The organism is Chloracidobacterium sp. (assembly GCA_025057975.1).
Lineage (GTDB): Bacteria > Acidobacteriota > Blastocatellia > Chloracidobacteriales > Chloracidobacteriaceae > Chloracidobacterium.
Map to the genome: position 1 here is coordinate 1 of JANWUV010000001.1, position 57,671 is coordinate 57,671.

48 protein-coding genes (1 of these 48 running past the window's edge) are annotated in these 57,671 nt (G+C 61.0%); 20 read left to right on the top strand and 28 right to left on the bottom strand.

The features are described 5' to 3' along the window. The 7 genes from NZ585_00005 to NZ585_00035 form a co-directional block, all read right to left on the bottom strand. Positions 1–1,068 (bottom strand): DUF1156 domain-containing protein (locus NZ585_00005; protein MCS7078419.1); only part of this gene is annotated, 1,068 nt, incomplete at its 3' end. A 7-nt stretch (positions 1,069–1,075) separates the two neighbouring features. Next, positions 1,076–4,690 carry a helicase-related protein gene (locus tag NZ585_00010; GenBank protein ID MCS7078420.1) on the bottom strand — a complete coding sequence of 1,205 codons (3,615 nt, stop codon included), beginning with the start codon at positions 4,688–4,690 and terminating at the stop codon, positions 1,076–1,078. A 114-nt stretch (positions 4,691–4,804) separates the two neighbouring features. Then, positions 4,805–5,299, bottom strand: a complete 495-nt coding sequence (locus NZ585_00015; GenBank protein ID MCS7078421.1) for a GNAT family N-acetyltransferase — start codon at positions 5,297–5,299, stop codon at positions 4,805–4,807. An 85-nt stretch (positions 5,300–5,384) separates the two neighbouring features. Beyond that, entirely contained in the window at positions 5,385–6,305 is a 921-nt protein-coding gene (locus tag NZ585_00020; protein MCS7078422.1) for a bifunctional 5,10-methylenetetrahydrofolate dehydrogenase/5,10-methenyltetrahydrofolate cyclohydrolase, read from the bottom strand. Between the two features lie 194 nt (positions 6,306–6,499). Further along, positions 6,500–8,152, bottom strand: a complete 1,653-nt coding sequence (locus tag NZ585_00025; GenBank protein ID MCS7078423.1) for a hypothetical protein — start codon at positions 8,150–8,152, stop codon at positions 6,500–6,502. Positions 8,153–8,227: 75 nt separating this feature from the next. Continuing rightward, a complete protein-coding gene (locus NZ585_00030; GenBank protein ID MCS7078424.1) occupies positions 8,228–8,851 on the bottom strand; it encodes a hypothetical protein in 624 nt (207 codons plus the stop codon). Between the two features lie 34 nt (positions 8,852–8,885). Then, positions 8,886–9,836, bottom strand: coding sequence for a histone deacetylase (locus NZ585_00035; GenBank protein MCS7078425.1), 951 nt, complete (start codon positions 9,834–9,836; stop codon positions 8,886–8,888). A gap of 128 nt (positions 9,837–9,964) precedes the next feature. On the opposite strand from NZ585_00035, the gene NZ585_00040 reads away from it, so the two are divergent. The 6 genes from NZ585_00040 to NZ585_00065 all read left to right on the top strand — a co-directional run bounded on the left by NZ585_00040 (position 9,965) and on the right by NZ585_00065 (position 17,776). Then, positions 9,965–11,500, top strand: a complete 1,536-nt coding sequence (locus tag NZ585_00040; protein ID MCS7078426.1) for a PLP-dependent aminotransferase family protein — start codon at positions 9,965–9,967, stop codon at positions 11,498–11,500. 109 nt (positions 11,501–11,609) lie between these two features. Then, positions 11,610–12,581, top strand: coding sequence for a branched-chain amino acid transaminase (locus NZ585_00045; GenBank protein ID MCS7078427.1), 972 nt, complete (start codon positions 11,610–11,612; stop codon positions 12,579–12,581). A 762-nt stretch (positions 12,582–13,343) separates the two neighbouring features. Beyond that, positions 13,344–14,678: a sigma-54 dependent transcriptional regulator gene (locus NZ585_00050; protein MCS7078428.1), complete on the top strand. Its 1,335-nt coding sequence runs from the start codon at positions 13,344–13,346 to the stop codon at positions 14,676–14,678. 21 nt (positions 14,679–14,699) lie between these two features. Then, positions 14,700–15,674 carry a sigma-54 dependent transcriptional regulator gene (locus NZ585_00055; protein MCS7078429.1) on the top strand — a complete coding sequence of 325 codons (975 nt, stop codon included), beginning with the start codon at positions 14,700–14,702 and terminating at the stop codon, positions 15,672–15,674. Positions 15,675–15,805: 131 nt separating this feature from the next. Then, complete coding sequence (gene efp / locus NZ585_00060) at positions 15,806–16,363, top strand: elongation factor P (protein MCS7078430.1); 558 nt, start codon at positions 15,806–15,808, stop codon at positions 16,361–16,363. Between the two features lie 60 nt (positions 16,364–16,423). Beyond that, positions 16,424–17,776, top strand: coding sequence for a 3-deoxy-D-manno-octulosonic acid transferase (locus NZ585_00065; protein ID MCS7078431.1), 1,353 nt, complete (start codon positions 16,424–16,426; stop codon positions 17,774–17,776). Here NZ585_00065 and NZ585_00070 read toward each other — a convergent pair. Together NZ585_00070 and NZ585_00075 are read right to left on the bottom strand one after the other, a co-directional pair. Next, positions 17,760–18,218 carry a Fe(2+)-trafficking protein gene (locus NZ585_00070; GenBank protein MCS7078432.1) on the bottom strand — a complete coding sequence of 153 codons (459 nt, stop codon included), beginning with the start codon at positions 18,216–18,218 and terminating at the stop codon, positions 17,760–17,762. The genes NZ585_00065 and NZ585_00070 overlap by 17 nt on opposite strands. A 42-nt stretch (positions 18,219–18,260) precedes the next feature. Continuing rightward, the gene (locus NZ585_00075) at positions 18,261–19,682 is read right to left on the bottom strand and encodes a tetratricopeptide repeat protein (protein ID MCS7078433.1); all 1,422 of its coding nucleotides are present in this window, start codon (positions 19,680–19,682) and stop codon (positions 18,261–18,263) included. 309 nt (positions 19,683–19,991) lie between these two features. Between NZ585_00075 and atpD the strand changes: the two genes are divergently transcribed. The 5 genes from atpD (at position 19,992) to NZ585_00100 (ending at position 28,458) form a co-directional block, all read left to right on the top strand. Beyond that, on the top strand, positions 19,992–21,443 hold the full coding sequence (gene atpD / locus NZ585_00080) for a F0F1 ATP synthase subunit beta (GenBank protein ID MCS7078434.1): 1,452 nt from the start codon (positions 19,992–19,994) through the stop codon (positions 21,441–21,443). 69 nt (positions 21,444–21,512) lie between these two features. Continuing rightward, positions 21,513–22,550 carry an NAD-dependent epimerase/dehydratase family protein gene (locus tag NZ585_00085; protein ID MCS7078435.1) on the top strand — a complete coding sequence of 346 codons (1,038 nt, stop codon included), beginning with the start codon at positions 21,513–21,515 and terminating at the stop codon, positions 22,548–22,550. Positions 22,551–22,695: 145 nt separating this feature from the next. Then, positions 22,696–24,348 carry an ATP-binding protein gene (locus NZ585_00090; GenBank protein MCS7078436.1) on the top strand — a complete coding sequence of 551 codons (1,653 nt, stop codon included), beginning with the start codon at positions 22,696–22,698 and terminating at the stop codon, positions 24,346–24,348. A 59-nt stretch (positions 24,349–24,407) separates the two neighbouring features. Then, positions 24,408–26,117: a hypothetical protein gene (locus tag NZ585_00095; GenBank protein ID MCS7078437.1), complete on the top strand. Its 1,710-nt coding sequence runs from the start codon at positions 24,408–24,410 to the stop codon at positions 26,115–26,117. Between the two features lie 247 nt (positions 26,118–26,364). Continuing rightward, positions 26,365–28,458, top strand: coding sequence for a transglycosylase SLT domain-containing protein (locus NZ585_00100; protein MCS7078438.1), 2,094 nt, complete (start codon positions 26,365–26,367; stop codon positions 28,456–28,458). A 101-nt stretch (positions 28,459–28,559) separates the two neighbouring features. Here NZ585_00100 and uppP read toward each other — a convergent pair whose 3' ends face one another. Beyond that, positions 28,560–29,411 carry an undecaprenyl-diphosphatase UppP gene (gene uppP, locus NZ585_00105; protein ID MCS7078439.1) on the bottom strand — a complete coding sequence of 284 codons (852 nt, stop codon included), beginning with the start codon at positions 29,409–29,411 and terminating at the stop codon, positions 28,560–28,562. Here uppP and NZ585_00110 point away from each other — a divergent pair. Further along, positions 29,404–29,955, top strand: a complete 552-nt coding sequence (locus NZ585_00110) for a carboxypeptidase-like regulatory domain-containing protein (protein MCS7078440.1) — start codon at positions 29,404–29,406, stop codon at positions 29,953–29,955. The genes uppP and NZ585_00110 overlap by 8 nt on opposite strands. A 52-nt stretch (positions 29,956–30,007) precedes the next feature. Here NZ585_00110 and NZ585_00115 read toward each other — a convergent pair whose 3' ends face one another. From NZ585_00115 to NZ585_00160, 10 genes are all read right to left on the bottom strand, one after another. Then, on the bottom strand, positions 30,008–33,346 hold the full coding sequence (locus NZ585_00115) for a glycosyl hydrolase (protein MCS7078441.1): 3,339 nt from the start codon (positions 33,344–33,346) through the stop codon (positions 30,008–30,010). Between the two features lie 262 nt (positions 33,347–33,608). Then, positions 33,609–33,917 (bottom strand): DUF86 domain-containing protein, encoded by a 309-nt coding sequence (locus NZ585_00120; GenBank protein ID MCS7078442.1) that lies wholly within the window; start codon positions 33,915–33,917, stop codon positions 33,609–33,611. Next, on the bottom strand, positions 33,907–34,218 hold the full coding sequence (locus NZ585_00125; protein ID MCS7078443.1) for a nucleotidyltransferase domain-containing protein: 312 nt from the start codon (positions 34,216–34,218) through the stop codon (positions 33,907–33,909). Before NZ585_00125 ends, NZ585_00120 begins: the two co-directional genes overlap by 11 nt. Before the next feature lie 114 nt (positions 34,219–34,332). Continuing rightward, positions 34,333–35,262, bottom strand: coding sequence for an Hsp33 family molecular chaperone HslO (hslO, locus tag NZ585_00130; GenBank protein MCS7078444.1), 930 nt, complete (start codon positions 35,260–35,262; stop codon positions 34,333–34,335). 59 nt (positions 35,263–35,321) lie between these two features. Further along, positions 35,322–36,893, bottom strand: a complete 1,572-nt coding sequence (gene rpoN, locus NZ585_00135; protein ID MCS7078445.1) for an RNA polymerase factor sigma-54 — start codon at positions 36,891–36,893, stop codon at positions 35,322–35,324. A gap of 18 nt (positions 36,894–36,911) precedes the next feature. Further along, a complete protein-coding gene (lptB, locus tag NZ585_00140; protein ID MCS7078446.1) occupies positions 36,912–37,697 on the bottom strand; it encodes an LPS export ABC transporter ATP-binding protein in 786 nt (261 codons plus the stop codon). 129 nt (positions 37,698–37,826) lie between these two features. Next, a complete protein-coding gene (locus tag NZ585_00145) occupies positions 37,827–38,273 on the bottom strand; it encodes a DMT family transporter (GenBank protein ID MCS7078447.1) in 447 nt (148 codons plus the stop codon). Between the two features lie 40 nt (positions 38,274–38,313). After that, positions 38,314–39,249, bottom strand: coding sequence for a DUF808 domain-containing protein (locus NZ585_00150; GenBank protein ID MCS7078448.1), 936 nt, complete (start codon positions 39,247–39,249; stop codon positions 38,314–38,316). A gap of 155 nt (positions 39,250–39,404) precedes the next feature. Next, the gene (panC, locus tag NZ585_00155) at positions 39,405–40,268 is read right to left on the bottom strand and encodes a pantoate--beta-alanine ligase (GenBank protein ID MCS7078449.1); all 864 of its coding nucleotides are present in this window, start codon (positions 40,266–40,268) and stop codon (positions 39,405–39,407) included. 57 nt (positions 40,269–40,325) lie between these two features. Then, positions 40,326–41,042 (bottom strand): SDR family oxidoreductase, encoded by a 717-nt coding sequence (locus NZ585_00160; GenBank protein ID MCS7078450.1) that lies wholly within the window; start codon positions 41,040–41,042, stop codon positions 40,326–40,328. An 80-nt stretch (positions 41,043–41,122) separates the two neighbouring features. Here NZ585_00160 and NZ585_00165 point away from each other — a divergent pair, with 80 nt between their 5' ends. Beyond that, positions 41,123–43,546 (top strand): PBP1A family penicillin-binding protein, encoded by a 2,424-nt coding sequence (locus NZ585_00165; GenBank protein MCS7078451.1) that lies wholly within the window; start codon positions 41,123–41,125, stop codon positions 43,544–43,546. A gap of 230 nt (positions 43,547–43,776) precedes the next feature. On the opposite strand, the gene NZ585_00170 is transcribed toward NZ585_00165, so the two are convergent. From NZ585_00170 to hisS, 5 genes are read right to left on the bottom strand one after another with little or no spacing between them, the layout of a single operon-like run. Next, the gene (locus tag NZ585_00170; protein ID MCS7078452.1) at positions 43,777–44,388 is read right to left on the bottom strand and encodes a DUF4149 domain-containing protein; all 612 of its coding nucleotides are present in this window, start codon (positions 44,386–44,388) and stop codon (positions 43,777–43,779) included. Continuing rightward, positions 44,385–45,671, bottom strand: a complete 1,287-nt coding sequence (locus NZ585_00175; protein ID MCS7078453.1) for an AI-2E family transporter — start codon at positions 45,669–45,671, stop codon at positions 44,385–44,387. Before NZ585_00175 ends, NZ585_00170 begins: the two co-directional genes overlap by 4 nt. Beyond that, on the bottom strand, positions 45,668–46,276 hold the full coding sequence (locus NZ585_00180) for a CDP-alcohol phosphatidyltransferase family protein (protein ID MCS7078454.1): 609 nt from the start codon (positions 46,274–46,276) through the stop codon (positions 45,668–45,670). Before NZ585_00180 ends, NZ585_00175 begins: the two co-directional genes overlap by 4 nt. Beyond that, complete coding sequence (locus tag NZ585_00185; GenBank protein MCS7078455.1) at positions 46,273–48,309, bottom strand: cation:proton antiporter; 2,037 nt, start codon at positions 48,307–48,309, stop codon at positions 46,273–46,275. Before NZ585_00185 ends, NZ585_00180 begins: the two co-directional genes overlap by 4 nt. Positions 48,310–48,354: 45 nt before the next feature. Further along, complete coding sequence (hisS, locus tag NZ585_00190; GenBank protein MCS7078456.1) at positions 48,355–49,662, bottom strand: histidine--tRNA ligase; 1,308 nt, start codon at positions 49,660–49,662, stop codon at positions 48,355–48,357. Between the two features lie 71 nt (positions 49,663–49,733). Between hisS and pyrR the strand changes: the two genes are divergently transcribed. Then, on the top strand, positions 49,734–50,366 hold the full coding sequence (gene pyrR / locus NZ585_00195) for a bifunctional pyr operon transcriptional regulator/uracil phosphoribosyltransferase PyrR (protein ID MCS7078457.1): 633 nt from the start codon (positions 49,734–49,736) through the stop codon (positions 50,364–50,366). Continuing rightward, on the top strand, positions 50,363–51,316 hold the full coding sequence (locus NZ585_00200) for an aspartate carbamoyltransferase catalytic subunit (protein ID MCS7078458.1): 954 nt from the start codon (positions 50,363–50,365) through the stop codon (positions 51,314–51,316). The genes pyrR and NZ585_00200 overlap by 4 nt, the downstream gene beginning before the upstream one ends. A gap of 172 nt (positions 51,317–51,488) precedes the next feature. On the opposite strand, the gene NZ585_00205 is transcribed toward NZ585_00200, so the two are convergent. After that, positions 51,489–51,749 carry a hypothetical protein gene (locus NZ585_00205; protein MCS7078459.1) on the bottom strand — a complete coding sequence of 87 codons (261 nt, stop codon included), beginning with the start codon at positions 51,747–51,749 and terminating at the stop codon, positions 51,489–51,491. A 78-nt stretch (positions 51,750–51,827) separates the two neighbouring features. Here NZ585_00205 and mqnB point away from each other — a divergent pair, with 78 nt between their 5' ends. Further along, positions 51,828–52,559 carry a futalosine hydrolase gene (mqnB, locus tag NZ585_00210; GenBank protein ID MCS7078460.1) on the top strand — a complete coding sequence of 244 codons (732 nt, stop codon included), beginning with the start codon at positions 51,828–51,830 and terminating at the stop codon, positions 52,557–52,559. Here mqnB and NZ585_00215 read toward each other — a convergent pair. After that, complete coding sequence (locus NZ585_00215; protein ID MCS7078461.1) at positions 52,513–53,472, bottom strand: glycerophosphodiester phosphodiesterase; 960 nt, start codon at positions 53,470–53,472, stop codon at positions 52,513–52,515. The two genes, mqnB and NZ585_00215, sit on opposite strands and share 47 nt — an antisense overlap. A gap of 249 nt (positions 53,473–53,721) precedes the next feature. On the opposite strand from NZ585_00215, the gene phoU reads away from it, so the two are divergent. The 3 genes from phoU (at position 53,722) to NZ585_00230 (ending at position 56,323) form a co-directional block, all read left to right on the top strand. Further along, positions 53,722–54,414: a phosphate signaling complex protein PhoU gene (gene phoU / locus NZ585_00220; GenBank protein MCS7078462.1), complete on the top strand. Its 693-nt coding sequence runs from the start codon at positions 53,722–53,724 to the stop codon at positions 54,412–54,414. Between the two features lie 57 nt (positions 54,415–54,471). Continuing rightward, entirely contained in the window at positions 54,472–55,191 is a 720-nt protein-coding gene (locus NZ585_00225) for a response regulator transcription factor (GenBank protein MCS7078463.1), read from the top strand. A 64-nt stretch (positions 55,192–55,255) separates the two neighbouring features. Then, on the top strand, positions 55,256–56,323 hold the full coding sequence (locus tag NZ585_00230; protein MCS7078464.1) for an ATP-binding protein: 1,068 nt from the start codon (positions 55,256–55,258) through the stop codon (positions 56,321–56,323). A gap of 218 nt (positions 56,324–56,541) precedes the next feature. Here NZ585_00230 and NZ585_00235 read toward each other — a convergent pair whose 3' ends face one another. After that, positions 56,542–56,688 (bottom strand): hypothetical protein, encoded by a 147-nt coding sequence (locus NZ585_00235; protein ID MCS7078465.1) that lies wholly within the window; start codon positions 56,686–56,688, stop codon positions 56,542–56,544. A gap of 10 nt (positions 56,689–56,698) precedes the next feature. Between NZ585_00235 and NZ585_00240 the strand changes: the two genes are divergently transcribed. Further along, positions 56,699–57,671, top strand: partial view of a diguanylate cyclase gene (locus NZ585_00240; protein ID MCS7078466.1) — the 5' portion only. 1,253 nt of this gene lie beyond the right edge of the window; the window shows 973 of its 2,226 coding nt (coding positions 1–973); the start codon lies at positions 56,699–56,701; its stop codon lies off the right edge, out of view.

Genomic DNA, 57,671 nt, shown 5'->3' on the forward strand with positions numbered 1-57,671 from the left:
AGCCTTGATGTAGTCACCCGGAATGGGTGTCCCTGACATGACACACTCAAAGTTTGCTCCGCGGGCGAGCTTCGTCCCGCGCTTCGCCCGCTCCGCATCCTTCGGCTTGCCCACCTTCACCGTGAAGCGGTAGCCGCCGCCCTCAATCACCGGTTCCACATACGCCTCCTTGCCCGCCTTGGTCGAGAGCATAAACGTCGAAACCAACGGCACGTCCACCTGCCCAAACGCCGGATTCGGACTCTTCACCGTCCGCGCCCACAGCCACGCAATGACCGTCAACTCCTGCCCAACGTAGGCTGCCAAGTCCGGGCGCGTCTGCGCCATTTCAGCCGTCACCTTGACCTTCGGGTACAACCACCCAATGCGCTTCTCCGCCTCCGCGCGCATCCACTGCCCGTAGTAGCGCACATCCGCCGCCAGTCCCTGCGCCCCGCGCCATTCGCGGGCAAGGAGCGCCCGCGCCGTACGCGCTTCGGGATTGACCGGCGGCTGACCGGTGAACTTCGGCGGAATCTCAATCATCGCCTTGTTGATGAGGACGGCGACCGGGTTGAGGTCGCTCGCGTACGCTTCCAGTCCCAGCCGCTGGGCTTCGAGCGGCAATGCGCCGCCGCCGGCAAACGGGTCGTGGAAGGCGGGAAGCGCGGGCAGCGCGCCCGCAGCGAGCCGGGCTTTGATCTCCGAGTCGGAGAGCCGGCTGGAAGCCGCCACGCCCAGCACGTGACGCGCCCACGACCGGCGTAGCTCCGCGCGCGCCTGCTCCAGCACCGCTTCATTGGTGGTGTTTTCCCACTGTACCAGCGCCTCCATCAGACGAAACAGGCGGTCGCGTTCCCGCTGCTGTTCGGCTTCGGTCGGGAACAACTCCGGCAGCGCCGCAGGGTCGTCCACCATCTGGGCGAAGAGGACGGCGCGGGCGACCGCCAGCGGTCGGCGCGCCCACCACAAATGCAGGGTACTCGGATGCCCGTGCCGAATGGACTTTTCACGCACCGCCGCCCGATTGACGGCGTCCAGCGGCAACGCAACTTCAATCAACTTTTTGCGTGTCAGGTGGTGGTTCATCGCATCGTCAGTGGTCTGTCAGGGGTTTGCCTTCGCCAGTGCTGTGTCGTTCGGACGCCGAGCGGTCGCCCAACCCATACATCGCCTCCCGATTCGCGGCGGGCGACTCGGCCCGCGCTAGCCAATCGGCCGTTTGGTAGTTCACGCTCGTGACGCCGAAATCCGGCTCGCGTTGAAACGGACGCCGGACGTAATGCACGGCATGGCGGCCGTCGTCAAAGAATTCCACAATGGCCAAGATATAGTCGTCCGGCTTGTTGAGCGCCGTCAGGATTTCGTTGCGCGTAACCGTGATGGTCGGCGCATTCGCCGTCCGGCCCTTCACCTCGATGAAGCGCAGTCGCCCCGTCCCCGGAACACGACTCTCAATGTCGTAGCCCAGCTTTTCCGTCTCACGGTCAACTGGCTCAAACCCAAGTTCGCGTTCAACCGCCATCACAATGGCGCGGGCGCGGGCGGCCGTCGCCTGCGTATCCTCCGCCGTCGCGTTCGGCGCAGGCGCGGCGCTTCCAACAACCTCCCGCAGCCATCCCAGCGGGACGACCACCGCCGCCCCCAGCACCACCGGCGGCGACGCCGAGATTTGCGCCTCTCGGTCAAGTTCGGCGAGACGGTGTTCCAAGCGGGCTTGCAGTTCGTCGGCCCGGCGACGCGCCTCGTGTGAATTGAGGCGTGCGCCGGCTTTGCCGGACTGCTCCTGAAGCTTCAGCTCTTCGGCGCGGCGATCCCAGTAGGCGATTTCCTTTGTCAGCCGATCTTTGACCGCTGCGCGCGTCTTGGCGATCCAAGCCAGACGCCGTTCCCGCACTTCGCGGAGATGTTCGGGAACAACCTGCGCAATGGCGTAGGCCTGCGCTCGTTGTTCCAACTCGTGCGTCATCCACGCCGCTTCGGGACGGCCAAGCAACGCCGCCGCGTCGGGTTCGCCCGGGGCGAGCGGGCGGTAGTCCAGATAGGGCGCATGGGACAAACACCGCGCATCGCCGTTGGATGACATTTCGACGAACAACATCCGGCGCGAAACCGTGCGCCGCTCGCCCGAAGACAGCCGGCCGGCATCCTGAATTGCGTGTTCGAGGAAGAAAAGCACGCGCGGCGTCGTTCCGGGGTCGCGTTCGTCCACGAGGACGGCGCCGCGCTTGAACAGGTCGCGGTGGCTTGCCAACGTCAAATCCAGCACGGCGTCCAGCAACGGGTGTCCGGGGTGGACGAAGATGGCGGGTGGTCGGCCGGGTGGGGCAATGAGCGACTTCTCGAACACGACGCGCTCGTAGCGCGTCAGCACGGCGTCGCCGCCGCGTCGGTTGCGATGACGGATCGGCGCCGGGACATGCGTAATCTCGTAGCGGCGCGGCTCGCGCTCATGAATGCGCCCGCCCAGCCGCCGAAACGCTTCCAGAAAGAACGACTCGATGTAGTGCGGCTGGAGGCGATGCGCTTCGGCGCGTTCCATCTGCTCGCGGACGCGCGCAACGCGGGTGACATCCATCACGTCATGGGCGAGCGCCCGTTCCTCCAGCAACGTCTGCAAGCGCGCCGTATCCACGGCGTTTTCAACCGCCTGCGTCAGACGCGCCCGCACGTCGGGGCGGTCGCCGTAGCGGACGGCCTCCAGCATCAGTTCGCGCAGGGGGCGGCCGTCGAACTGCAACCGGCCGAGAACGTCAAAGACCCGTCCGCCCAGCGCCATGCGGGCTTCGTCGAGCTTTTCCAGCAGGCGACGGTACACGTCGCCTTCGCGCGTTCCTTCGGCGACCAGATTCCACAGGTGGCACACTTCCGTCTGCCCGATGCGGTGAATCCGTCCGAAGCGTTGTTCGAGCCGGTTTGGATTCCACGGCAGGTCGTAGTTGATCATCAAGTGGGCGCGTTGCAGGTTGACGCCTTCACCGGCGGCGTCGGTAGCGAGCAGAACCTGTGTTTCCGGGTCGTACAGGAAACGTTCCTGCGCCTTGCGGCGTTCTTCGCGGCTCATCCCGCCGTGGATGACGACGACGGCCTGTGGTCGGCCGAGATGGGCGACAATGTTGTGTTCGAGGTAGCGGAGCGTGTCGCGGTGTTCGGTGAAGACGACCAGCTTTTGGCGCGGCATCGGTTCGGCGGTTGTTTCCGATTCGGCACAGTGGAAGATTTCATCAAGCAGGTGGGACAGTTGCCGCCACTTCGTATCCTGACGGCGGCGGCGGATGTCGGCGGCCAGCGTTTCGAGTCGCGCCAGCGTCTGGATTTCAAGCTGAAGTTCGGCGACGGTGCGGGCGGCGGTCGCCTGATCGAGTACGGTGGCTTCGGCGGCTTCGATTTCGCGTTCGGGTGCGTCTTCAAGGTCTTCGAGGTCATCGGCGTCGAGCAATGGCGCCGTGTCCAGCACGGCGGCGGCGTCCGCCGCTTGCTGAAGCTGCTCCAGTTCACGCAGGCGTTTCTCCAAGCGTTCGCGGCGGCGGCGTAGCGACTGATAGATGGCTTCCGGCGACGACGCCAGCCGACGTTGCAGCATGGTGAGCGCAAAACCAACCGTCCCGGCGCGCTGGTTGTTGGGCAGCGCCTCGGCGCGATTGAACTCTTCGCGGACATAGTCGGTGACGGCCTGATACAACTGGGCTTCCGGCGGCGAGAGCGGGTACGGGACGGTGTGGGCGATACGCTCCGGGAACAGCGGCGTTCCGTCGAATTTGAGCAGGTTTTCCTTGACCATTCGCCGCATGAGGTCGCCGACATCCGTCCGGTGGACGCCTTCGCGGAAGCGTCCCTCAAAGCGGTCGGGGTCGAGCAGAGCGAGAAAGAGCTGGAAGTCCTCTTCTTTGCCGTTGTGGGGCGTCGCCGTCAGCAGCAGCAGGTGGCGGGTCAGACCGGAAACGAGTTGTCCCAGCTTGTAGCGTTTGGTGTACCGGACTTCGTCGCCGAGAAACGCGGCGGAGAGCTTGTGCGCTTCGTCGCACACCACCAAGTCATAGCGGTTGTCGGGCGCGGCGAGTCGGCGCTGGGCGGTTTCATCGCGGGCGAGTTTATCGAGGCGGGCGATGGCGAGGTCGTGTTCGAGGAACCAGTTGCCGGTGCGCGCCGCTTCCAGCTTATCCTTGGTGAGGATTTCAAACGGCAGGTGGAAGCGCCGTGCCAGTTCGTCCTGCCACTGTTCGACGAGGTTGCCGGGGCAGATGATCAGACAGCGGCGCAGGTCGCCGCGCGCCATCAGTTCCCGGATGAGGAGTCCGGTCATAATCGTCTTGCCGGCGCCGGGATCATCGGCGAGGAGAAAGCGCAACGGTTGGCGCGGGAGCATCGCTTCATAGACTGCCGTAATCTGGTGCGGCAGCGGTTCAATCAGCGAGGTGTGAACGGCGAGGAGCGGGTCAAACAGATGCGCCAGCCGGATGCGATGAGCTTCAGCCGTGAGCCGAAACAGCGCGCCGTCCCCATCAAAGCGCCACGGGCGGGCGTCGGCAACGACGGTCAGCCGCGTTTCGTCGCTGCGAAAGAGGAGTTCGTCGGCGACGCCGCCGGACGGATCGCGGTACACCAAGGTCAGCGCGTCCGTCCCGTGCCAAGTGACGCTGACAACGGTGACGGCCGCATCCGGGAGAATGCCCCGGACGACAACGCTGGGTTGCAGGTCTTCAAGCTTCATCTTTAGAGCGTTCACGAGCGGCGCAGCGCCGCTCTGACGGCGAACAGCATTCTCAAGCGGGCGGGCGTCAATCCGTTCCCACTATGTCTTCGCTGGGCCTTTGCCGGGAAAGCGCTAGAGCTTGACTTCCATCATCAGGCCATCTTCTGGCGGGTCGGTGTAAAAACCGCGCCGGTAGGCGACGGCAACAAAACCCAGCGACGCATAGAGCGCCTGCGCCGCTGTATTTGACGGGCGCACCTCAAGAAAGGCCGTCGCTGCGCCGTAGAGCCGTCCCGTGTACAGCGCCTCCTTCAACAACCGCCGCCCCAACCCGCGCCGCCGCACTTCGGGATAGACAGCGAGGTTGGCGATATGCAGTTCGCGGCCGTCGTGACGGGCGGAAGGCTGGACGCGGCCAGCCAGAAAACCATAGATCGGTCGTGTCACGAACGGCGCTTGGCCGCGTACCACCAACATGACCGCCAGCGGATTATGGCGCAGCTCCGCGCGGTAGCTCTCATAGCCCCAACGACTCAGGCGAGCCAGTCGCTCCAGCTCGACTACCGCCGCTAGGTCGCTTTCCAGCATTGGCGCTACGTAAAAACTTTCGTCAAACAGCCCATTCATACCAGCTGCGCTGAAGCTGAAGCCAAACCGCAGCGCATTCTTGCCAGGTCGCCGGGGGAACACGCCGGCGATTATGGAGCATTCGCTATCGGCGGCAAGCGCGCTCAGCAGCGAGCGTCGTATTGCGCATTAGCATGGCGATGGTCAGCGGCCCGACGCCGCCGGGAACTGGCGTGAGATAGCCGGCGCGTTCGGCCGCCTGAAGCGGATGCACGTCCCCAATCAGCGTGTAGCCCTTCTTCTCTAGTTCAGCCAACCGGGTTGGATCGCCGCCGAAGTAGGTCTCGACTTCAGCCGGCGTCGTGATGCGATTGATACCGACATCCACCACCACCGCGCCGGGACGAATGAAATCCGCCGTGACGAGCGCTGTTCGTCCGATGGCGGCGATGAGGATGTCCGCTGTTTGGGCTACGGCGGCTAAATCGGGCGTACGGGAGTGGCACACCGTCACGGTTGCGTCGCGGTGCAGCAGCAACAGCGCTAGGGGCAAACCGACAATGGCGCTCCGCCCCAAAACGACCGCCCGCCGCCCGCGCAGCGGCAGGTCGTAGTGATCCAAAAGCGCCAGTACGCCCGCTGGGGTACAGGGCACAAAGCCCTCCTGTTTGAGGGCGAGGCGTCCGACGTTGACCGGATGAAAGCCGTCCACATCCTTGTCCGGGTCAATCGCTCGAATGACGGCCGGGGCGTCGATCTGCGGCGGCAGCGGCAGTTGAACGAGGATGCCGTGAATATCGGTTCGTGCGTTGAGCGTAGCGACCAAGGCGAGCAGTTCGGTGGTTGTCGTTTCAGCCGGGAGTGGGATGACTTCGGAATGCAGCCCCAACCGCGTACAGGTTTTGGCCTTGGCGGTGACGTATGTTCGTGACGCCGGATTATCGCCGACAAGGACGGCGGCCAGTCCCGGCCGGACGCCCTGCGTCGTCAGACGGCGGCAGCGTTCGGCTGTTTCCGCGTTGAGTTTTGAGGCGACCAGCGCCCCATCGAGGATTTGCGCGCCCACGGCCGCGCCTCCCTAAAAGAAAAAATCGCTTGCGCTGCGACGGTAAACGACCGCCGATGGGGTGACAAGATGGCGACCACTGTATCGTTTTCGGCGCAAAACGCTTGCAATGCTTCAAAGATGGCCGCTGTCCTCAAAAAAGTCGGCGCGTCGCCGTTTACGGTGCAGGACGCTGCTGCACGCCAATCTGCTTACTATCGAGCTGCTTTCGATTTGGAAGGCGCACCCGTTGTCGGCCTGATCTCCTGCACGCCCGCCACCAACCAGTACCGGCCGCGCTTGACGAAGCGGTAGGCGATCCGGGTGGTGTCGTTCAACGCGGCACCGGTTTGGCGGTGGCGGCCGGTCAGCGTTCGGTTGGTCGTCACCGTCGCGGTTTTGCCTCCGGCGTCAAGTTGTACCTGCGGGGCGTCGTGCGTCATCGAGAGCGGCGCGTAGGTTTCCCAAAGCTTGGCCATATCGCTTGCGGCGCGCTCCGCCGTTCCTTCGCGGCGGTTGTAGTATGGGCGGAGCGTTGCGTCGAAATAGCTTCGGTAGTGTTCGCGCTGCTGCGCGCTGAAGGACTGGGCTAAGCCGTCCAGCGCCGTCAGGATGGCTTCCCGGCTGCTTTGCGTTTCCGTCTGGGGCTGATTGGGGCGTGATGCGGGACGCGGAGCAGCGGGCTGTGGTGTGTTCCCGGCGGGCGGCGACGCCACGTACGCTTTCCAGACGCCGAAACCGCCGACGCCGGCGGCGACGACGCCGGCCGCAAACCACGGCAGCCACTGCCAGGGACGCCGGTCGGTCGTCGGCTCCGTTGGCTGCGGCGGCGCGGTTGAAGCCGGCGCCGGCGGCGTCTGGTTTGTCGGCTCCAACGGGGCGGCGGCAGGACGCTCCGGCGTCACCGGCGGCGCGACCGGCGATCTGCTCGCGGCGTCTGAGAGCAACGCATCACGGGCGCTCGCTGGAGGCGTGATGGTCGGGGCAGGCGGCGCGTCCGGCGGGCGATTGACTTCCAGTTTGCCTTTACGCTGTAGGATGCCCTCGGCGTCGGCCACAGCCGGCGCGTGAACCCAGATGTCGCCGCCGCGCGGCTGGTCGCAATCAAAAATCTCGGAAAACCAGTGAATGAAATCCCCGGCGACGCCAAAGCGCGACCAACTAGGGATGATGTGGTACGCCTGCGGTGGGACGCCGACGCCGCAGGCGTAAAACAGCCCCTTCTCGTTGCGGAAAAAGCGGCGCAGGTTGTAGTCGAAGTGGACGCGAATGAGTTTCGGCAAATACTGCTGGTGCAGTTCGCGCACCCGTACCGGCGTTGTGATGGCGATGCCGTCCGAGCTGACGACCGCCGCCCTGTCCACCGCAGCGTCCTCCTGAGCTGCGGCTGTTGGCGCGGTTGTTTCCTGCGCACTGGCCGGCGGTTGTGCGGCGGCGCTCTGGGGGACAGTGCTCGGCGCAACGACGCCCACGGTGACCAGCAGCGTCACTGTCTCATGGCAGGCCGGGCAATGCCGCCGCTGCGTAACGATGGTTGTCCGCAAAACGCGGCACGCATGGGGCGCGGCCTCGCCGGCGAAGGTTGCGCCGCAGCCGGAACAGCGCGGTTGGTTGGCTGCGCCGTTTGGCAGGTACGTGATCCGCTCGCAGACGTGGCACAGGCGGCGGGTTGCATCGGGCGCTTGGCAGTAGGGGCAAACGTCTGGGTGTTCCGCCTGCCGTGCGTCCCAGTGGAGATCGCAAACCGGGCAATAGCCTGTGACGCCTTCCAGTCGCAAACCGTGGCCGGCCGGGCAGGTTTGCTCGACCGCCGCCGGATTGAATGGAAAGCGCACGGCGTGCTGAGCGCACCAGACGGTCGGCGGCATGGCGACAATTTCCTCCCGCTTTGCTGGGACGGTTCAGATTTCCGGGTGACAAAACGCCAGCGGCGGCGGTGATGTTCACCGTAGCAGCGCGTCGTCGTCGGCCTCCAGTTTGGTTATCCAGAGCGGAATAGGCAACCAGACGGCGGGCGCGCCATGAACGGCTTCGTCAAGCGCCGCGACCTGTCGCTCGACTGCGCGCTGCGTACCAGTTTCGGGCAGGTCTTCCCATCGCTCGTAACAGCCGTGCTGAATGCAGGCCGCCGGCTTGGCCTTCCAGTGAACGAGGCAGCCGACGCCCGGCTCGAACAGCGGGCAGGCGTAGGTTTGCGCGAATGTGTCGCCGGTTTCCGTCAGGCCGTACCGGACGACGGCGGCATGCGCTCGTGCGAGGACTTCGCGCACTTTGTCGGGTCCGTGTTTAGGGCTGCGGCGCAGGGTTTCCAGCATCGCTTCGGCTTCGAGTCGGACGATGTGGACATTGACGAATTGGGCGTCGGCGCAGCAGGGCGTCGGGCAGACGGCGCAATCGGCGGCCAGATGCCCGTAGGTTTTGCCGATGTAGCGTGCGAAGCGTTGTTTGAGGCGGCGCAGCCACGCAAACGCCGCTGCTTTGGCGTTGGTTTCGCGTGCCATCCGCCGTGATTGTGTGGAGCGTTGTCGTCGAAGCCGTGAGCGCGCCGCCGGTCGCTTCATCCGCATGTCATCCGCTCAAAGTTCAGTTTGCGTAAGTGGTTTAGCCAGTGAGCGCCGCAACATGTGCACGCACCGTCTGCGGCAACGTGGTTAGGTTATAGCCGCCTTCAAGCACCGAAACGACCCGTCCGGCGCAGTAGGTGTCGGCTACATTCGTGACCAAGCGGGTCAGATGCACAAAGTCGTCGTCGGTCAGATTGAGGTCACCCAGGGGGTCGCTTTCGTGAGCGTCAAAGCCAGCCGAAATCAAGACAAAATCCGGGTGAAACCGGCGCAGGATTGTCGTTAGCGCCGTCTCGAACGCCCGGCGATACTCGGCGGCAGTCGTCCCTGCCGCCAGCGGAACATTCAGCGTGTACCCTTCGCCCTCGCCTGTTCCGCACTCCCATCGGCTTCCTGTGCCGGGGTAGTGCGGAAACTGGTGAACCGAGAAGAAAAACACCGAAGGGTCGGCGTAGAAGATCTCTTGCGTACCGTTGCCGTGGTGAACGTCCCAATCCACGATGAGGACGCGCCGGAAGCCAAGTTGCTGCGCATGGCGCGCAGCGACCGCGACATTGTTGAACAGACAAAAACCCATAGCGCGGTTCGCCGTCGCATGATGGCCCGGCGGACGAACAGCCACGAACGCTCGCCGCGCTGCGCCGCCGCTGACGGCTTCAACGGCGGCCAACGCCGCACCCGCCGCATACTGCGCCGCCTCGTACGAGCCGGCCGAGACAACTGTATCAGGGTCGAGCGCCGCCCGTCGCCCAGCCTGCTGCGTCTTCCGCACCGCCGCCGCTACCTGCGCAGCATGCTCAGGCGTATGCACTTGAAACAATTCCGCGTCGGACGCCATGCGCGGCGTCCCCCAGCGACATGTCTCACGCAGTTGCGGGTCGCTTCTAAGCGCCTGCACGATGCTTGCCGTCCGCGCCACCGTCTCTGGGTGGGGCCCGGTGTCGTGGCGCGCGTTGCTTTCAGGAGCGAAGAGCCAAACGTCCGACATAAGTTAGGCAAAATGGCTGGTATAAAAAAACGGATTGGCTGTTTTCTTCAGGTTGTTTTGCCGTAAGATGCTGTGCCAAGCGCTAAAAATCAACCCATCCTTTCGCGTCCCCCGCCGACGGCAACGGCATGCACATTACCCTCGACCACCACTCCAAAACGCCGGTGTACCTGCAGATCAAGGAAGCCGTGCTGGCGGCTATCCGCGACGGGAAACTTGCGCCGGGTGCGCGGTTGCCAGCGACGCGCGAGTTGGCGCAGCAGCTTGGCATCAACCGGAGCACGGTGGCAATGGCCTACGAGGAACTGCTGGCGGATGGCGCGGTGGAATCGTTTGTTGGGCGCGGAACGTTTGTCGCCCGGCGGACGCTCGCCGAGGTTGTTCCGCCGGAAGAGCGCACGCGCCGCGCACCGTCCCGCAAAATGGTCTGGGAAGGCGTCTTCTCAGAACGCGCCCAAAGTCCGGTCGTCGAGTCGCTGCTAGACTTGTATCAGGTTAGTACGCTGCGCGATGTCATTTCCTTTTCTGGTTCGTTCCCAGACGCGGCCTCGTTTCCGACCCGCGAATTTCGCAACTCGCTGCACTTCGCCGAACGGACGCTAGGGGACGAAGTCTATCGCTACGGCCCGGTCGCCGGCTACGAGCGGCTGCGCGAGTATCTGGCGCAGCGGATGCGCGAGAGCGGAGTGGATGTCACCGCCGACAACATCATTGTAACGAGCGGCTCCCAGCAGGCGCTTGATTTGATTGCCCGCGCGCTGATTTCGCCCGGCGACACCGTAGCGATTGAAAATCCAACCTATCCGGGTGCGATGACCGCCTTTGCATTGGCCGGCGCGCGTCTGCTGCCGATTCCGGTGGACGAGGACGGTTTGTGTGTGGACGTGCTGGAAAACGTCCTCAAGGTGCAGCGTCCAAAGTTGGTTTATGTCGTGCCGAGTTTTCAGAACCCGACCGGCGCGTGTCTGAGCTGGGAGCGTCGCCGCCGGCTGCTGGCGCTGGCGCGCGAGCACAACCTGCCGATTGTCGAGGACGACTACGGTTCGCACCTCCGGTTTGACGGCGACGCGCTGCCACACCTGAAGGCGCTGGACGACACCGAACATGTCATCTATGTCAGCAATTTCTCCAAGAGCTTGTTACCAGGGCTGCGCATTGGGTGGTGTGCGGCGGCGCGTCCGGTGATTGCGCGCCTGACGGCGTTCAAACAAAACAGCGACATTACAACTTCACCGCTGCTGCAATCGGCGCTGTGGGACTTTTGCCGGCGCAAGCGCTACGAAGCGCATCTGGAGAGAATCCGTCCCATCTATCGCGCGCGCCGCGACGCGATGCTGGAGCGACTGGCGGCGGACTTTCCTTCTGGGACGACTTGGACGCGGCCGGCGGGCGGGTTGTTCCTGTGGGTGACGCTGCCGAAGGCGCTGGATGCAACGGAGTTGCTTTATCAAGTCCGGCAACAGGGCGTCGTCTTCAGCCGGGGGCGATTGTTTTACTGCGACAATCCGCAGCGAAACACGCTGCGCCTGAGCTACGGCCACGTCACGCTGGAACAGATTGAGCGCGGCATGCGGATCATCGGCGCGACGGCCAAAGCCATGCTTAGTCGAACTACCAGCCGCACCGCCGAACGTTTTCACAGTCGGACAGTGCCGCTGGTCTGACGCGCATGGTGCGTCACGTCAAGCGCATTACGGTTTTCTGGCTCGATTGAACCGGTCGAGCGTGTAGATTTGGTGGAAGTCAGTTCGTTTTCATAGGGAGACGCCACTCATGCGCCATCATGAAATCGCCTTTTTTGAGGGGAGCTTCGTGCCGTTGGCCGAAGCTAACGTCAATGTCATGACGCATGCTTTCAACTACGGCACAGCCGTTTTTGAGGGCATTCGTGGCTACTGGAACGCTGACGATGAAGAGATTTACCTGTTCCGTCCGCGTGAGCACTTCGTGCGACTATTGCAGAACGCTTCACTGCTGAAGATGAAACTTCCCTATGACGCGGATGCGTTGTGTGAACTGACGGCCGAACTCGTCCGGCGCAACGGCTACCGTGAAGATGTGTATGTGCGTCCGCTGGCCTATAAAACCGCGCGCCAAATTGGGACGAAACTGTCGCCCGGCGAGGCGTTGACGATGTTCGTCGTGCCGATGCGTGACTACGTGGATACGAGTCGGCCGCTGGCGGTCGGGGTCTCGTCATGGCGGCGCGTCGAGGACAACGCCATTCCGGCGCGCGGGAAAATCTGCGGCGCATATGTTAACTCGGCGCTGGCGGCGACTGAGGCCCGCGACAACGGCTACGATGAGGCCATCGTCCTGAACGCCGCTGGCAAGGTGGCGGAAGGCGCGGCGATGAACATCTTCATTGTCCGGGACGGTCGGCTCGTGACGACGCCGGTTTACGCCGACATTCTGGAAGGCATCACGCGCCATACGGTGGTTGAGTTGGCGCGGTGGGAACTCGGCGTGGAGACGGAGTTTCGGCCAATTGATCGGTCCGAGTTGTACATCGCCGACGAAGTGTTCTTCTGCGGGACAGGAGCGCAAATCGCCGCAATTGGGTCGGTGGATCGGCGTCCGATTGGGGACGGTCAGGTGGGTCCGCTGACACGCCGCCTCCAAGCGCTCTACGGCGATGTGGTACGGGGACGTGTCAGCCGTTACAGCAAATGGCTGCTGCCCTGTCGCCTGACGCCCTCGGCTTTGGAAGAGGACGCGCACTGCTTGGCGACGCTGGCTGATTAGTATCAGGAAAGAGAGCGCCGCAGCCCCCGCGTGGCGGTCGGCGAGCGTTAGTGGCCCGCTGGCCTCCCGCCTGCAAGCGGGCGACAGCTGACAGGCAGCGCGGCGCATGCTGCGCGCAAGGCTGGGCCACGCGCCCTCTATTTACGCCTGAAGCCGTGCAGCGGACGACGCTACAGCCGGACCGCCGGAGAACGGCCCGGTTTTGCCACAGGCAGCCCCGTTACCGTATCCGTCGCCAAAACCAGCTTCCACAACGCCTGTTTCAAGAAGCGCGCCGGTTTCTTGGTGGTCGGGCGTATTCAACCGCCCTCGCCTGCCACGGCAGGGTCTCTGCCGCCGCTACGAGGCAGTCTTGCCTGAAGCCCTGTGACCGCTTCTTGCCACCACGCCAGCAGGTTGACTCGCCACATTGCTTCAGAAAGCGCCCTAGAAGGTCATCTGCGCCATAGGGGAGTCGCTACAGTCTGTACCCGACCGGTTTCGATCAAAAAACCGCCTAATAGGATGCGCCGCGCACAAATCGGAGAAAGATTTCCACTTGTGCAAGTCAAGCAAACGCCGGTAGTCCAAACCGGCTTGGCGCAGAACGGGTTCGGCAAGTGAGCGTGGGTGCGCTAAGTACGGTTTGTTTCGGCGCATACGCAGATACAGGCAATATTGTCGGTGTTGACATGGAGTTTTGGCTCGACCAAAACAACGTGCATAAGCCATAAACGCCTCCGTCGGCTCGTTTCGTATCGCAGCGGCGTCAGCAAAAACGCTATGGCGGAAACGGTTTTGATTGTGGACGATGAACGTGGAATTCGGGAGTCGCTGCGCGGCGTACTCGAAGACGAAGGCTTTGTTGTGGAAAAAGCCGAAAGCGGTGATGCAGCCCTGCGCCGGTTGGCGACTACGTCGGTGGACTGCATCCTGCTCGACATCTATATGCCGAACAGCCAACTCGACGGTATCGCAACGCTTGAAGAAATTCGCCGCCGTTACCCGCACATTCCTGTTGTCATGATTTCCGGTCACGGAACGATTGACACCGCTGTACGCGCCATCCGGCTAGGGGCAAGCGACTTCATTGAGAAACCACTTCACATTGAGCGCACAATCCAAGCGGTGCGCCACGCGATTGAAACTCACCGCCCGGCGCTTAGCGCCGTCAGCGACAGCCTGATCGTCGGACAGAGCGCGCCGATGCGGGCGCTCCGGCAACAGATTGCGCTAACTGGGCCAACCGACGGGCGCGTTTTGATTTACGGCGAATCCGGGACCGGTAAGGAGCTCGTCGCTCTCGCCCTGCACGCCGCCTCCAAACGCGCCGACCGACCGTTTGTCGCCGTCAACTGCGCCGCCGTCCCAGAAGACCTGATTGAATCGGAGCTGTTCGGTCACGTCAAAGGCGCTTTTACCGGCGCCACTGAGTCCCGGCGCGGCAAGTTCGAGCAGGCCGACGGCGGTACGCTTTTCCTCGATGAGGTCGGCGATATGAGCCTACGGATGCAGGCTAAACTGCTGCGCGTTCTTGAGACTGGTCTGATTGAACCGGTCGGCGGCCAGAGCGCACGCCATGTAGACGTGCGCGTGATCGCGGCCACCAACAAGCGACTTGACGAGGCTATTGAACGCGGGCAGTTCCGCGCCGACCTGTTTTATCGGCTCAATGTCGTTCCCTTTCAAGCTCCTCCGCTCCGGGAACACCTCGAAGACATTCCGGCGCTGGTCGAACATTTCGTTCGGAACTTCAGTCGGCAATACGCGCGTCCGCCTATAACCCTGACTGAAGACGCTTATGACAAGTTGCGGCGGCATGACTGGCCCGGCAACGTACGCGAGTTACGCAACCTCATCGAACGGCTGATTATTACGGAATCGGTTTCACCAGTAACAGCCGACCGGATTCCCTTAGACCCGACGCCGAATTCCATCTGGGCCAGCTTCCAGTTCGGCTCGCTGCGCGAAGGAAGCGAAGCCTTTGAGCGTGAACTGGTGCGCCGTAAACTCGCCGAGTGCAATGGCAATGTTGCTCAGGCCGCCGAGGCGCTGGGTATTGACCGGAGCTACCTGTATCGCCGCATTAAGGCGCTAGGGATTAATCTACGCGGCTGATCCTACGCAACGCCGCCGCTTATGACCACTTCCGAACTCTTCATTGGTGCGTCGGCTCCCATACAAACGCTCCTGAAGGATGCGGCGCGCATCGCGCCAACGGACGCCACTGTGGTCATTACTGGTGAAAGCGGCGTCGGGAAGAGTTTGCTGGCCCGCTGGCTGCACGAACACAGCCGCCGCGCCGCTGGGCCATTCGTCGTCATTGACTGCGGTGCACTACCGGAACCGCTACTCGAAGCCGAGTTGTTTGGGTACGAGCGAGGCGCGTTCACCGGCGCAACGGCGGCAAAAGCCGGGAGGTTTGAAGCCGCACAGCACGGGACGCTGGTCCTTGACGAAGTGGCGGCATTGTCGCCGACGGCGCAGGCGAAGCTGCTTCGGGTGATTGAAGAACGGCGCGTGATGCGGCTGGGTGGCGTCCGCCTGCTGACGCTCGATGTACGGTTTATCGCCGTGACGAACACCGATCTCGCCGCCGCTGTCGCGCGCCGAGCCTTTCGCGCCGACCTCTTTCACCGCCTGAACGTTGTTGCCTTGGAAGTGCCGCCGTTGCGGAACCGCCCAGCCGACATTCCACCGCTCGCCCGGCATTTCCTCAAGTTGGCGGCGCAGCGCAACCATTTGCCGTCCCTCAAGCTCGAAGCGGAAACGCTGACGTTTCTTGAGCGGTATGACTTCCCCGGCAATGTTCGGGAACTGCGGCACGCCATCGAGCACGCGGCTCTAGCGACGCCCGACGGCTGCATTCGGCGCGAGCATTTGCCTTCGCGGATGACCTCGGCAACGGCTCTCATTCGACATGCCTCGCGCAAGCCAACGTTGGCCGAACTCGAAGCGGCCTACATCCGCGAAATTTTGCGTCACGTCGGCTGGCGCAAAGCCGAGGCCGCGCGCATCTTGGGCATCAGTCGCAAAAACCTGTACGAAAAGCTGCGTGCCTACGGAATTCCCTACCAACCCACCGATGGAGACGCCGCCGACGCCTCCGCTTGACCGGCTTGGCGGCGGTTCGGTAGCGTCTTTTCCTTTATGGCGGCCGAAAAATGCCTCTTTCGGCTGTCGCACCCGGCGACTGCTCCCCAACAGCGTCGCCCTCACTGACGATGAGGAGTTTCTTGTGAGCTATGCGAGCCAACCAGATTCGGCGTGGAATGATCGTCTTGTTCGATAACCAACCGCACCGCGTCCTTGAATGCCGCCACCATACGCCCGGCAACCTGCGGGCAATAATGCAGACCAAACTCAAAAACCTCATCACCGGTACAACGTTTGAGCACCGTTTCAGCGCGACGGAGGATGTGGAACGCGCCACTCTTGAACAGCACGAGATGCAGTATCTGTATAGTGAAGGTGACACCCACTACTTTATGGATGTCACCACCTACGAGCAGGTTGGGCTGGAAGAAGAAATCTTGGGTGACGCGCTGAAATACTTGAAGGCGGATACGACCATTCAGGTCGAGGTCTACAACGGGCAGCCGGTCGCCATCCAGCTTCCAGCGGTGGTCGAGCTGAAGGTCATTGAAACGGAGCCGGAACTGAAGGGCGCGACGGTGACAGGTTCAAGTAAACCGGCCAAGCTTGAAACGGGACTGCAAATCAGCGTCCCCGGCTTCATCAAGGAAGGCGATATTATTCGGGTGGATACAAGCGAAGGGAAATACGTCGAACGCGCCAAGTAACCTGCGCGCCTTGCGCACCGCTCCTTCAGAGCCGCCGCATCGTTTACGACGGCCATAGGTGTGTTTACACATTTTCCGTTCCGGTTGTACAACACGGCGCTGACGGTCAGCGCGCCGCTCTGGTTGGGCTATTACGGGCTACGCGCGCTCCGCCGAAGGAGGGATTGGCGTCACCTCCGCGAACGATTCGTCCCACAACTCTCCGCTGCGCCGACGCCAACTATCTGGTTTCATTGCGTCTCCGTTGGCGAAGTCCTTGCCGGACAGCCTTTGGCCCAGGCCCTGCGTGAACGCCTTCCAAGAGCGCATTTTGTGATCTCGACGACGACGGAAACCGGACAGGCGCGCGCCCGGGAACAACTGGACTGGATGGGGCGGCACTTTTACTTTCCGCTCGACCTGCCGTGGGTGACGGAACGAGCCCTCGCCGCGCTGAAACCGGCGTTAGTCGTTATTCTAGAAACAGAAATCTGGCCCAACTTTTTACACGCCTGCGCCCAACGCGGTATCCCAGTCGTCCTCGCCAATGGACGACTTTCTGACCGTTCGTTCGTCCGCTACCGTTGTCTTGGATCAGCGATGGGCGATCTCTTGTGCCGCTTTACGCTGTGCCTCATGCAATCTGACGAAGATGCAGCGCGCATCATTGCACTTGGTGCGCCGCCTGCGCGCGTCATTACCACCGGCAACCTCAAATACGCGCCGCCGGACGCAACCGAGCAGCGGCGCCGCGACCGCATCGCCGCCGACCTTCAGCGGCAATTCAGCCTCGGTGACGGCCGTCCCTGCATCGTCGCCGGCAGCACAGTTGAAGGTGAAGAAGTCATCCTTGCTGAAGTCTTCGCCCAACTCCGCATGACGCCGGCTTTGAAGCCTTGTCGCCTGCTGCTTGCGCCAAGGCATCCTGAGCGCTTTGCCAGCGTTGGACGCGAACTTAGACGGTTCGGGTGGCGCATCGCCCGCCGTACGCAGCCGCGGTCGGACGATGCGCAGGCCGAAGTCATCCTTCTCGATACCATCGGCGAACTCGCCGCCGCTTACCGTTGGGCCGACGTGGCGTTTGTCGGCGGCAGCCTCGTCCCACGCGGCGGACACAACATTCTTGAACCGGCCGCCGCCGGACGGCCGGTGGTAACAGGGCCGTACACTGAGAATTTCCGCGCGATTATGGATCGCTTCTGCGCCGCCGATGCCGTATGGCGACTCGCTCCAGGTCCGGTGGATGCGTTGCGGCGTGACCTTGCCGCAGCCTTGGAGACGTTGCTAACCAATCCGGCGCACGCCGCGGCGCTAGGTCGCCGGGCGCAGGCGACTTGGGCGCAGGCCGCCAGCGCGGTTGCGGCGACCCTCGCGGCGCTGGAAACCCATGTCTTTCCGACGTTGCCGGCGCTTGCAGCTATTCAAGGTGACTGATCTGGCCCTGCAACGTCGTGTCAATCATCATCGGCGGCGTTCCGTCGCCAAAGAAAAACGACTCCATTGCGCCAAACAGAAACTTTTGAGCCTGTGGATCAAGCGGATTCAAACCAAAGTGATTCATCAGGACGAGTTGCTGGGCCTGCCACTTCTTCCAGCACTCGGCGCAGGCGGTAGCGTACACCCTACGCCCAAGCTCATTGTTGAAGGGGACGCGCGACATCGGCGGCATCTCGTCCCGGCAAGCAACGGCGTAGGCATCACCTTCGCGTTTGACCAACCGCGCCTTCTCCAGCTCGCCAAGCGCCATTCTGACCGACTTTTCAGGATGACCGGTCTCGGCGACGAGCTGAGCCGCCGACAGCGCCCCTTTTTCCTTGAGCACTTGGACGACGACGCGCGGCGTCCCCTTCAAAGCTACACACAGGGTATCGAGCATAAGCGCCTCTTGGCATTGATGGAAAAATGATTGCTTCGAAGCTTACGGACTAGACGGCAAATCGTACAGACACGCCGCCTGACGCAAGCCGGCCCACAACTCGCTTTCCACTTCCCACACCGCCTGTTGACTGACCCGACCGGTCATTCGTTCGACCCGGATGGCGGCGTTAAGCGCGGCGTCGGCCGCGTGCAAATCACTTGACCGGTAGAGCGCCTGCCCCAAATCCCTGAGCGCCTCGGCGAAGTCGGGACGCTGTTCGATGGCCCGCTCGAAAGCTTCGACGGCAAGGACGAGCTTGTTCTGGCGCATGAGGACTCGCCCCAGGCGATGCCAAGCTTCGGGATACACACCGTGGCTTTTTTCAATCGCTGTCCGGAAAGCTTGTTCGGCGACATAGGGAGGCTCGCATTGGGCAAGCGCCACCCCTAGCTCATAGTAGCCTAGCGCTGTGTCCCCGGCGGGCGTCGCCACAAAGCGCTGAAGCGTTTGGACGGCTTCCGGCAGACGCCCAAGTTTGATATAGGCGCGGCTCAGTTGGCGGTACAAACCTGGCAACGGCGTCACTGTCAACTGTTTAGACAGGACTTCGACCGCTGCCTCCGCTTGCCCCATCGCCAGCAACACTTTGCTAAGATCAAGCGCGGCTTCGGGGTACTGTCCGCCGCGACTGGCGCGCGCTTCCGTCAGCGCCGCCCGTGCGGCTTGAAACTCACCCTGCATCGCCAGCGCATTGCCCAGACCCAACCAACTTTCACCGTCCGTCGGGCGCAACGTGACAGCGGCGCGAAACGCAGACGCAGCGGTTTCCGCGGCGCGCACGCGCAGAGCAGCCAAGCCCAAGTTGTGATGCGCCGCACCCTGTGTGTCGCCGGCGTCCAATGCCCGCTGATACGCTGCTAGCGCCGCTGTCGGCTGATCGAGGCGGAACAGAGCGTTGCCCAAATTGCGATAGGCGACGCCAAGCCCCGGCTCAGCGTCTAACGCCGCTTGGTAGGCATCGCGCGCCGCTGCGTAGTTGCCGTGAACATAAAGGACGTTTCCCAGATTGAACCACGCCCGACCATACGGCGTCGGTGAGCAAGCAACAGCGCGGCGCAGCAACTGCAGCGGCTCGTCAGTTCGACTGGCGGCAAAAAACTTGCCTAGTTCAAACAGTCCAACACCCAAATTAAGCAGAACACGCGGGTGGTTGGGTGCCAACGTCTCCGCCGTCCGCCACATGCGGATGGCCTCGCGCAGTTCGCCCAACTCGCGCAGCACGGCGCCCAACCATTCGTACGACGGCGTATGTTCAGCGTCCAGCTTGATCGCCTGCCGAAAAGCGGCTTTCGCCGCTTCATATTCGCCGTACTCCCAGAGTTGTTTGCCGCGCTGGAATAAGCTCTGTAACTGAACTTCCGGGCATTGCGTCGCAGCGCGCGCCGTTCGTTCAACTGTAGTCGCCACCGTTTGATCCGTCATAGCGAGGTGACGGTCCATTCCGCCGTGACCTTCTCCCCCTCGCTCGCTCTCCCTTCAGCGCTGAACGCTACACGGTGTTTGCTCTAGCTTCACCGGCGTTTTCACGTTTGCCTGATGCCGCAGTTAGCTTGCGTCATGGCAGCCCAGATTGCAACTAGCTCCGTATTCATCTGCCGTAGGCGAGAAGGTGGTCTAAGTCGGTTGGTCAAGGCTCGTAGGCTGTGGTAGCGTCCCAACACGTTAGCCACGACTGATTATGTTCGGCTTCCCTTAGAAAAGCCGAGGTTTTTTGGAGGAAGAAGCACAACGATGAGCGCCCCTGCTCCCGCCCCAAGAACAGGGAAAGTGGTTCAAGTTATTGGTCCAGTGGTGGATGTCGCCTTTGGCGATGGGTATCTCCCGCCAATGTACCAAGCTCTCCGTATCGTTAGCGACGGGTTCGATGTACCCCAGCCGATCAACATTGTCGTTGAGGTTCAACGGCACATGGGCGATGGACTGGTACGAACAGTCGCCATGCAGCCGACAGAAGGACTGGTGCGAGGCATGAAGGTGTATGACCTTGGCACGCAGATTACCGTTCCAGTCGGCAAAGGTACACTCGGGCGGATCATGAATGTTCTCGGTGAGCCGGTGGATGAGCTAGGCCCCATCAAGCATGAAAAACGCTACCCGATCCACCGGCCGGCCCCGTCCTTCGAGCAGCAATCCACCGAGACTGAAATGCTTGAGACCGGCATCAAGGTCATTGACTTGATTCAGCCCTTCCTCAAAGGGGGGAAAATTGGTTTGTTTGGCGGCGCGGGCGTCGGCAAAACCGTGATGATCATGGAACTCATTAACAACGTCGCCATGGGGCACGGCGGCTACTCTGTCTTTGCTGGCGTCGGCGAGCGGACGCGCGAGGGCAACGACCTGTGGGTGGAGATGCAAGAAGGCGGCGTCATCCGCATGGACAACCTCGAAGAATCGAAGATTGCGCTGGTGTACGGCCAGATGACCGAGCCACCGGGCGCGCGGGCACGAGTGGCCCTGTCGGGATTGTCCGTTGCGGAGTACTTCCGCGATGAGATGAATCAGGACGTACTGTTCTTCGTGGACAACGTGTTTCGCTTCACGCAGGCCGGCTCGGAAGTGTCGGCGCTGCTGGGGCGCATGCCATCCGCCGTCGGTTACCAACCCACCCTCGCCACGGAAATGGGCGAAATGCAGGAGCGGATTACTTCGACCAAGACTGGCTCGATCACCTCTGTTCAAGCGATATACGTTCCGGCCGACGACCTGACCGACCCAGCGCCGGCGACCACCTTCGCGCATCTCGACGCCAAAACTGTGCTGTCGCGTCAGATCGCCGAGTTGGGGATTTTTCCGGCAGTAGACCCGCTGGATTCCACCTCGCGCATTCTCGACCCGCAAATCGTCGGACAAGAACACTACGAAGTCGCCGAGGGCGTCAAACGTACGCTGCAACGTTACAAGGAGCTCCAGGACATCATTGCTATTCTAGGCATTGACGAGCTCTCTGAAGAGGACAAGCTGACGGTGGCGCGCGCGCGCAAAATCCAGAAGTTTCTTTCCCAGCCTTTCCACGTCGCAGAGCAGTTTACGGGCCGCAAAGGCAAGTACGTCAAAGTGGCCGACACAATTCGGAGCTTCAAGGCGATTCTTGAAGGCAAGCACGACGACCTGCCGGAACAAGCGTTTTACATGTGTGGCGCAATTGAAGACGCCATCGAGAACGCTAAGAAAATGGCAGAGTAACGCGCGCAGCTAAACTTAGCGCCCGAACGCGCTCGCTGAAGCGACCGTTCGGGCGACAAACCGACGCCTATGGCTGGAAAAGCCTCCTCTGCACCCAGCAACCGTAAGCGGCTGTTGATTACCGGCATCGCTGGCGGTCTAGCCACCCAGTTGGCTTCAGCGATCCCGTTGGAGTGGGAGGTCGTCGGGATTGGGCGGCGTCCGCCGCAGCTTCCGATTCGGCGCGATATTACCTATCGCCAGCTTGATATTCGGAAAAAAGCGCTGGAAGACCTATTTCGCAACGAGCGCTTTGACGCGGTCATCCACTTGGCGGTCGCCAACGACGCGCGATTGCCGATGACCGTCCGCCATACCGTGAACGTCATCGCCACGATGCGCTTGCTGGCCTGTTGCGAACGGCAAGGCGTCCCCCAAGTCATCTTGCTTAGCAGTGCCGATGTTTACGGCGCCGACCCAACCAATCCGACCTTCCTGACTGAGGATTATCCACTCAAGGCTATCCAGCGGTACGCCGATATGGGCGATAAGGTTGAGTTTGACACCTACTGCCGGTCATGGATGCACCAAGTACGCTCAACAACGACGACCCTGCTTCGACCGTGCCACATCGTCGGGCCGCACGTACAAAATTTCCTCACCACGTACCTGCGGTTTGGCCTCGTGCCCGTTCCGTTCGGCTACGATCCGATGATCCAAGTCATTGATGAACGGGACATGGTGCAGGCGCTGCTGCTGACGCTAGAGAAAAAACATGGCGGGGTGTACAACGTCACTGGCCCTGGTGAATTACCGCTGTCCGTGGCAGTTCGTGAGGCGGGTGGGATCGCCGTTCCGGTGATTTACCAGTTGGCGGCCCCGCTGATGAAGCTGGGATGGGCGGTTGGGCTGTTGCCTTTCCCGACGCCGCAGTATGATTTTTTGATGTTCCCATGCGTGATTGACGGAAGCAAGTTCCGTGAAACGTTTGGGTTTAAGCCGCGCTTTTCGCTGCATAAGGCGTTGCGTTCTATTCGGCGGCGGCCAGCCGCCGCCGAAGTGGAGGAAAGCGAACCGACGCCGCGCCGCCGCCGAAGCCCCATCCGACCGCCGCTGACGGAATCCTGAGCGCGAACTTAGTTGTTCCGCGAATGCTTTGCGTTTCCGCACTGACAAGAGCATGGCGTAGCGGCTGTCGCCTGTGTTACATTGACAAACTACCCGCATCGGCTTCATCTGAAACGCCTGTCGCAGCAGCGTATTTTCCGTCGCTATGTTGGAAACGTCCATCCCCATCTATGCGACCCTTACCTACCTCGACAGCCAAGGGTTTCAGCGCACCGTGCGCATTAACCGCCCGGTGTTTAGCATCGGCCGCCTACGCACCAACGACCTCCAGATCAACAACTCCTATGTTTCGCGCCGGCACGCCGAAATCATTTATCGGGATGGGCGGTTCATTCTGCGCGACAACCAGAGTACAGGGGGCGTGTTGGTCAATGGCGAGCGGATTACCACGCACGTCCTTCAGTCCGGCGACCGATTTCAGCTTGGTGACGTCAACCCCGTTACGTTGCTTTTTGAGACGCACGCCATCTCGCCGGACAGCAGTGGCGCCGCCGCCGACGAGGAGCAACGCACCACTGACAAACTGACGACGGTCATCGCCAGTCCTCGTTCGCGCTTTCTCAACACAGCGCTGCTGGACAGCGCTGAAAACATCACCGATTTCACGCTCAATCGGCTCAAGGCGCTGAACGAGTTCAGCCGCAAAATGCTGACGGCGGGCAGCACACAGGCGTTACTGGAGTGTTTGCTGGACGCCGCGATGGAAACGCTGCCGGCGGAACGCGGGGCGATCCTTCTCCGCGACGCGGCGACTGGTGCGCTCGAAATGCGGTTTGTCCGCACACGGTCGGGAACAACGCAGGTTCAACCAAGCCTGACCATTGCCATGCAGGCGTTTGAGCAAAACGTCGCCATCCGCAGCTTTGACGCCTTGTCGGATACACGGTTTTCGTCCACGTCGAGTATCGTTCAGCAAGCCATCCATTCGGTGATGTGCGCCCCAATTAGTTCACCACGGCAGATTTGGGGGGTGTGCTACGTGGACAACCTGCTGGCGACCACCCAGTTCAGCGATGAGGAACTGGAATATTTTTTGGCGCTGACCCAGCAGGCTGGCTTTGTGATGGAAAACCTGCATCTGATTGAAGAGTTGCGGGCGACGCAGGAGCGTCTCATCAATCAAGAAAAACTGGCCACGCTGGGGCAGTTCGCCAGCGGCATCGCCCACGAGTTGAAAAACCAACTCTCGGCGCTGACAGCGGCCGAGATCCTGATGAGCGACGCCGAGGATCAGCGTCAGCGCCAGTTGATCCAGCTCATCCTCAACGCCCAGCAGCGCATGGTGGCGATGGTCAACGAGATTCGGGACTTTGCCCGGCCGGAGCCGAAAGTCTATGAAAAGACCGTGCAGCCGCTTGTCCCGATTGTTGAAGAAGCACTCAACTTTGCCCGTTACGACCCACTGGTGAGGGTTTGTCGCACCAGCTTCAAAGCGGACGGCAACCCCTACGTCAGCCTCAATCGTGACAAAATCATGCAGGTTCTCCTCAATTTGCTGCGCAATGGCGCACAGGCGATGCGAGACCGGCCTGGTGAACTCACTGTACGGGTTGACGAAGTGGATGGAAGTGCGAGAATCACCGTATCGGACACCGGCTGCGGCATTGCGCCGGAAAACCTGCAACGTATCTGGGAGCCTTTCTTCACGACCAAAGGTAGTGAAGGGACTGGACTTGGGCTAGGTATCTGTCGCCGGATCATTGAAGGCCATGACGGCGACATTACCTGCCAGAGCACGCTCGGTCAGGGCACAACGTTTACAATTCACTTGCCACTCGCTCCGCAGCCTTCCGCCTAGTGGTGGAAGGCTGCGCCAACCGAAAAATTCAGGCATTTCATTGCGTGGAGAACAAACCCGTGTCGTACGAACATCTCAAGGCAAGCTGGCGCGCGGAAGTTGAGGCGATTGTGCGGGCGGAACTTAGTAAGCTGGAAGCTGAAATCGCCCGCATGCATCACCAAGTCGAGCAAGCGTTCACTCAGTTGTTGTCCCAATCGGCGGCGCGACTGGCGGCGGTCAGCCATGATTCAGCCATCGCCGACTTCACAGACCGTGCGCTGACGCATCTTGCGGCTCTGACCACGGCGCCGCCGACGCCGACTGAAGTCGCTCGGCCGCTGCCTGAGGCGGCGCCAACCGCCCCGACGGTGGACCTCCAAACACTGTACCACTACCTTGTCGAACTTCAGAGCCAGCCGACCCAGGCCGAAGTGCTCAACTTACTTGTAACCCGCGCGCTGGAGTACGCCCCGCGCGCGGCGCTGTTCGTCGTCAAAACAGGCGGTATGGTCGCTTGGGCCGAACGCGGCTTTGAAGCTTCCGGTGTCTCTCTGCGTGGAATGACGCTGTCGCTTCAGGCGCAAACCACGCTCAGAGCCGCCATTGACCGCCAGATAGCCGTTCTGGACAGCCCCTACGCCTATGCTGAGAACCAACTCCTGCTTGACCGGCTGGGCAGCGTCCCGGCGGCGATAGGCAGCATTCCACTGCTCGTACGTGGCAAGGTGGCGGCTCTGCTCTACATTGACACGGGCGACCAACCAGTGACGCGCATCGCCCTACCGCCGCTTCAGATTTTGGTCAACACCGCCGGTCTGACGGTGGAGTTGATCAACGCACGTAATCGTTTGGTGACTACGGCTGCGCCAGCCGTAGACCGCACAACTCAGGCGGCGCCAGCGGTTTCCCCGGAGACGCCGCCCGCCGCCGTGGAAGCACCGTCGCGTAGCGAGGCAGTGCATGCGACGCCGAGCGTCGCCCCAACCGATGAAGTGCCGGTGGCCACGGCCGTTGCGCCAGTGGTCCAGCCCACAGAAGAAGCGCCACCGGCGGCGGAGGTAGTGACGCCTGAAACCGACCGGTTGAAAACGCAGCTCATTGATGGAGCCTATCCCTCACCAGAGCCTGAGGCAACTGCCGCTAAGGACAGCCGAGCGGTTGCCGAGTCGCCGCCAGAGCCGACCTTTGAGCCACAGCCGCTCCCGCCAGTCGTTCCGCCTGGGCCGACCATTCAGGAACCAGAACCAACCACTTCGGTGGGATTGACGGCGACACCCACAGCGTATTCAGCACCCAGTCCAACACCGACCTTTGAGGTCGTCACACCACCTGCGTCAGCGCCACCGAACGTTGCGGAGCCAGCGCCAGCAGAGACAGCCTCTCCAAGCAACGGGTTTACCATCCAACCGTTGACCCCATCCCAAGGCGGCCCGGCTGTGACGCCGCGCCCTGAGGCGGCAGCGATGCCTCCTGGCCCGCCGAAACCGACTACCGAAGAGGAAGCCAAGGCGCACAACGACGCCCGGCGCTTTGCCCGCCTACTGGTGTCGGAAATCAAGCTCTACAACGAAGCGAAAGTCGCTGAAGGACGCCTCAACCACGATCTCTACGACCGCTTGAAGGAAGACATAGACCGTTCGCGGCAAATGTACGATAAGCGGGTCAGCCCGATTGTGGCGGCTAAGTTCGATTATTTCTACGATGAATTGGTTTCGTTGCTGGCGGAAGGCGACAAATCGCGGCTTGGTGCGGATTGCCCCGGCCCGGTGCTGTTGCAGCCTGAGTAAGCTTACCTTCCAAGTTGGCTGGTCAAGTGGACGAGCCCTGCGCTCGTCCACTTTTTTTCCAACCAAGTCCGTCGCGATGAAAGCGTTGTCATTTGCGTGGTTGCGTCGGCGGCCCAAACCACGTCAAGTGCGCTTTGCACTTGGTTTAGGAGTTTCGCTGCTTGCCGCCGGCTTACTCCTCGGCGGCATCTTTATAACACGCCACTGCCTACACGCAGCTCCACCGTCAGAGGAAAAAACTGAGGCATTGAGCGCGCTCCGCCAAGCCGTTGTCCGCGCCGGCAACCAACCGTCGGATAGTGTGTTAGCCGAATTTGAGCGCCGCTACCCAAACTCCGAAGTCGCTGCGCTAGCTCGGCTTCGGCGCGGTTATGACAGCTACCAGGCGCGCAACTATGCGACCGCCGTCGCTTTGCTCGATACGCCGGTGATCGCTGATTGGAGTCGGTTGGGCGACTATGGGCTGTACTATCTTGGCAAGGCGCAATTCGATAGCGGCAAGTTTGAAGCGGCGCAGAACACCTTGACGCGACTCACTGTGCGGTATCCGCAATCGCCTTTAGTCCGTGAAGCGACGCTTCAGGCCGCCCGCGCCGCCGCCGTCCGGCGTGACGTGGCGGCGGTGGAACGGGTTCTCAAGCCGTTGCTGGACGCAGGCGACGGCAACGCGCTGGCGATTTTGACGCTCACCTACCACGACGCCGGACGCCTCGACGACGCCCGCCGCATCTGGCGGCGCATCATTACGGAAGCGCCCGACAGCCTGAGTCAGGATGAGGTGCAAAACGCCCGGCAGGCGCTGTTTCCTAACCCGGTTGCGGCGGCGATGGCGGCGCGCGTCACCGACGCTCCCGGACTACGCCTCCGCGCTTACCGCCTGTATGAGGCCAAGCAGTACGCCGCTGCGGTCGATGACTTTACCCAGTTGGCGACGCTTGACCCGGCGGCGCTCCAGAACGATGAAGCGCGCTTCCGGTACGGCGTTAGCCTGTACTTTGCTCAAAAATTCGCCGCCGCCGCCGTTCAACTCGCGGCGGTGAGCGACCAAAACAAAGAGCGGCACGCCGAAGCTCTGTTTTATCTGGCGGAAGCTGTGCGACGCAGCGGCGGCGCAAACTACCCCGCGACCGTCGAGCGGCTTCTCGCGCTGTACCCAACGTCGCCGCGCGCCGGCGAAGCGCTTGAAAACCTTGCTCGCTGGGCTGAAAAGCACGGCGACGCAAGCTACTACGACCGACTGGTCCGGCAGTACCCAGAACGGAAAGCCGGACAACAGTGGCATTTCAAGCGGGCTTGGGCGTTGCACCAACAGGGGGCGTACGCCGTCGCCGTGCCGCTGCTCCTTGAACACGTCGCGCTTTTCCCCTTCTCGGACAACAAGGGACGGGCGGCCTACTGGGCGGCGCGAGACCTTGAGCGCGTTGGGCGCAGTTCAGAAGCAAGGTTGCTGTACGAAGCGATTGTCCGTCGCTACCGCTACAACCACTATGGGCAGCAGGCGGCAGAGCGCCTTCAGCGTTTGCGTGCCGTGCCGGCGGCCCAACTGACGGCGGAGCATCCGGTGATGCGCGCCGTCGCCGGGTTGCCGCCCGCTCGTCCGTCGGTTGAGACCATTGGCTCAGAAGGCGTGGTGTGGTTGGAGCGAGCTTCCCAACTGCGCATCATCGGTTTGATGGAGTTGTCGTTGAATGAACTGGAGGCCGCGCGCCGAACGGCTCCAACCTCCCCTAAAGTCGCACTGGAGATTGCCCGCGTTTACCGCGACCTTGGCCAGCCGCACCAAGCGGCGCAGGCCCTGCAGCGTGCGCACCCTGATTATGCGGCTTACCAAGGTGACGAAATCAGCCGTGAGGAGTGGGAAATTTTGTATCCACTGCGTGAATGGGAAACCATCCAGCGGGAAGCAAAGGCGCACGGCCTCGACCCATTCATTGTCGCCGGATTAATTCGTCAGGAATCCATTTTTGATCCCAACGCCCGCTCCCCCGCCAATGCCATTGGCCTGATGCAGCTTTTGCCTTCGACGGGGCGACTGGTCGCCAACAAAAAGGGCGTTGGCCCCATCACCACCGAGCAACTCTACAACCCGCAGCTCAATATCGTACTAGGCGTAAGCTACCTTGCCGAGATGCGCCGCCGGTTTGGGCGGTATGAGTACGCCTTTGCAGCGTACAACGCCGGACCCGGACGAGTCATCAACTGGCTCAAAACGCTGCCGACCGAGGAACTGGATGTGTGGATTGACGCGATTCCGATTACCGAGACGCGGCTTTACGTCCTAGGCGTGATACGCAATGCGGCGCACTACCGGCGGCTGTACGGAAGCAACGGGCGAGATTGATGCGTCAATTGATGCACATCAGCTCCCAGTCGCGGCTGAACGCTTCACTGGCGGGGACAACGCCCTGTTACGTTGAGCGCCTCACCCCATTTTCAAGCGCACTACACTGGCGACAGGCGATTTGTCGCCAGAAGCGCTAGTAGGCATCCACCAAGAATGAGCCGATAAGCCACAAACACAAACATGCTGTGTGTTTTAAGGAAGAAAAGCAAAAAGGCGATGGCGGCGTAACCCGTGATCCCAGAGACCAGCGTGGCGACGGCCGTCGCCGCCAGCATTGAGGGATCGAAATCCTTGACTTCCCGGACAAACTGCAACACGCCTGCCCCCGTCAGTGCTGGAACGCACAGCAGAAATGAAAAGCGAGCGGCGGTTGCGCGCTCCAATCCGAGCAGCAACCCGGCGGTGATGGTTGTCCCGGAACGGGACGCCCCAGGAATAAGCGCCAACGCTTGTCCAAAGCCGATAACGAGCGCGTGAACCCACGTTAGGTCCTCCAATTTCAAACGCCGCGAGCCGAACAGTTCCGCCGCCGTCAACACCAACGCCAGCCCAATCAAAGCACTGGCAATGACATAAAGGTTTTTGGTCAACGTGCCTTCAATGACCTTCTTGAAGGCGAAACCAAGCACGATCACCGGCGTTGAGCCGACAATGATCAACCATCCTAGACGCGCTGGTGCGCTAAGCGTTCCCCTACCTTGAAGCCAAGCGAGATGGTCTGTCAGAAAACCACGCGCAATAGCCCACAGGTCAGGGAAAAAGTAGATGATCAACGCCGCCACAGTGCCTAACTGAATGAACGCAACAAAGCCAGTGAGTTGCTCCGGCGTCAGTTTTTGGTCAAGCTGAAGCAGCTTGCTAACAAGGATCAGGTGTGCCGTGCTGCTGATAGGCAAAAACTCGGTCAGCCCCTGAACGATGCCGAGAAGGATGGCTTGCAAGATGGACATTGAGGTCTCCGCCAAACTTCGTAGAGGATGTTCGGCGCGTCCACCGGTGACGAACGCCTGGCAGGGGATGCTACTGCACGGTGCAACGCGAAGCACGCGCTTTTCAGCCGTTTGGTTGGCGCTCTTCTGGCTGCTAGTCACTGGCTGTGCGCCTTCAACTGGACAAAGCCCCTGCTGCGGTAAGCTGCGGGTCAACGTCCGCACCGAGAGCGCCCACAAAGCGGACGAGCGTCCGGTCGCCGACGTTCGAGTTGAGCTTTACCCGATGCAGCCCGGTCCGGGGTTGGCGTTTGAAACCGACCGGCGAGGTTTCGGCGCACACATCGGCGTCCCCGTGGGAACTTACCGCGTCCGCTTCACGCACCCCGACTTCATGCCTGTCGAAGTCACCGACGTCGTGATTCACACTTGGCCCGCCGTCGAACTGAACGTCCATCTGCCGCCGCGCATCGCCGATTATCCAAACATCATCCGGCGGGTACGCCACCGGCCGCCCTTGATTGATACAGAGGGTGGCTCAATCCGGTACGTGATTCGCAACTAACGGCTCTCGTCCGCGCAAGCAGCGTCCACCGCATCCTCAAAATGGGCCACCCTTACCGTTCGGGCCACGTTGGAAAACGCCCCGGCGTGTGGGGCGCGCCCAGCGCCTCTAGGTTTTTTTCGACGCGGCCGAGATCATCGGCAATTGTGCGCAGATCATTCAACGCCTCGCGCAGACCCTCGGCGACGATAGCGTATTGTGTCTCATGGGTCTGTGTCGGTCGCGCCAGCGTGTTGCTCCGTTCGGATACGATGTCCGCCAACCGTTCGGCCAGTCCCGGAGGCGTATTCTCGTTGCGCGCCTGAAGCGCCCGGTCGCCGCGCAGCCGCACCAGCAGAGCGTTCATGCGCTGCGTCAGCGCCGTCGTTTCGTCCAGCAGTTTGGCGTCGGCGGCAGGCGTCTCCAGAACGGCCTTTTTGACGGCGGCCAGCCGCGTCTGAAGCTCCTGCGCGGTTTCGAGCGCCCCGTGCATCGTCCGCTGCGCAGTCAGCAGCCGCCGGTGAAAATCCTCGAAGGCGCGTACGTCCTCGGCTGCGCGCTCGTCGAGAAAGCGCACCTGAAAGGTTTGCGGCGTTCCGAGTTGGGTCGTCACGCCGTCGGCGCGTTGGTAAAGCGTCATCGTGTACGTCCCCGGCGTGACAAACCAGCCGACCGGCTGCCGCGCGAAGGGATTCTCTTCGTCACGAGGCGGCGGTAGTTGCGGCGCCGGCGTACGAAGGTCCCACGCCACGCGGTTGAAGCCGGCCGCCTGCGGCGCTGTCAGCCGGCGGACAACGTTGCCCTTGTCGTCTATAACAACGACAAATGTTAGCGGTGCTTCTTCTTCGGCCTCGGCGCGCAGTTCGTCGCGGGTCGGGTAGGGCGCGTCGCCCTTCTTCTCAGCCTCCTGACGGCGTTCCTTCTTAGTTTTCGGCGCTTCCTTCAAGTAGTAGGTCAGAACGGCCCCAAACGGTGGATTGTCCGCAACGTAGAATGCGTCGCCTTGAAAACCGCGCCTGCTGCCGCCCAGCGGTTCGGCTTCGACGTACAGCCAAGCGTCGCGCACCGGAAAGGTTTGCGCCGCCTGCTGGAGTTGTTCCTCGGTGATGGTGCGCAGGGCGCGGTAGTCATCCAAGACGTAGAGACCACGCCCAAATGTCGCAACAACCAGATCATGTTCGCGCGTCTGGATGGCAATGTCGCAGACGGCGATGGTGGGAAGTCCGCCCTTGAGCTGCACCCAGCGCCTGCCGCCGTTCGGCGTGAAAAACAACCCGAATTCCGTTCCGGCAAACAGCAGGTTTGGATTGACCGGGTCTTCAGCGATGACCTTGACCGAGCCGCGCTCCGGCAGATCGCCGACGCAGGGCGTCCACGTCCGCCCCAGATCGGACGACTTGAGTGCGTAGGGTTTGAAGTCGCCGTTTTTGTGGTTGTCAAAGGCGACATAGACCACATCGGCGTTATGCTTGGACGGCACAATCCGGCTGACGAAAGTACGTTCGGGGATGCCAGGGAAGGTTTCGATTTTGCGCCAGTTCGCGCCGCCGTCTTCCGAAATCCATACCAGACCGTCGTCCGTACCAACAAAGAGCAAGCCTTCGCGCTTAGGCGATTCGGCGATGGTCGTGATGTTGCCGTAAAACGACGTTGAGGCGTGCTTGGCCACAGCGTCAGGTCCCCAGACCTTGCCGAAGACGGGCAACTTGTCACGGTCGAGTTGCCGGGTGAGGTCGCCGCTAACCGCCCGCCATGAATCCCCCCGGTCATCGCTGCGGAACAACCGGTTAGCGGCAAAGTACAGGCGTTTGGGATCGTGTGGACTGATGATGAAGGGGGAATCCCAGTTCCAGCGCAGCGGCGGTTCGTCCTTGCCGATTTTGGGCTGGATGCCGACACGCTCGCCGGTGCGCCGGTTGAAACGAAACAGGTTGCCGTACTGATACTCGCAATAGACAGTGTTGGGATCGGTTGGGTCTACGCGAACGTGAAAACCGTCGCCGCCGACGGTCACAAACCAGTCGGCGTTGGTTATGCCGTGAGTGTTGCGTGTTCGGGAAGGGCCGCCCAGCGTGTTGTTGTCCTGCGTCCCGCCATAGACGAAGTAAAACGGCTCGCTGTTGTCCACAGTCACGTCGTAAAACTGCGTCACCGGCAGGTTGGCGTGAAACCGCCACGACCGGCCGCGGTCGAAGCTTTCATACACGCCGCCGTCGCAGCCGACGAGGTAGTAATCGGGGTCGGACGGGTCAATCCACATGGCGTGATAATCCACGTGGACATGGCGCATGCCCGGCATCGGCGACAGTGTTTTGCCGCCGTCGTCGGAAACCATCAGGGAGACGTTCAGGACGTACACTCGATCCACATTGCGCGGGTCGGCGACAATCGTACTGAAGTACATCGCCGTCTGGTCGAAGGAATTGCGACGCTCCCAAGTTTCGCCGCCGTCCAACGAGCGAAATACACCCCCTTTCCCATCGGCGGCTTCCACGCAGGCATAAACAACGTCCGGGTTGGCCGGTGAAATGGCTAGACCGATCCGGCCCAAATCCACGCTCGGAAGGCCATTTGTCACTTTGCGCCACGTTTTACCGCCGTCCGTCGTTTTGTAGATGGCGCTTTCAGGACCGCCGTCAATAAGCGTCCAGACATGCCGCCGCCGCTGGTATGCCGCCGCCAGCATCACGTCGGGGTTGCGTGGGTCCATCACCACCTCGGTCACGCCGGTGTCGGGGCTGATGTCGAGAATGCGCTGCCAAGTTTGACCGCCGTCCGTCGTTTTGTAGAGGCCACGGTCGCCGCCCGACCGCCAGAGCGGCCCCTGCGCGGCGACATAGACCGTTTCAGAATTGCGCGGGTCAACGAGGATGCGAGCGATGTGTTCAGATTCCTTCAACCCGACGTTGCGCCACGTCCGTCCGTCATCGTCGGAACGATAGACACCGTCGCCATAGGCGACGCTGCGCTGCGAGTTGTTTTCTCCGGTCCCAACCCAAATGCGGAAGGGATGTTTGGGGTCTATTGTCACCGCGCCGATGGAAAAAGACGGCTGGTTGTCGAACACAGGCGTCCAAGTTGTCCCAGCATTTGTCGTTTTCCAGACACCGCCGGAAGCAACGCCGACGAAGTACCGCCGCCGGTTGCGCGGGTCCACCGCCAGCGACGAGATGCGGCCGGACGCGACTGCCGGCCCCAACGAACGGAACTTTAGTCCGGTGAAGGTGCTTTCCTTGAGGAGCGATTCGTCTTTTTTCGGGTCTTTGGCGTCCGACGCGCTGGCTTGGGGTTTCTTGGGTTCGGCTTTCGGGCGCGCGGTTTGCGCCGACGCGGTGAACATCAGACAGGCGGATAGCGCCAGCACGGCGGCCAGCCGCCGCGCCGGAGGCGTTGCAAGCGACATACGCAACATAGGTGAGGCGTCGGTGTGGTGTTGTTGCGGGGAGTGACACGCATGTTTCGTTCAATAAGCCAAGGGGCGTGTGAAAGCAACATCGTCTTGGGGTTGCGTTATTCCGCCTGCATCCGCACGCGCCGGAAAGCTTTCCGAACTTGTTTTTTGAGAAACTGCCACGCTTTACGGCGTGGCGCGTAGCGTCGAGCCGCCATGCGGGAAAGCGGATTCTTCGCTCTTCTGTGCCGTTATGGTTCTTCCGGCGGTATCAACGGCTCAATCAGGGAATTAGCGTAGGTACATCTTCTTGCACAATCTGCCACATTTTGACCAAGTCGAGGTGAAAGTAGTCATGAGCAATCCGGTGGCGCAAAGCTATGATTTGTGGCCAAGAAATTTCGGGATGTGCCGCTTTTGTCTCATCCGATACCTTGCGCGCGGCTTCCCCAATGTTCTCCAGCGCCTTCGCAATCGCATGTTGATGCAGGGAACTCTGCTGAAATCCCTCCCAAGTCAGCCCCATACTGAACTGGAGAACCTCTTTCGCAGCAATCAACATGTCGAGGAGATAGGCGGCGTCACGCCACATAGATCGGCTCCAAGTGGCTCAGAATGTGTTTTCGGCGGATGTAGTTTTTGCTCTGCTCGACCAGCCGCCGCTCGACTAAATCCACTTTGCGACCAAATAAAGTTTCCAGCTCACGGGTCATCTCCAGCCATTGTGGAAACGTCCATTGAACGTCCGGCTCAAATGTCACCAAAATATCCACATCACTGTCTGGTCGAAAATCCTCACGCAATGCAGAGCCAAAAATTGCCAACTCTACAATGCGCCGGCGGCGGCAAAAGTCAGAAATGGCATCACGGGGTAGTTCGACGGATAGCGGCATCCTATCCCTCCACTCAATCGCATCCGCCATGGGCTGAAAATTATCACAGGAAAAGAACCTAACGATCAAGGGCGGCAAGGGACGTAGCCTTCCTCTTTAGAAAGCGGCCAAATCCTACGAGGTTTTACCCGATGTTTCAGCGTCAATCAGACGTTGCAGATCGGCGGCCGAAAGCCGATAAACCGCATTGCAGTAGTGGCAGGTCAGTTCCGCCTGCCCCTGTTCGGCCAGAATCGCCTGCATTTCCTCCACGCCCAACGCCGTCAACAACCGCTCCGTACGCTCAACCGAACAGGTACAGACAAAACTCAGCGGTCGCTCCAAAAGCGGACGCCAATCCAAATCTCCTAGCGCCTGTCGGATTAAGTCTTCCGGCGTCGCCCCCGCCCGCACCATATCGGTAATCGGCGGTGCGGCTGCAACCGTTTGCTCAAGGCGCTCGATGACGGCTTCATCAGCGCCCGGGAGTACCTGCACCAGAAAACCGCCGGCCGCGCCGACCACTCCATCGCCAGCTTCCATATAGACGCCTAGGCTCATCGCCGAGGGAATCTGCTCGGAATAGGACAGGTAGTACGTCAAATCCTCGGCGATTTCGCCTGAGACGAGCGGGACGGAGCCGCGGTAAGCCTCCATTAGCCCAATCTCGAAGCCGCCTTCGCGGATGACGTGCAGCACGCCCTTACCAACGGCCGCGCCGACGTTCAGCTTGCCGTCAGGTCGCAGCGGCACATCCGTCTTGGGATGCTGGATATAGCCACGGACCCCCCCCTGCGCATTGGCTTCCGCCGTAATCGTCCCAACAGGGCCGCGCCCTTCGATGCACACCGTCACCCGTTCGCTCGTCTTGAGCGAACTGGCCAGCAGCGCCGCGCCGGTCAAGGCGCGCCCCAGCGCCACTGTCGCCGTCTTCCATGAACCATGCCGACGGCAAGCTTCCTGAACAAGATGGGTGGTCGTGGCAGCGACAACCCGCACCATGTCGCCAGCGGCGACGGCTTGCAACAAACGGTCGGGCGTCGAAGCGGGAGAGGCATGGCTCATAACAACAATATCCTTGTAAGGCAAAGTGGAACTGAAAAAGCCGGTCAGGCGCTGCGCCTCTAGCTCAGGACGGTGCGGCGTTCCCGTGAACCGGGAATATGCATCTGGCTGCGGTATTTCGCCACCGTCCGCCGCGAAAGCCTCTGACCTTCCCGCGCCAGAATGCGGGCGATTTCGTCGTCCGTGAGCGGTTCACGCGGGTCTTCTTCGGCGATGAGCTTCTTGATACGTAGCTTGATGATGTCGGTGGACACCGCTTCGCCGTCGTCGTTGGTCAACCCCTCGGTAAAAAACCGTCGGAGTTCGATGATGCCTAGCGGTGTCTGGACGTACTTGCCGTTGACGACGCGGCTGACCGTCGAAAGATGAAGCCCGACCTGCTCGGCGATGTCCTTGAGCATCATCGGTTTGATGTGCGCCGGGCCGTAGTCGAGAAAGTCGCGTTGCCGGGCGACGATAGCCTCACAAATTCGGTAGATTGTCCGCCGGCGGTAGTCAATGTTGCGTATCAGGTCAACGGCGGCACGCAGCCGATCGCGGATGAACTCACGCTCCTCGCGTGAAGCGTTCGGGTTTTCCAAAATCCGGCGGTACTTGGCGTTGATGCGCAGTTGCGGTAGCCCGTCATCGTTGAACCGAATCACATACTCATCGCCGACTTTCTCAATGAAAATCTCCGGCTGAATGAGCTGTGCGCCGTTGAGCAACCCTTCACCGATGCGCGCAAACCGGCGACCGGGAAAAGGTTCGAGCTGACGAATCAGGGCGACCTCCTCAGCAATTGTCTGGCAACTTACACCAAGCGACTTCGCCAAGTCAGGCCACCGAAAAGGCGCGAGACGATCCAAGTGGTCGCGCACCAACTGCGCCGCCAACCGTTCGCTCCATCCCTGCTGTTCGAGCTGGACGAGAAAACACTCCCGCACATCGTAGGAAGCGCAGCCGACAGGATCCAGCCGCTGGACGGCGCGGCGGGCGACTTCGACGACTTCCAGCGTCCATCCGCCGATGGCGGCAATTTCCTCGCAGCTGTCTGCTAGAAAGCCGCGTTCATCGAGGCTGGCGGCGACAGCCTCCGCCGCCGCCCGCACATCCTCAGGCAGATGCAGTAGGGCGATTTGCGCTTGTAGGTGTTCGTAAAGCGTCGGTTGGTGCCTGAGCCGATTTTCCAGCGTGTACTCCTCACGCTCCTCGTACTCACCGAGCGTCCGGTAGCCCGGATCAAGGTAGTGGTCAAATGTCGCCCCGAAGTCTATTTCGGCGAAGGGGTCGGCGGCCTCTGTCGGTCCGGCATCATCTTCGGCGGCTTCGTCGGGCGTCGAAGACATCGCTTCCTGCTCGTCACCTCCGGCCACTTCGGCTTCAGAGGGCACCTCACCGTCCATCAACCCAACATCACCATCGCTGGTGGCTTCCGGCGTTAGGTCGTCCGTGACGGTCAAGCCTTCGGCCGGCTCGTACGGATCAACCTCTTCGAGGATTGGGTTTTCAGCGATTTCCTGCGTCGTCAGCTCAACAAGCTCCGTCAGCGTCAGGCTGAGCATCTCGATGCGCTGTCGCATCTGGGGCGTGAGCACCAAACCGAGACGCTGTTCCGTTCGGGGCGCAAGTTGTGGACGCAGGTTCATCATGCCGCCAGCACCAAAACGTTAGAGCCGAAAATGTTCACCGAGATATACCCGCCGCACATCCTGATCGGAAGCGAGTTCATCCGGCCGGCCAGCGCGAAAGATACGGCCTTCACTGATGATGTAAGCCCGGTCCGTAATGGCGAGTGTTTCCCGTACGTTGTGGTCGGTAATCAGCACGCCGATGCCTTTTTTCCGTAACCGCGCCACGATGCCTTGAATTTCGATAACGGCTTTGGGGTCAATACCAGCGAATGGTTCATCCAACAGAATGAACTTCGGCTCAATGGCCAAGCAGCGGGCGATTTCCGTCCGCCGGCGCTCGCCGCCCGAAACCGCATACCCCATCGTACGGCGGACGTGGGCAATGTCCAGTTCGTTCAGCAGGGTTTCTAGTCGCGTTTGACGTTCGGTTGACGGCAGATTAAGCGTCTCAAGGATAGCAAGAATGTTGTTTTCGACCGTCAGCTTCCGAAAGATCGAAGCTTCCTGTGGCAAATAGCCAATGCCGAGACGCGCCCGCTGGTAAATCGGCAGCGCGGTAATGTCCTCGTCGTTGAGGGTGATGATGCCAGCGTCAGGGGTCTCAAGACCGACAATCATTGAGAACGTCGTGGTCTTACCGGCTCCGTTTGGTCCGAGTAATCCGACGACCTCACCACGCCGGATGGTGAGACTGACGTCAGAAACAACCTCCCGCCCTCGATAGGCTTTGCGCAGGCGGTGGGCGCGGAGGGTCTCAACGGCTTCAAGCGGCGCAGCGCCGTCGGCGGCACCGACAACCTGCAAACGAGCGACGTTCTTCATCCGGCGTTGCAAACTGACCTATGGCTTTTGTGAACTGGCGGCTGCGTAACGGCCGCCGACAAGCAGCGCGCTGCAGAATGTAGTGAGAACGGCCGCCAAAACGCAACAGGCGGCAAAAAGGACACGCCTTTAACGCTGGATGAGCCATACGGCGACCAACAGGAGCGCCGCCCCCAGCAGGCGCGACCACGTCAACGCTTGCTGCGGCACGCCCAACCAGCCGTAGTGATCTAACACCAGCGCGCCGATGAGTTGGCCGGTGATAATTGCCGCCGAGTAACCGGCCGCGCCGATCTTTGGTACGGCCAGAATCGCCATTGTGACAAACACGGCACCTAACGCGCCGCCGACCCACGTCCACCACGGTGCCGCAGCGGCGGCGCGTAGATCGCCTGCTTGTCCCGCCCAGGCCATTGTCGAAGCCAGCATCACCAACAGACTTGTACCAACGGCGAAGCTGATCAACGCGCTGTAAATCGGATTGACCACAAACGTCCGTAGCTTGGCGTTCACTGCCGCCTGTACGGGCAGCATCATGCCGGTTAACAAAACCACCGTAACCCATCCCAGCTTCATCGTCTTCAACGCTCCCCCAGCGTTCACTGAAGCGAGCTACCTAGGCTGATGGGTGGACGCGACCGGCGACCCACTTACCAACCAACACCGCGAGCAACGCCAACGCGCCGACAAGCACGCCAACCACGCCGTCCCCGACCGGCACCACCAACCAGGCCAGCGCGCGTCCCACGGCCGGGATGGTCTCCACTGTGTGTTCCACTGCTTCCACCCAGTGGTGAACCACCGGCAGACCATGAACGATGATCCCGCCGCCCACTAGAAACATCGCAGCGGTTCCGGCAATGGACAAAAAGCGCATCAAGTATGGCGCCAGTCCAACCAACCCGCGTCCAATCGCGCCCGGAACGCCGGTGTAGCGGCGACTCAAGTACAGCCCAACATCGTCCAGCTTCACAATCCCGGCGACCAAGCCGTAAACGCCGACTGTCATCAGGACGGCAACCGTGGTCAATACGCCGACCTGTGTGCTGAACGGCTTAGCGGCGACTGTACCGAGCGCAATCACGATAATTTCCGCCGACAGAATGAAATCCGTCCGAATCGCTCCGGCGATCTTCTCGCGTTCGGCGTCAGGCGCTCTCATGCTGGCCGCATCGGTTGGAGTCTCTTTCGAACGGCGGTGCTCCGCCTCACCGGCATGCAAAAACTTGTGAACCAGCTTTTCAACGCCTTCAAAGCACAAAAATGCGCCGCCCACCATCAGCAGCGGGATCACTAGGCGGGGGAGGAACGCGCTGATCGCCAATGCGCTGGGAACAAGGATGGCCTTGTTAAGCGCCGAGCCTTTGGCTACCGCCCAGACGACCGACAATTCGCGGTCGGTACGCACGCCGGTCAGTTGCTGGGCATTGAGCGCCAAATCATCGCCGACGACACCCGCTGTCTTCTTGGCGGCGACCTTGGTCATCACAGACACATCATCTAGAACGGAGGCAATATCATCGAGCAGGAGCAACAAACTGCCGCCGGGCATGGCTGAAAACCTCGTAGGGAATGCAGGCGCTTCCGGAATGTAAACCGCTCTTGGCTTTGGCCTTTATGCTTCGCCCGACGATAGCATGCCAGCGACGGAAACCATGCACGGTCTGGAGCAGGGTTGTGCTCGACTTGGCTCAGGCGAGGCTGCAACTACTCTGCGCCGCCGCTCAGAATGATGTTGTCGGTCAGCCGAACGTGGCCGACGTACGCCGCCAACGCCAACAGGCAATCCGCGTCGTCGGGGACGGCCGGCAGCGGATTAAGGTTGTCTAAGTCCACGAGCGCGACATACTCCGGGCGCACCAGCGGCTCTGTCGCCAGCACCTGCCGCACCGCGTCAAGCAGGGTTGCGGCGTCGCGGACGCCTTCGCGCTCAACCAGTGCTTGCGCTTGCTGCAGACTGCGGTAGAGCACCGGCGCGGCGCGGCGCTCCGCCGGATTCAACATCGCATTCCGCGAAGAAATCACTAGGCCGTCAGGGCCGCGCACTGTCGGACAGATGACGACTTCGGTATCCATTGAAAGATCGCGCACCATCCGCCGAATGATGATGGACTGCTGAGCGTCTTTCTGTCCGACCAGCGTAAAGTGTGGTTGGACGATGTTGATGAGTTTGTTGATGATGGTTGTCACGCCACGGAAGTAGTTGGGCTGTTTGGCTCCGCACAACCGACAATCCAGAACGTCGGTCGTGACGTACGTGAGAAAATCTTCCGGGTAAATCTCATCCACGCTTGGCGCAAACAGCACATCCACGCCTTTATTGGCGACGAGTTCGGCGTCCCGCGCTAGGTCGCGCGTCGGCACTTCAAACTCATCGCCGCTCTGAAAGTGAATCGGGTTGAAGAAAATCGAGACCACCACCACGTCGGCGATGATTTGGGCGCGGCGAATGAGGCTGGCATGCCCTTCGTGCAGGGCGCTCATCGTGGGGATAAGCGCCAGCTTTTTGCCGTCGCGTTTGAGGCGCGGGGCCAACATACGCATGCGGGGAATCCGTGTAACGATTTCCATCGCTCCGATTCAAACCGGCGGAGCAGACACGCCCCGCCGGCGCACTTGACTGGCGGTTTACATCTGATGACTTTCCGGTTGCAGCACCAGCTCGTTCAAAACGCCGTTGCCGGTGTGAGAGGCGGCGAACAGAATGGCCCGCGCCGCCTCTTCCACCGACAACATTTTGTCGCGCTGGACGCGCATGCCAATCGTATCCCAGAATGGCGAATCCACACCGCCGAAATGCAACAGCGTAAAGCGAACGCCGCTGCGTTTCAAATCGAGCGCCATGGCGCGTGTCATGCCGGTCACAGCGAACTTTGAGGCGCAGTACCCGGCCGCTTGCATCATCACCGCTCGCCCCAAAATCCCCGGAATGTTGATGACGATCCCGCCGCCGGTTTTCGCCATCTCCGCCGCCGCCAGTTGGGTAACGGTAAATACGCCGCGCACATTGACCGCCAACATACGGTCAAGATCGTCCTCGGTCAACTCCGGGAACGGCTTGAGAATGCCGATGCCGGCGGCGTTGACGACCACGTCAATGCGCCCCAGTTCAGTGACGGTTGCAGCGACGAAGGCTGCGACTTGCTCCCGGCGTGTCACATCCGTCGGGACGGCGACCACGCGCCGCCCAAGTGCACGAGTTTCGGCGGCGACGGCATTGAGGTCGGCCGCCGTTCGTGAGGCAAGCGCCACGTCGGCGCCGTGACGCGCAAAAGCAAGGGCGGCGGCGCGCCCGATACCCCGACCGCCGCCCGTGATGAGAACCACCTTTCCGGTAAAATCCATGGACAAAACTCCTAACAAAAGAGACGAAGGCTTGGACGGGTGACGCTCGGCAAGGTTGCACAACACGGTACGGTGGCCTCATGACAGGAAACAACTTGGCCTTCAAGAACGATCCACGGGTTTTTCGCCGAAAGCGTTGGTGGCAACGCCTTGTCACGCCGCGCCGCGTCTTTTTCTTGGCGCTGGCGCTGCTGCCGGTCGTCGGCGTTTTGATTTACTACTACGTGGTGTTCTCGACAATGATTGATGAAAAGCTGCGGGGCGAGGTGTTTGTCCGGGCGAGCGGCATCTACGCAGCACCGGCGCGGGTTGTCAAAGGCGGACCGTTCGGCAAGGCACAAATCCTCGACTACCTTGCGCGCGCGGGCTATACCGCCCAACCGAAGGCTAGCAACCCAACGCGCGGCTCTTACCGGCTTGACGGCAATCGTCTCGAAATTACGCCTAGCGCCGACGCCCAACGGATGGGATGGAGCTTTCCCGCCGTCCAGATTCGTTTCAACGGCAACACGCCGGTCGCCATTACCGAACTTTCCAGCAAGCAATCGCTTAACGAGTGCCTGCTCGAGCCGCCGTTGCTTACTGCGCTCAATCAGGAACGCGAAAAGCGGAAGATTGTCGAGTTCAACGATCTGCCCAAAACGCTCGTCAACGCGATTGTCGCCGTTGAGGATAGGCGCTTTTTCGACCATCGCGGCGTAGACATTCGGGGTCTTGCGCGCGCCATTTACCGCAATTTCCTTGAGCGCGACGGCGGGTTGCAGGGCGGCTCAACGATTACGCAGCAACTGGTCAAAAACTTTTTCCTGACGCCGGAGCGAACATTAAGTCGCAAGCTCAAGGAAGCTTATATCGCCATCATTCTCGAAACGCGCCTAACCAAGCAGCAGATTTTCCAGATGTATTGCAATGAAATCTACCTTGGGCAGGATGGCAGCTATTCCATCAACGGCGTTGGGGAAGCGGCGCGTTTTTATTTCATGAAGGATGTCGCCAATCTCACGCTTCCGGAGGCGGCTTTTCTGGCGGGCGTCATTCGCGGACCCGGCTACTACTCACCGTTCAAGCATCCCGACCGTGCGCTGGAACGGCGCAACAAGGTGCTTGGGGACATGCTGGAGGTCGGCTTTATTACGCAGGCGGAGTACGAAAAAGCCAAGGTTGCCCCGCTTGGGGTAGCGCCGCGTCGTGCGGGCAGCAACGCCGATGCACCCTATTACTTGGATTATCTGCAAACCGTTCTTGCCGACCGCAAACTGGAGCGGGTGCTGTCCGACCCGGCGGCGCGCATTTACACCACGCTTGATCTGAACCTTCAGCAGGCGGCGGTCGAGGCGGTTCAAAAAGGCATGGCGAGCTTGGTCAAAAAACCGGCGCCCGGTTTGGATGCGGCGCTTGTGGCGCTTGACGCGCGGACCGGCGACATTTTGGCAATGGTGGGTGGACGGGACTACTCCCGCTCGCAGCTCAATCGCGTCACGGACGCTCGTCGGCAGCCCGGTTCGGTTTTCAAGCCGTTCGTCTACACGGCGGCGATTGAGGAAAAAGTCGTCACGCCGTCGTCGTTGTTCAAGGACGAAAAGCGGACATTTACGTACGGCGACGGCCAAACCTACAGTCCCGACAACTTCGGGCAGGCGTACAGCAACCAGTACGTCACTGTTCGCACCGCCCTGACCAAATCGCTGAACGTCGTCGCGGTAAGCGTTGCAGAAGCGGTCGGCTACGACCGTGTGGCGCAGATGGCGGAACGGTTTGGGTTGCCGCGCCCGGACGCCTATCCAAGTTTGGCGCTCGGCGTGAAGGAGGCGACGCCGCTGGAGATCGCCCGCGCCTATACGGTGTTTCCCAATCGCGGCATGCGCGTCGAACCACGGGCGCTGACGCTCGTTGTGGACGGCAAGGGCGAGTTAGTGGACAAGATTGAGCCGCAGATGAAACCGGTGGTGTCGCCGGATGTGGCGGCGGTGATGACACACCTGCTGCGCGGACCGGTGGAACGCGGCACAGCCGCCAAGGCCAACGGTCTGACGAAGGCACTAGCCGGCAAAACTGGGACAAGCCGCGACGGGTGGTTCGCCGGTTTTACGCCGCATCTGGTGTGTGTGGTGTACGTCGGCTACGACGACAACCGCCAACTTGGTATGACAGGAGGGAGTTCGGCGCTGCCGATTTTCATCAACTTCATGCGTGCGGCGCTTAAGTTTCGGCCCGACCTGGCCGGCGACGCTTTCCCAGACGCCGACGGCGTAGAAAAAGTTGTCGTCGATCTGCAGACCGGCCTGCTGCCGTCGCCGTCCTGTCAGGGTGAAACGATCGAGGAGTGGTTCTTAGCGGGGACGGCGCCGCAAAAGGACTGTACGCAAGTCGGCGTCAGCAATATTGGTTCGCCGGGGATGGTCGCTGATCCTGACATCAAGCCGCCGATACCCGAACTGCCGCCTTTGCCGGAACCGTCACTGCCCCATACGCCGCTTGCGCCGCCTGCAAGCTTACGTGATTAGTGCGACTGCGAGCAGCTTTCCAATCCTCTATTGGCGTGGTAGCGGCGTTTCGCCGCTTCCGGCAGGCAACTTCACTACATCTCTAGGGCCGCCGCTAGCTTGCACTAAGGGCGTATAAGTTCGCCCCTACAGCTACGGGCTTGGGCGAGTTTGTGACCCGGCGACTGGCTCACAAGAAACACGGTTTTCTTTCAGAGCGGCGCAACAGGCGGAAAGCGCCGGACGACGCCTCATTCGTTTCTACTCGCCCCAGATGACGCCGCCGTGCGCAGCCAAACACGGGACAAAATGACTAGTGCCGCCCCGGCCAAAATGTTGCAGGCCATCAACCAAACCGAATACTGGTGCCATGCGGCGAACGTCAGCCGCACAGGGTCACTTGGCGGGAGTCTTTCGATTTCACCACCCAGTCCGGCGCGCAGCGCAGCTAGCCGTGCTGAAACAACAAACTTCGACACGGCAACGTTGAGCGTCATGACGACCGGCAGCGCTATCAGCAACCACCCTTTCCACGAGTTGAGCCGTCCGCCGCGCAGCCGTTGCGCAATCTGGAGAGCAATCAAGAGCAAGCCGCAGGTCAATCCCCACCATTCCAGCTTTCCTAGAACGCTGTTGACCAGCGACCCGGCCAGCGCGCGCGTCGGCAGAACACCGAAGGCGCTCGGCGCAACGGCTGCGCTGAAAAAGACCATCGCCCCAAACCACAAACCCAACACAAGCGTATGCGCGGCGTCCAATGCGGCATCCAAAACCCTTGCACGCCCAGCACACGCCGTCACACCGGTCGCCGTCGCCGAAGCGCCGGATTTGGCTGTCTCACTCGTCGAAATCATCGGCCTCATGGCGCGGAAGTCACCGTGGCCGCTGGCGCTTCCTGCGCTGTTGACGGCGTGGAAATGTCGGGCAAGCGGTCACCGTCCGACGGCGCTCCGTAGCGATAAAACGCCGATCGCTCGTAATATTCAATCGCTACAACGGTCAGCACCTTCCCAACCGCCAGCGCTGGCACGGTCAGGATGACGCCTAGAATGCCGAGTAGGTGATGCCCAACCAGCAAGCCGACAATCACCAGAAACGGGTGCAAGTCGAGCCGCTCGCCCAAGACAAACGGCGTCAGGTAAAAGCTTTCAACGCTCTGGACGGCGACGTACACGCCGATGAGCAGCGCCAGATGCACCCACGAAGGGTCATCCGCCAATGCCAGCGTACAGGTCAGCAACCCCGCCAAGAACGTCCCAACGTAGGGAACGAGATGGCCAAAGCCGGACAGGAAACCGAGCGACAACGCCGACGGGACGCCCAGCAGACTGAACCCAATGGCGTATAGCACGCTCATCGCGGAGCACACGATCAGTTGCCCACGTACGAAATTCCCCAGCGCTCCGTCAATCTTCACCAAAACACCTGAAACGGTCGCTCGGTGTCGCCAGGGGACTAGTTGCAACAGACGCCGCTCCAGCGCGCCGCCGTCCTTCAGGATGTAGTACACGAAGAAGGGAATGAGCAGGAGATTGATCAGGTTCGTAGCCACGCCGACGGCGTTGGCGAAGGTCGCGCTCAGCCCCGCCAAAAGCGGTTCAATCAACGCCGACGGATCGGCAAGGCGCTCACGCAAATGCCCTTCAACCTGTGCATACTGGATCGGGTAGCGGTGTTTTAGCTCTTCCAGCACCGGCTGGGCGACGGCGACGACTTTCCGATAGCCCGCTGGCAATTTTTGAGCCGCCTGTGTCAGTTGGCGGGCCAAACTCGGTACGATCACGAAAAGAATGATCCCTAGCCCAAAAACGGCGACCGCCATGGCCGCCAGAACATTCAGCGTATGCCGGGTTCGCTCCCGCTGCACCCAGCGCGCCGTCACGCCGTCAAGCCAGTCCACCAACGGCTTGATGAGGTATGCCAGTGCTCCCGAAATGAGGAGCGGAATAACGACCGGCTTGAACAGGTAGGAAAGCCAAGCGGCGACACCCGACAGTAACCCGCCAACCATCAACAGTAACAAGATGAGGATCAGCGACGGCAACCAGCGCGCCCACCGGAGCTGTCGCCAGTGCGCCAGTGGCAGATCGGCTGACGCTTCCCCAGCCGGCGCACCCCCGCTGTTGATTGGTTCCGGTTCAGTCATGACGAGCGTTCCGCCTGACGACGAAAATCACGAACTTCCTGCGCGACAAACCAGATGTAGTGTAGGCCGGAGTACACCGTCATGACAAAAACAACCGCCACACACCACGGCAGCGCCGGATGCAAAAAAGTCACCGACTGCGCCGGCAGGTACATGACAATCAACGTCGCCTGACAAAACGTGCTGATTTTGCCGGGCAACGACGGTTTGAAATCGCGGAAGCCGGTGACATGCGCAATCCCAGCGGCGACGGTGACAATCCCGACATCACGGCCGATGACCACAGCCGCCAGCCACCATGGAATCGGTATGTTGGCTTCCGATGGGATTGCCATGACAATGTAGCTCGACAGCATCAGTAGCTTGTCGGCGATGGGATCAAGCGCCTGCCCAAGCTGACTCTGCGCGTTGAGCTTGCGCGCCAGCCAGCCATCCACGGCGTCGGAAAGACCAGCTGCCGCAAACGCCGCCGTCGCCCACCAGAACCACTCGCGCAGAAAACAGACGACAAAGACGGGGACGAGTAAAATCCGAAACAGCGTAATGACGTTCGGAACAGTAAGAATGTCACGGTAGTGCTCGTTTGACGGCGCGCGCGACTTCACCAAGCGACGCTCCCTCCCAACTGAGCCACACCGGTCGTTAGGCTTTCGATAGCCTTCTCCAACTGCTCCGGCTTGCCGAGCAAAACAAACACATCGCCGGGAGCAGGGATGAAATCCGCGTCGGGATTGACAATGGTTTCCGCGCCGCGCTGAACGGCCACGACCGTCACGCCGAACGTCGGCCGCAGCGCCAACTCGCGCAGCGACCGTCCAACGGCCGGTGAGTCGGCTGGCAAGCGCATGGCGGCTGTTGTGGCGTTCTCAATGAGGGACGCCAACTCGCCGATGAGCGCCTCACGCCCCGGACACTCCGCATCTAGCAGACGGTAGCCCTCACGGCGAATGGTCTCAACCTGCTGTTGGATATACTGACGCGACAGGCCGTACTCGCGCAGAACGCGGGCGAAAATCTCCAGACTCGTCTCAAACTCCTCTGGAATGACTTGATTGACACCCAGCGCGTACAGCCCATTCATTTCCGAAACAAACCGCGTCCGCACAATGATGTGCAGGTCGGGCTTCATTTCGCGCGCTAACGCCGCAATCCGCCGCGTCGCCGTGGCGTCGGAAATGGCGACGACCAGAATCCGCGCAGCTTCAATGCCGGCCGCGTGCAATACCTCGCGGCGCGTCCCGTCGCCGTAGATGATCGGTTCGCCCTGCTTCCGTCCCGCTCGGATGGATTCGATGTTGAGTTCGATGATGCGGTAGGGAATGCTTGCCGCCCGCAACACCCGCGCTAGATTACGCCCGTTGAGGCCGTAGCCGGCAATGATGACGTGGCCGCCAACCGGCGGCAGTCCTTCCGTTGGTGCAACGTCCGGTGCATCGGGCAGGCCGGTGAGGCGGCAAAAACGATAGCCAAGGGCTGGCGCGACGCTAATAAGCAACGGCGTCGCCAACATGGTCACAATCGAAGCCGCCAAGAAGATTTGGTATTCCCTTTGGCTTAGTAGGCTCAACTCCGACCCAGCCTTGAGCAAAACAAACGAAAACTCGCCGACTTGCGCCAGACCAAGCGCCGCCGTGAGCGCAATCCGCGTGGTGTGGCCGAGCGCCTTGATGGCTGCAAACGCCAGCAGCGTTTTCCCGACGACAATCAACGCCACCAATCCGGCGACCGTCACCCATGACGCCGCCAATACATCTAACGCCAGCAGCCTCCCCACCGAGATGAAGAAGATCGCGTTAAAGATGTCGCGGAAGGGCAGAATGTCAGCGACGATCTGATGGCTGTATTCCGACTCCGACAGCACTACCCCGGCGATGAACGCGCCCAGCGCCAGCGATAGTCCGGACTGAGCTGTTAGCCAGGCCGTCCCCAAGCAGGACAGCACAGCAAAACTCACGAAGACTTCCCGACTACGAAGCGTCACCAGCCAGCGCAGCAGAAACGGGAAGACTAGCCGCGCTGTTACGACAATCAGTAAAACAGCAATGGCTGCTTCCGCCAATGTTTTGACCACATCCACCGCTGTCACCTGCCCTTTCCCGGCCAGCAACGGCACGAAGAGCATCATTGGAACGATGCACAAATCTTGGAACAGCAAAATCCCGATGCCGACACGCCCATAAGGCGTATCCGACTCGGCGCGGTCAACGTAGGTTTTGAGAACAATCGCCGTGCTCGACAACGCCACCAAGAAGCCGACAAAGATCGCCGGCAACCAGCCGAAATCGGCCACGTAGTGGGCTGCAACCGCTCCGGCCGCGACGGTGAGGATCACCTGAAGCCCCCCGCCCAGCAGCACGACCCGCTTCATGGCGACAAGCTTTTCCAATGAAAACTCCAGCCCAATTGTGAACAGCAGCAACACGACGCCGATTTCCACCAGCGTTTCTACAGGGCCAGCCTTGCTTGTAGAGTTCCCCTGACCCACTAAGTGCAGAGGCGACGGCGGCCCGATCACAATCCCCGTCAGCATGTAGCCGATGAGCGTCGGCAGCCGCAGCCGCCCGCACACAAACACAATCGGGAGCGAAATCAGCAGAAGGAGAACCAGTTCTCCCAGCAGCGATGCTTCAATGTGCATGGGGAAAAACTATGGAGTAAACGATACTCCCGCCGCGCGCCGGCGCTAGGTTCTGGTTTTGCGGGTGATGTGTTGAAGCCAGTCTTCCGCTGGGACAGTAAGTTGCTCGCTGCGCGTCAGGTCGCGCAGCGTCCACTGTCCGGTCGTCAGTTCCGTTTCGCCAAGAATGAGCGCGAAGCGCGCGCCCAGCTTGTTCGCCAGCCGCAGCGCGCTTTTGAGGCTGCGTGGCGTCACGTCCAGCATCGCCGCCACGCCGGCGCGGCGGGCCTCCCGGACGACACCCACAGCACGGTCAAACGCCGCTTCACCCAGATGGACGACGAACACATCGGGACGCTCTTCGGGCGCCCGGTCTTCCGGCATCGCGAGCACAACGCGGTCAAGACCCAGCGCGAAGCCAAAGCCTTTGGTCGGCGGGCCGCCCAGCGTTTCCACCAGACCATCGTAACGCCCGCCGCCCGCCAGTGCGTTCTGCGCCCCGATGCTCGGCGCATGCGACACGACTTCAAAAACCGTCTTTGTGTAGTAATCTAGCCCGCGCACCAGCCGGGCGTCCACCACGTAGGGGATGCCCGCCGCGTCAAGATAGCGGCGTACGGCGTCGAAGTGCATCCGGCAGTCGTCGTTGAGGAAATCGTAGATGGGCGGTAGTGCGGCAATCAGCGGTTGATCCTGCTCGGCTTTGGAGTCGAGGATGCGCAGCGGGTTTGTGTCAAATCGCCGCCGGGAGTCTTCAGAGAGCGCCTCCAGCCGGTTGGCGAGGGCCTGACGGATGGCGGCGACAAAACGTAGGCGCGTTTCCGCGTCGCCGACAGTGTTGATGCGCAATTCAAGGTCGCTCAGTCCAGCGTCAGCCAAAATGCCCATCGCCAGCTCAATGCCCTCAACATCGAGCACTGGATGATCGCTTGACCCAAGCGTTTCTGCGCCGATTTGGAAAAACTGGCGGTAGCGGCCGCGCTGTCCGCGTTCGCGCCGAAACTGCGGCCCGATGTAATAGAGCCGAACCGTTTCCGCGCGCTTCCACATCTGATGCTGGATGTAGGCGCGCGCCACCGGCGCCGTGCTTTCAGGGCGGAGCGTGAGACTTTCACCTTCGCTGTCATCGCTGGCACGGTCGCGCCACGTGTACATTTCCTTCGTCACGATGTCGGTTTCCGCGCCGACGCCGCGCGCGAACAACTCGGTGCGCTCAAACATCGGCGTACGGATTTCCTGGAATCCATAACGGCGAAACCACTCGCGGGCTATGCTTTCGACAAACTGGAAACGGTGAATGAACGCCGACGCATCGTTGTCAGGCGACAACGCCGCCGGCAGCAGGTCGCGGGTATAGGAAGCAGTGCGAATCATAACCGCAATCTAAATCAGCCGGACGCTGAGACCAACCATTCGCCGTCTTGCTTTCAGACGAGGCAGACGCCATGGTTGAAACAGCGGCTGCGCGCCGGCTCACTTCCGTTTCTGGCTGGATGTCCCTTATGGAGTTCATTGAGAAGGTTCGCCTGATGGACGCCGCCGCCATGCAGCGTGCGCTGGCGCGGATGGCGTCGGAAATTGTGGAACGCAATCGCGGTGCGGAAAACCTTGTCATTGCCGGCATCCGACGGCGCGGCGTACCGCTGGCGGAACGCATCGCTGACGCCATCGAAAAGCTTGAAGGTGTGCGTCCGCAGTTGGGCGTCCTTGACATTACGCTCTACCGCGATGACCTGTCGCTGGTGGCGCCGAAACCGGTCGTCAACGCGACGGCGATGCCAGGGCAGCTTGCGTCCACGACAGTCGTCATTGTGGACGATGTCCTTTACACTGGACGAACGATTCGCGCGGCGCTCGACGCCCTGTTTGATTTGGGGCGTCCGCGCCGCGTCCAGTTGGCGGTGTTGATTGACCGTGGCCACCGCGAAGTGCCGATTCAGGCGGATTTTGTCGGCGAACGGATCCCGACCAAGGCGACGGAGATCGTCAAGGTGATGGTCGCTGAGATTGACGGTGCGGAGCAGGTGCTGATTGTCGAGCCGGCGGCGACGGGCGGCGGTGAGCCAGCGGCGCAATGAAAGACTTCCTCGACACCAGCGATCTGACGCCTGCGCTTGTCACCGAGCTGCTTGATCGGGCTGAGCGCTTTTTGCCCCTAACAGCCGCGCCCGACGCCGTTGACGACCGCCTGCGGGGCAAGCATCTAGTGACGCTGTTTTCAGAAGCGTCCACCCGCACCCGGACATCGTTTGAACTGGCCGCCAAACGGCTTGGTATGAAGGTGGTCAACATCGTCGTTGGGATGTCGAGTCTGGCCAAGGGCGAGACGCTGCGCGACACCATTCTGACACTTGACGCTATGATGCCGGATGTCGTTGTCGTCCGGCATGCTGTGGCGGGTGTGCCGCATTTTATGGCGCGGTTCTCAAAGGCGCACTTTATCAACGCCGGCGACGGCGAGCACGAACATCCAACGCAGGCACTGCTTGACGCCTTCACGCTGCGTCGGCGGTTTGGGCGTTTAGAAGGGCTAGAAATTGCCATTCTAGGTGACATTCGCCACAGCCGCGTAGCGCGGTCAAATGTCCGGCTGCTGGCCATGATGGGCGCGCACGTCCGGCTGGGCGGCCCGCGTACGCTACGGGCGCCCGGCATCGAACGCTTCGCCGACGGCTGGCCTGGTACGGTGCGGGTGACGGACTCCATCCGGGAAGCCCTCACCGACGCTGACGCCGTGATGGTGCTGCGTATTCAGCAGGAGCGGCTTGACGGCGCGTTTTTTCCGTCGCTTGGTGAATACTTCACACACTTCGGCTTAACCCGTGAACGACTGGCTTGGGCCAAGCCTGACGCGCCAGTGCTGCATCCGGGGCCGATTAACCGCGAGGTGGAAATTGCTTCGGATGTCGCCGACGGCGTGCAGTCCCTGATTCAGACGCAAGTGACGCACGGCGTGGCCGTTCGTATGGCTTTGCTGGAGTGGTTGCTTAGTCGGGAAGCGACGCGGCCGCGAGCGAACGTTTCCTAAACCCAACAGCGTGTGGCTGAGGCGGACACAGCGCCTCACAGCGCGTTTTAGGCGCTCGCGCCTCCATTAAACCACTCTCAAGTAAGGCGAGCCGCTTCGGGGCCGGCAGGGCGTCCTTGTGAAAAAGCCGCTCTGCGCCCAAAGCACCCTACACTGCGCTCATAGTGGCGCACTAACAGCCTTCCGCATGCGCTTCGAGGACACGCAGCAGGCGTTGCCGATGCTGAATGACAGCTTGGCGTGCGCGGCGGAACTCCTCCAGCGCCTGCTCATCCGACGACTTGGCGCGTAGCCGACGCAACGCATCGCTCGCCGCCGTCCGCGCCCGGACGACCTCCCGCATCAACCGATCCAGCATTTGCACGGTGGTTTCCCCAAACTGTTCCTCTAGCGCCTTGAGATGTGGATGCTTCCGAGACGTGGCTTTACCCATACGTAAACCTCCCTAGCGAAATGCCGTTGGCGTTTTGGTTTCTCTTGATACTTATTCTCACGCGCGAGGTTGGAAAAAGTGCCCGAAGTTTTCCGGTTTTCTCCTCTGTTGGTCGTTGCGGCGGTTGCGGCGGAAGTCCGGGATGCCTTCCCTACCTGGGCACAACTACCGACGGAAACGCTTCCCATAGGACGGCTGGCGTCACTAGAACCACATGTAAGCATTCTGCTGACGGGCGTCGGTATCATCCGAGCAGCGGCGGCGGCGGCGTACGTGTTGGGACGCCGCCGCTTCGCAGCCCTGCTGCATATCGGCGTCGGCGGCGCGTATCCTGGCGCACCGGTACAGGTCGGTGATCTTGCGACAGCCGCCGGGGAGTGTGATCCCCAGTCCGGCATCATCACGCCCGCTGGCTACCAAGACCTTGGCGGCCTTGGCTTTCCACTGACCGACGCTTTTCCTAATAGCTTGATGTTCAACAGTCCGTGGGCGGACTGGGTGGCGCAACAGGTGGCTCCTGCCCCTCGGCTGCTATTTGCGACAGTCGCCTGCTGCTCGGGAACTGACGCCGCTGCCGCCGCCATGGCTGCCCGCACTACCGCCGCCGTTGAGAATATGGAGGGACTAGCGGTCGCTTGGACGGCGGCGCAGTTCGGCGTTCCGTACGCCGCCTTGCGCGCTATCAGTAACTTCACCGGCGACCGTGAGCGCCAACAGTGGAACTTGCCGGCCGCTTGCGCCGCCTTAGCGCGCGGTCTGAAAGCTATTCTGGACGCTCTTCCCGTGGAAAGCGATCAGGATTGTTCGTGAAAACAGCGTCAACGCCTAGGTTATAGAGAAAGTGCCGCATCTCAGCTTCCACGTCGGGGAAATTGCCGGTGGCGTTTGACTTGAAGGTATAAAGCGTCACGGACAATCCGGCGGCGCGCGCCCAACGCACCACCTCTGGCGTCTTGGCGACAATGTGTTTTGAAGGACCGACACCATCGGCGAAGCGCCGAATCCGCCGCATCCCGTCCGGTGAAATCCAGTCGCCCGGCGCTTCGTCGTCAATCAAAAACACCAGTGGCAACCGGCATCCCAATCGCCGGAGGCGGCGGAGGCTGTCGGCGTCGAAGGACTGAATGACGACCGGCGTCTGTGGGTCAGCGCCGGGACGATCAAGGCCATTGCTTTTGAGGACGTCAAGTAGCGCCTTTGGCATGTCAAATCCCAGTGCGGCGTACCGCGCTGGGTGCTTCATTTCAGGATAAATCCCAGCTTTGCCCCGAACGACATCAATCATCTCCTGGAAGGTCGGGACGCGCTCGCCGGCGAACTGCGGGCCGAACCACGCGCCGGCGTCGAGCCGCTTGATTTCTTCCAACGTAAAATCCGCCACGCGCCAGACTTGACGAGATTGCCCGCCGACGGTCTCGGTGCGTCCGCGGTCAGGATACACCTTCCGGACATTGGTCGTGCGTTCCAGCGTCGCATCGTGCAGGCACACTAACACGCCGTCTTTCGTCAGCTGGAGGTCCGGTTCAACATAATCCGCCCCCTGCTCAAGCGCCAGCCGGTAGGCGGCCAAAGTATGTTCTGGGGCATAAGCGGACGCGCCGCGATGCGCGATATTGATTTTTCGGTTGCGTGGGTACTGTCCGAAACCGGCCGGCGGCGCGGTCGTCAACACCACGCCTACCAGCAGCACAACAGTGACAGTCCGAAAAAATGAAGACGGCACGACGTATTCTCCAAAAATGCGAATCGGCAGTAATAACCGAATAAGTCCCCGTTAGCGTGGCGGAAGCGCCTTCATCGGAATTTACGGCTGTGTTACGTTTATGTAACGGGCGCTCCTTACTCTAGCGGCTGGTAAGTTTTCCGGTCAGCCGCTTTTTGCTTTGTGGCAGCAGCCATGCAGCGCGTCGGCGAGTACGCGAACACATCCCATGTTGGGAGCACTTGGAGCGTCCACAGGAGGTACGAAAAAATGGATACCCTCATACTGGACGCGCGGGTGCAAGGTTTGCGGGATAAGGTGCTGCTTTTAGGTGGGCAGGCCGAAGACGCCCTCTCGCGGGCGCTCGGAGCGCTGATTCGCCGCAATTCCGCCTTGGCTGAGCAGGTGATCCGCGATGACGATACGATTGATTCCGTTGAGTCGGAAATTGATGAGCTGTGCGCCGACTTGCTGATCAAAGCGGCGCAGTTGGGGCCGACGGACTTGCGGTTTGTCATCGGCGTCCTGCGTACGACGCCAATGATTGAGCGTATCGCTGATCACGCCGTCAATATCGCCCGCCACGCGCTGCGCCTCAATGATGAACCGGAACTCAAGCCGTACATTGCACTCCCCCACATGGCGACATTAGTGCAAAAGATGCTGGCTGCGGCGTTAGACGCCCTGACCCAGAGCGACGCCGCCAAGGCGCGGCAGACGATTCGGCGCGACGACGAAGTGAACTTGCTTTACCGCCGAATTTTCGCCGAACTGACGACTTTTATGACCAAGGATTCCAGTACGGTCACGCGCGCCACCGAGCTGTTGTTCGTCATCAAGCATCTTGAACGCATCGCCGACTACGCGACGAACGTATGCGAGCAAGTGGTTTACCTCGCGGAAGGTCGTGCCATCAAGCATACCTCGGACGCATGGCAACATGATGACGATCTCAATGAGTAACGCACACGGCAGGGTGAAGCACGGCGGGCCGTCCACGTTTTTCAAGGAGATTTTTAGATGAAACGCAGCATTGTCATTATTGAGGACGACGCCGACATTGCCCAGTCTATTCGCTACAACCTTGAACAAGAGGGCAGTTTTCAGGTCACGATTACGACGACGGGGGAGGCCGGGCTGCGGACGGTGCTGGAGCATCCGCCGAATCTGATTTTGCTCGATCTCAACCTGCCGCTGATGAACGGCTTTGAAATCTGCCGCCGACTGCGCCGCGAGGAAGCGACGGCGCACGTACCGATCATTATGCTAACGGCGCGCACAGATGAAACCGACAAAATTCACGGGCTGGGCCTTGGCGCGGACGACTATGTGACGAAGCCGTTTAGCGTACGCGAACTGATGGCCCGCATTAACGCCATTCTGCGCCGGACGGAAGGCGGCACATCCTCCGTCTATGATGACGGGACACTGTTTATTGACTACAACCACTTCATTGTCCGGTGTCAGGGGCAGGAAATCAGCCTGACGCGCAAGGAGTTTGCCTTGCTCAAGTTGCTGGCCCAGAGCAAGGGGCGTGTGCTCACGCGCGAGTATCTCTTGGATCGCATCTGGGGGATTGACTACGACGGAGAGACGCGCACGCTCGATGTCCACATCCGGCGGGTGCGCCAGAAGCTCGGCATAGACGGCTACATCGAAACCGCTGTCGGCATCGGCTATCGCTTCGTCGAGGCTGGTAAAGACGCCGCTAAGTCGCCCAAGCCCCCCAAGAAGCGATAAAAACTTATTTTCCGGCGGCCGGTCTGCGCAACGCGCAGATGGTTGTCGGATACCAGATGACCGCATGAGCTTTCGACTCGATCAGTACTCGCAACCCCTCCTTGAAGCGGTGCTTGGTTCGCTGCGGGAAGGCATCATCGTCATTGACCGGCAGACGGAAGTGGTGCTTTACAACCAAGCTGCTGTGGACGTCTTCAACCTCTCGCCGGTGATGACCGGGCCGCTGCGTCTGATTGACATCACCCGCAACAAAGCGATTCACGACGGGTTTCGCCAAGTGCTCGAAGAAGGACGCCCGTTTGACGCCAATCTGGAGATTTTCGGGGTTGAGGAACGCACGTTCAGCTTTCGCGCGACGCCGCTGTTGATGCCCTCGGCGCATGAGGTGGTTGGGGCGATTGGCGTGTTTTTCGATGTTACGCAGTTGGTTCGGCTGGAACGTGTCCGGCGGGAGTTCTTCGCCAATCTGTCGCACGAACTCCGTACGCCGCTGACTTCCATCTTGGCCTACGTTGAAACCCTGCTCAACGGGGCGCTGTACGACAACGAGAACAATCTTCAGTTCTTACGCATCATCAACAAGCACGCGACGCGCATGCAAAACCTCGTGCGCGACATTGCTGACTTATCGGCAATTGAAGCCGGAGAGTTTAAATTGGAGCCCGTCGCCATTGAGCTAAAGGGGTTTGTGGACAACTTGGCGGTACTGGTGACACCGGAAGCCACTGCCCGCCAGGTGACCTTTCGGAACGAGGTAACGCCCGGTGTACAGGTTCAGGCCGACCCACAGGCGCTTGAGCAAATTCTGATGAACCTCATCATCAACGCCGTTAAGTTCAACCGTCCGGGTGGTGAAGTCGTGGTGACGGCCCGCTTTGAAAGCGACGTGCGGACGATGATTTCCGTCCGCGATACGGGCATCGGCATCGAAGCCAAGCACATACCCCGCATCTTTGAACGGCTGTATCGTGTGGATAAGTCGCGGTCGCAGGAGGTCGGCGGGACGGGACTTGGACTGGCGATTGTCAAGCATCTCGTGCTCAATCATGGGGGCGATATTTCAGTGGACAGCACGCCGGGCGTCGGTTCAGAGTTTCGCGTGCGGTTGCCGCGCCCGCCTGTCACGTCATAAGCAGCCATACCAACTGCTTTGCTTCGGCGCGTGTCTCGGCACAGCGCTTTTCGGTATGAGACTTTCTCCCTGGGCGTAGTCAGCCTGCTTCGCTGGCCGCAAGTGGGCTACCGTATGAGGAGGAAGTCGCACCGCTGGCTTCATAGCCTTTTGAGGCGTCGCTGCTGGATCGGCGTCCACACTCAACGTTGGCGCGTGACGCAACGTCTCACTGCCGATTAGCGCGCTCGCCATTCCGGCAAAAGGCTGTACCCAGTCGGCGACTTCACATACACTGTACCCACCACTACATCCACATCCGCCTCACGTTGGTCGCCGTCTATGCCTGCGCCCGCCACCATCCAGATGTCGCGTGCGGAGTTCAAGAAGCAGGTCTTGCTTGTCGCTCCACCGACGCCGATTGGCGCTGATATTGAAGCGGCGCTCCAACGCAGCCGGACGCTCCAACTGACCACAGCCGCCGACGGCACGGCGCTCATCGCGTTGATGTCTGAGTACGAGTTTGATGTTGTTTTGCTAGCGTTGGAGGACGACCCGGTGACGTGGGGGCATCTGGCGTACATTCACCAGGTCAATCCGCAGTTGCCAATTGTGGGGTGCTTGCCGAACGACGACACGGCGTTGGCTGCTAAAGCTAGAGCTGAAGGTGTCACGTTCATTCTGACGCCGCCGCTGACCGGCGACCGTTTGCGCCGCGCGATTGCACGAGTCGAGCGTGTAACGGAAGCCGCCGAGACGCCCCTCTCCCCACAGGCGCTCCACGACATCGCCCTCAAACTGCATGCCCATCTTGACCTAGACGCCTTAGCTCAAACTGCCTTTCACACCCTGTTTCGACTAACGCCCTGTACGACGGGACGGCTGTTCATAACCGTTGAGAGCGGCCTGTTTGGTTATGAAAGTGGGTTGTCGCCTAGCGGCGAGCCGGTAATACAGAAGTTGCCGCTTGAAACTGTCACGACTGACTTAGCGGAACTGCCGGAAGCGTTCGACACGTTGACCTACTTGGACAACAATCGGCTGTACATCCAACTGCGGCGCGACGCGCAGCGCATCGGGGTTGCTGTCCTCGGCTACCCGCGCCGAATCAAGCTGACGAACGTCGAAATCGAGGGGATGAGTTTGCTTGCGCGGCATTTGGCCTACGCCTTTCACAACGCGCTTGAATACCGGCTGATCCAACGTAAGCGGGAACAGGTATTCCTCATCAATGAAGTCACCCGCCAGATGGCCCGCAGTCTCGACCTTGAAACGGTCATCGCCGATATTGTCGAACATTTGCAACGCTACATGGAGTGCGAGGTGGTGGCGATCTATACGCCGTATCTGACCGGGCCGGAAGGTGAGA

What these genes read in the sequence shown, in the direction of transcription:
- NZ585_00010 (MCS7078420.1), bottom strand. Translation starts at nt 4,690, where the DNA reads ATGAAGCTTGAAGACCTGCAACCCAGCGTTGTCGTCCGGGGCATTCTC.
- NZ585_00015 (MCS7078421.1), bottom strand. Translation starts at nt 5,299, where the DNA reads ATGAATGGGCTGTTTGACGAAAGTTTTTACGTAGCGCCAATGCTGGAA.
- NZ585_00025 (MCS7078423.1), bottom strand. Translation starts at nt 8,152, where the DNA reads ATGCCGCCGACCGTCTGGTGCGCTCAGCACGCCGTGCGCTTTCCATTC.
- NZ585_00030 (MCS7078424.1), bottom strand. Translation starts at nt 8,851, where the DNA reads ATGCGGATGAAGCGACCGGCGGCGCGCTCACGGCTTCGACGACAACGC.
- NZ585_00035 (MCS7078425.1), bottom strand. Translation starts at nt 9,836, where the DNA reads ATGTCGGACGTTTGGCTCTTCGCTCCTGAAAGCAACGCGCGCCACGAC.
- NZ585_00040 (MCS7078426.1), top strand. Translation starts at nt 9,965, where the DNA reads ATGCACATTACCCTCGACCACCACTCCAAAACGCCGGTGTACCTGCAG.
- NZ585_00045 (MCS7078427.1), top strand. Translation starts at nt 11,610, where the DNA reads ATGCGCCATCATGAAATCGCCTTTTTTGAGGGGAGCTTCGTGCCGTTG.
- NZ585_00050 (MCS7078428.1), top strand. Translation starts at nt 13,344, where the DNA reads ATGGCGGAAACGGTTTTGATTGTGGACGATGAACGTGGAATTCGGGAG.
- NZ585_00055 (MCS7078429.1), top strand. Translation starts at nt 14,700, where the DNA reads ATGACCACTTCCGAACTCTTCATTGGTGCGTCGGCTCCCATACAAACG.
- efp (MCS7078430.1), top strand. Translation starts at nt 15,806, where the DNA reads ATGCGAGCCAACCAGATTCGGCGTGGAATGATCGTCTTGTTCGATAAC.
- NZ585_00070 (MCS7078432.1), bottom strand. Translation starts at nt 18,218, where the DNA reads ATGCTCGATACCCTGTGTGTAGCTTTGAAGGGGACGCCGCGCGTCGTC.
- NZ585_00075 (MCS7078433.1), bottom strand. Translation starts at nt 19,682, where the DNA reads ATGACGGATCAAACGGTGGCGACTACAGTTGAACGAACGGCGCGCGCT.
- atpD (MCS7078434.1), top strand. Translation starts at nt 19,992, where the DNA reads ATGAGCGCCCCTGCTCCCGCCCCAAGAACAGGGAAAGTGGTTCAAGTT.
- NZ585_00085 (MCS7078435.1), top strand. Translation starts at nt 21,513, where the DNA reads ATGGCTGGAAAAGCCTCCTCTGCACCCAGCAACCGTAAGCGGCTGTTG.
- NZ585_00090 (MCS7078436.1), top strand. Translation starts at nt 22,696, where the DNA reads ATGTTGGAAACGTCCATCCCCATCTATGCGACCCTTACCTACCTCGAC.
- NZ585_00110 (MCS7078440.1), top strand. Translation starts at nt 29,404, where the DNA reads ATGGACATTGAGGTCTCCGCCAAACTTCGTAGAGGATGTTCGGCGCGT.
- uppP (MCS7078439.1), bottom strand. Translation starts at nt 29,411, where the DNA reads ATGTCCATCTTGCAAGCCATCCTTCTCGGCATCGTTCAGGGGCTGACC.
- NZ585_00115 (MCS7078441.1), bottom strand. Translation starts at nt 33,346, where the DNA reads ATGTTGCGTATGTCGCTTGCAACGCCTCCGGCGCGGCGGCTGGCCGCC.
- NZ585_00120 (MCS7078442.1), bottom strand. Translation starts at nt 33,917, where the DNA reads ATGTGGCGTGACGCCGCCTATCTCCTCGACATGTTGATTGCTGCGAAA.
- NZ585_00125 (MCS7078443.1), bottom strand. Translation starts at nt 34,218, where the DNA reads ATGCCGCTATCCGTCGAACTACCCCGTGATGCCATTTCTGACTTTTGC.
- hslO (MCS7078444.1), bottom strand. Translation starts at nt 35,262, where the DNA reads ATGAGCCATGCCTCTCCCGCTTCGACGCCCGACCGTTTGTTGCAAGCC.
- rpoN (MCS7078445.1), bottom strand. Translation starts at nt 36,893, where the DNA reads ATGATGAACCTGCGTCCACAACTTGCGCCCCGAACGGAACAGCGTCTC.
- lptB (MCS7078446.1), bottom strand. Translation starts at nt 37,697, where the DNA reads ATGAAGAACGTCGCTCGTTTGCAGGTTGTCGGTGCCGCCGACGGCGCT.
- NZ585_00145 (MCS7078447.1), bottom strand. Translation starts at nt 38,273, where the DNA reads ATGAAGCTGGGATGGGTTACGGTGGTTTTGTTAACCGGCATGATGCTG.
- NZ585_00150 (MCS7078448.1), bottom strand. Translation starts at nt 39,249, where the DNA reads ATGCCCGGCGGCAGTTTGTTGCTCCTGCTCGATGATATTGCCTCCGTT.
- panC (MCS7078449.1), bottom strand. Translation starts at nt 40,268, where the DNA reads ATGGAAATCGTTACACGGATTCCCCGCATGCGTATGTTGGCCCCGCGC.
- NZ585_00160 (MCS7078450.1), bottom strand. Translation starts at nt 41,042, where the DNA reads ATGGATTTTACCGGAAAGGTGGTTCTCATCACGGGCGGCGGTCGGGGT.
- NZ585_00165 (MCS7078451.1), top strand. Translation starts at nt 41,123, where the DNA reads ATGACAGGAAACAACTTGGCCTTCAAGAACGATCCACGGGTTTTTCGC.
- NZ585_00170 (MCS7078452.1), bottom strand. Translation starts at nt 44,388, where the DNA reads ATGAGGCCGATGATTTCGACGAGTGAGACAGCCAAATCCGGCGCTTCG.
- NZ585_00175 (MCS7078453.1), bottom strand. Translation starts at nt 45,671, where the DNA reads ATGACTGAACCGGAACCAATCAACAGCGGGGGTGCGCCGGCTGGGGAA.
- NZ585_00185 (MCS7078455.1), bottom strand. Translation starts at nt 48,309, where the DNA reads ATGCACATTGAAGCATCGCTGCTGGGAGAACTGGTTCTCCTTCTGCTG.
- hisS (MCS7078456.1), bottom strand. Translation starts at nt 49,662, where the DNA reads ATGATTCGCACTGCTTCCTATACCCGCGACCTGCTGCCGGCGGCGTTG.
- pyrR (MCS7078457.1), top strand. Translation starts at nt 49,734, where the DNA reads ATGGTTGAAACAGCGGCTGCGCGCCGGCTCACTTCCGTTTCTGGCTGG.
- NZ585_00200 (MCS7078458.1), top strand. Translation starts at nt 50,363, where the DNA reads ATGAAAGACTTCCTCGACACCAGCGATCTGACGCCTGCGCTTGTCACC.
- NZ585_00205 (MCS7078459.1), bottom strand. Translation starts at nt 51,749, where the DNA reads ATGGGTAAAGCCACGTCTCGGAAGCATCCACATCTCAAGGCGCTAGAG.
- phoU (MCS7078462.1), top strand. Translation starts at nt 53,722, where the DNA reads ATGGATACCCTCATACTGGACGCGCGGGTGCAAGGTTTGCGGGATAAG.
- NZ585_00225 (MCS7078463.1), top strand. Translation starts at nt 54,472, where the DNA reads ATGAAACGCAGCATTGTCATTATTGAGGACGACGCCGACATTGCCCAG.
- NZ585_00230 (MCS7078464.1), top strand. Translation starts at nt 55,256, where the DNA reads ATGAGCTTTCGACTCGATCAGTACTCGCAACCCCTCCTTGAAGCGGTG.